This window comes from Amycolatopsis decaplanina DSM 44594, from assembly GCF_000342005.1.
Classification (GTDB): domain Bacteria; phylum Actinomycetota; class Actinomycetes; order Mycobacteriales; family Pseudonocardiaceae; genus Amycolatopsis; species Amycolatopsis decaplanina.
In genome coordinates this window covers 342,459-400,129 of record NZ_AOHO01000068.1, presented here as the reverse complement: position 1 = coordinate 400,129, position 57,671 = coordinate 342,459, and the positions used below count along the sequence as shown (strand labels likewise).

At 68.8% G+C, this 57,671-nt stretch carries 46 protein-coding genes, 1 pseudogene and 1 riboswitch (2 of these 48 cut by a window edge); of the genes and pseudogenes, 26 read left to right on the top strand and 21 right to left on the bottom strand.

The window, feature by feature from the left end:
- Positions 1-5,387 carry the 3' portion of a DUF7927 domain-containing protein gene (locus tag H074_RS27075; RefSeq protein ID WP_007033265.1) on the top strand. 994 nt of this gene lie to the left of the window's left edge, so 5,387 of the gene's 6,381 nt are visible here — the last part of the coding sequence; the start codon falls outside the window, past its left edge; its stop codon occupies positions 5,385-5,387.
- A gap of 184 nt (positions 5,388-5,571) precedes the next feature.
- Here H074_RS27075 and H074_RS27070 read toward each other — a convergent pair.
- Positions 5,572-5,984, bottom strand: a pseudogene (locus H074_RS27070) (RidA family protein).
- Between the two features lie 113 nt (positions 5,985-6,097).
- Between H074_RS27070 and H074_RS27065 the strand changes: the two are divergent.
- Positions 6,098-6,748 (top strand): maleylpyruvate isomerase family mycothiol-dependent enzyme, encoded by a 651-nt coding sequence (locus H074_RS27065; protein ID WP_039923461.1) that lies wholly within the window; start codon positions 6,098-6,100, stop codon positions 6,746-6,748.
- 3 nt (positions 6,749-6,751) lie between these two features.
- Here H074_RS27065 and H074_RS27060 read toward each other — a convergent pair whose 3' ends face one another.
- Positions 6,752-7,078 carry a rhodanese-like domain-containing protein gene (locus H074_RS27060; RefSeq protein WP_007033262.1) on the bottom strand — a complete coding sequence of 109 codons (327 nt, stop codon included), beginning with the start codon at positions 7,076-7,078 and terminating at the stop codon, positions 6,752-6,754.
- Between the two features lie 81 nt (positions 7,079-7,159).
- Here H074_RS27060 and H074_RS27055 point away from each other — a divergent pair, with 81 nt between their 5' ends.
- From H074_RS27055 to H074_RS27040, 4 genes are all read left to right on the top strand, one after another.
- Entirely contained in the window at positions 7,160-7,735 is a 576-nt protein-coding gene (locus H074_RS27055; RefSeq protein ID WP_007033261.1) for a TetR/AcrR family transcriptional regulator, read from the top strand.
- A 28-nt stretch (positions 7,736-7,763) separates the two neighbouring features.
- On the top strand, positions 7,764-8,165 hold the full coding sequence (locus tag H074_RS27050) for a hypothetical protein (protein WP_152521509.1): 402 nt from the start codon (positions 7,764-7,766) through the stop codon (positions 8,163-8,165).
- Between the two features lie 58 nt (positions 8,166-8,223).
- Complete coding sequence (gene secD / locus H074_RS27045) at positions 8,224-10,500, top strand: protein translocase subunit SecD (protein WP_007033259.1); 2,277 nt, start codon at positions 8,224-8,226, stop codon at positions 10,498-10,500.
- A 92-nt stretch (positions 10,501-10,592) separates the two neighbouring features.
- Positions 10,593-11,780, top strand: coding sequence for a cation:proton antiporter (locus H074_RS27040; RefSeq protein WP_007033258.1), 1,188 nt, complete (start codon positions 10,593-10,595; stop codon positions 11,778-11,780).
- 189 nt (positions 11,781-11,969) lie between these two features.
- Here H074_RS27040 and H074_RS27035 read toward each other — a convergent pair whose 3' ends face one another.
- Positions 11,970-12,782 (bottom strand): hypothetical protein, encoded by an 813-nt coding sequence (locus tag H074_RS27035; RefSeq protein ID WP_007033257.1) that lies wholly within the window; start codon positions 12,780-12,782, stop codon positions 11,970-11,972.
- Between the two features lie 161 nt (positions 12,783-12,943).
- Between H074_RS27035 and H074_RS27030 the strand changes: the two genes are divergently transcribed.
- Together H074_RS27030 and H074_RS27025 are read left to right on the top strand one after the other, a co-directional pair.
- Complete coding sequence (locus H074_RS27030; RefSeq protein ID WP_007033256.1) at positions 12,944-13,927, top strand: LysR family transcriptional regulator; 984 nt, start codon at positions 12,944-12,946, stop codon at positions 13,925-13,927.
- A 133-nt stretch (positions 13,928-14,060) separates the two neighbouring features.
- Positions 14,061-15,386: an alpha-lytic protease prodomain-containing protein gene (locus H074_RS27025; protein WP_007033255.1), complete on the top strand. Its 1,326-nt coding sequence runs from the start codon at positions 14,061-14,063 to the stop codon at positions 15,384-15,386.
- Between the two features lie 147 nt (positions 15,387-15,533).
- Here H074_RS27025 and H074_RS27020 read toward each other — a convergent pair whose 3' ends face one another.
- Positions 15,534-15,848 carry a DMT family transporter gene (locus H074_RS27020; RefSeq protein WP_007033254.1) on the bottom strand — a complete coding sequence of 105 codons (315 nt, stop codon included), beginning with the start codon at positions 15,846-15,848 and terminating at the stop codon, positions 15,534-15,536.
- A gap of 11 nt (positions 15,849-15,859) precedes the next feature.
- Positions 15,860-15,928: riboswitch (guanidine-III (ykkC-III) riboswitch) on the bottom strand.
- Positions 15,929-16,007: 79 nt separating this feature from the next.
- Positions 16,008-17,219 carry an MFS transporter gene (locus H074_RS27015; RefSeq protein WP_007033253.1) on the bottom strand — a complete coding sequence of 404 codons (1,212 nt, stop codon included), beginning with the start codon at positions 17,217-17,219 and terminating at the stop codon, positions 16,008-16,010.
- A gap of 83 nt (positions 17,220-17,302) precedes the next feature.
- Here H074_RS27015 and H074_RS27010 point away from each other — a divergent pair, with 83 nt between their 5' ends.
- Entirely contained in the window at positions 17,303-18,205 is a 903-nt protein-coding gene (locus H074_RS27010) for a LysR family transcriptional regulator (RefSeq protein ID WP_007033252.1), read from the top strand.
- 2 nt (positions 18,206-18,207) lie between these two features.
- On the opposite strand, the gene H074_RS27005 is transcribed toward H074_RS27010, so the two are convergent.
- The gene (locus tag H074_RS27005; RefSeq protein ID WP_007033251.1) at positions 18,208-18,789 is read right to left on the bottom strand and encodes a TetR/AcrR family transcriptional regulator; all 582 of its coding nucleotides are present in this window, start codon (positions 18,787-18,789) and stop codon (positions 18,208-18,210) included.
- A 59-nt stretch (positions 18,790-18,848) separates the two neighbouring features.
- Here H074_RS27005 and H074_RS40790 point away from each other — a divergent pair, with 59 nt between their 5' ends.
- Entirely contained in the window at positions 18,849-19,394 is a 546-nt protein-coding gene (locus H074_RS40790) for an SRPBCC family protein (RefSeq protein WP_161630700.1), read from the top strand.
- Here the strand turns inward: H074_RS40790 and mptB are convergent.
- A complete protein-coding gene (gene mptB / locus H074_RS26995; RefSeq protein ID WP_007033249.1) occupies positions 19,298-20,737 on the bottom strand; it encodes a polyprenol phosphomannose-dependent alpha 1,6 mannosyltransferase MptB in 1,440 nt (479 codons plus the stop codon). The two genes, H074_RS40790 and mptB, sit on opposite strands and share 97 nt — an antisense overlap.
- A 111-nt stretch (positions 20,738-20,848) precedes the next feature.
- On the opposite strand from mptB, the gene H074_RS26990 reads away from it, so the two are divergent.
- From H074_RS26990 to H074_RS26975, 4 genes are all read left to right on the top strand, one after another.
- Positions 20,849-21,484, top strand: coding sequence for a DUF4230 domain-containing protein (locus tag H074_RS26990; RefSeq protein ID WP_007033248.1), 636 nt, complete (start codon positions 20,849-20,851; stop codon positions 21,482-21,484).
- Between the two features lie 58 nt (positions 21,485-21,542).
- Entirely contained in the window at positions 21,543-23,885 is a 2,343-nt protein-coding gene (locus H074_RS26985; protein ID WP_235096894.1) for a molybdopterin oxidoreductase family protein, read from the top strand.
- A 3-nt stretch (positions 23,886-23,888) separates the two neighbouring features.
- The gene (locus tag H074_RS26980) at positions 23,889-24,347 is read left to right on the top strand and encodes a hypothetical protein (RefSeq protein ID WP_007033246.1); all 459 of its coding nucleotides are present in this window, start codon (positions 23,889-23,891) and stop codon (positions 24,345-24,347) included.
- 85 nt (positions 24,348-24,432) lie between these two features.
- Complete coding sequence (locus tag H074_RS26975; protein ID WP_007033245.1) at positions 24,433-24,993, top strand: SRPBCC family protein; 561 nt, start codon at positions 24,433-24,435, stop codon at positions 24,991-24,993.
- Positions 24,994-25,056: 63 nt separating this feature from the next.
- On the opposite strand, the gene H074_RS26970 is transcribed toward H074_RS26975, so the two are convergent.
- On the bottom strand, positions 25,057-26,310 hold the full coding sequence (locus H074_RS26970; protein ID WP_039923458.1) for a cation:proton antiporter: 1,254 nt from the start codon (positions 26,308-26,310) through the stop codon (positions 25,057-25,059).
- A gap of 44 nt (positions 26,311-26,354) precedes the next feature.
- The gene (locus H074_RS26965; protein ID WP_007033243.1) at positions 26,355-27,557 is read right to left on the bottom strand and encodes a helix-turn-helix domain-containing protein; all 1,203 of its coding nucleotides are present in this window, start codon (positions 27,555-27,557) and stop codon (positions 26,355-26,357) included.
- A gap of 156 nt (positions 27,558-27,713) precedes the next feature.
- On the opposite strand from H074_RS26965, the gene H074_RS26960 reads away from it, so the two are divergent.
- Complete coding sequence (locus H074_RS26960) at positions 27,714-29,531, top strand: flavin-containing monooxygenase (protein ID WP_007033242.1); 1,818 nt, start codon at positions 27,714-27,716, stop codon at positions 29,529-29,531.
- A 184-nt stretch (positions 29,532-29,715) separates the two neighbouring features.
- Here H074_RS26960 and H074_RS26955 read toward each other — a convergent pair whose 3' ends face one another.
- Positions 29,716-30,675, bottom strand: coding sequence for a helix-turn-helix transcriptional regulator (locus tag H074_RS26955; RefSeq protein ID WP_007033241.1), 960 nt, complete (start codon positions 30,673-30,675; stop codon positions 29,716-29,718).
- A gap of 92 nt (positions 30,676-30,767) precedes the next feature.
- On the opposite strand from H074_RS26955, the gene H074_RS26950 reads away from it, so the two are divergent.
- From H074_RS26950 to H074_RS26935, 4 genes are all read left to right on the top strand, one after another.
- Positions 30,768-31,331, top strand: coding sequence for a DinB family protein (locus H074_RS26950; protein WP_007033240.1), 564 nt, complete (start codon positions 30,768-30,770; stop codon positions 31,329-31,331).
- Between the two features lie 614 nt (positions 31,332-31,945).
- Entirely contained in the window at positions 31,946-33,982 is a 2,037-nt protein-coding gene (locus H074_RS26945) for an acyltransferase family protein (RefSeq protein WP_007033239.1), read from the top strand.
- A 118-nt stretch (positions 33,983-34,100) separates the two neighbouring features.
- Positions 34,101-34,856, top strand: a complete 756-nt coding sequence (locus H074_RS26940; RefSeq protein WP_007033238.1) for a carbon-nitrogen hydrolase family protein — start codon at positions 34,101-34,103, stop codon at positions 34,854-34,856.
- The gene (locus H074_RS26935) at positions 34,853-36,544 is read left to right on the top strand and encodes a flavin monoamine oxidase family protein (RefSeq protein ID WP_007033237.1); all 1,692 of its coding nucleotides are present in this window, start codon (positions 34,853-34,855) and stop codon (positions 36,542-36,544) included. The genes H074_RS26940 and H074_RS26935 overlap by 4 nt, the downstream gene beginning before the upstream one ends.
- Here H074_RS26935 and H074_RS26930 read toward each other — a convergent pair.
- The 4 genes from H074_RS26930 to H074_RS26915 all read right to left on the bottom strand — a co-directional run bounded on the left by H074_RS26930 (position 36,508) and on the right by H074_RS26915 (position 40,253).
- Positions 36,508-37,020, bottom strand: a complete 513-nt coding sequence (locus H074_RS26930; RefSeq protein WP_007033236.1) for a VanZ family protein — start codon at positions 37,018-37,020, stop codon at positions 36,508-36,510. The genes H074_RS26935 and H074_RS26930 overlap by 37 nt on opposite strands.
- Before the next feature lie 57 nt (positions 37,021-37,077).
- Positions 37,078-38,067 carry a TolB family protein gene (locus tag H074_RS26925; RefSeq protein ID WP_007033235.1) on the bottom strand — a complete coding sequence of 330 codons (990 nt, stop codon included), beginning with the start codon at positions 38,065-38,067 and terminating at the stop codon, positions 37,078-37,080.
- Positions 38,064-39,323 (bottom strand): MFS transporter, encoded by a 1,260-nt coding sequence (locus tag H074_RS26920; protein ID WP_007033234.1) that lies wholly within the window; start codon positions 39,321-39,323, stop codon positions 38,064-38,066. Before H074_RS26920 ends, H074_RS26925 begins: the two co-directional genes overlap by 4 nt.
- Positions 39,324-39,389: 66 nt before the next feature.
- Positions 39,390-40,253 (bottom strand): alkaline phosphatase family protein, encoded by an 864-nt coding sequence (locus H074_RS26915; protein ID WP_007033233.1) that lies wholly within the window; start codon positions 40,251-40,253, stop codon positions 39,390-39,392.
- Between the two features lie 345 nt (positions 40,254-40,598).
- On the opposite strand from H074_RS26915, the gene H074_RS26910 reads away from it, so the two are divergent.
- Positions 40,599-41,234 carry a MerR family transcriptional regulator gene (locus tag H074_RS26910; RefSeq protein WP_007033232.1) on the top strand — a complete coding sequence of 212 codons (636 nt, stop codon included), beginning with the start codon at positions 40,599-40,601 and terminating at the stop codon, positions 41,232-41,234.
- 393 nt (positions 41,235-41,627) lie between these two features.
- Here H074_RS26910 and H074_RS26905 read toward each other — a convergent pair whose 3' ends face one another.
- From H074_RS26905 to H074_RS26890, 4 genes are all read right to left on the bottom strand, one after another.
- A complete protein-coding gene (locus H074_RS26905; protein ID WP_007033231.1) occupies positions 41,628-43,226 on the bottom strand; it encodes a purple acid phosphatase family protein in 1,599 nt (532 codons plus the stop codon).
- Positions 43,227-43,626: 400 nt separating this feature from the next.
- Entirely contained in the window at positions 43,627-43,896 is a 270-nt protein-coding gene (locus H074_RS26900) for a hypothetical protein (RefSeq protein WP_007033230.1), read from the bottom strand.
- 159 nt (positions 43,897-44,055) lie between these two features.
- Positions 44,056-46,011, bottom strand: coding sequence for a glycerol kinase GlpK (gene glpK / locus H074_RS26895; protein WP_007033229.1), 1,956 nt, complete (start codon positions 46,009-46,011; stop codon positions 44,056-44,058).
- Positions 46,012-46,024: 13 nt separating this feature from the next.
- Complete coding sequence (locus H074_RS26890) at positions 46,025-46,792, bottom strand: IclR family transcriptional regulator (protein ID WP_007033228.1); 768 nt, start codon at positions 46,790-46,792, stop codon at positions 46,025-46,027.
- A 151-nt stretch (positions 46,793-46,943) separates the two neighbouring features.
- On the opposite strand from H074_RS26890, the gene H074_RS26885 reads away from it, so the two are divergent.
- From H074_RS26885 to glpD, 3 genes are all read left to right on the top strand, one after another.
- Positions 46,944-47,765 carry an MIP/aquaporin family protein gene (locus tag H074_RS26885; RefSeq protein WP_007033227.1) on the top strand — a complete coding sequence of 274 codons (822 nt, stop codon included), beginning with the start codon at positions 46,944-46,946 and terminating at the stop codon, positions 47,763-47,765.
- Between the two features lie 91 nt (positions 47,766-47,856).
- Positions 47,857-49,374 carry a glycerol kinase GlpK gene (gene glpK / locus H074_RS26880; protein ID WP_007033226.1) on the top strand — a complete coding sequence of 506 codons (1,518 nt, stop codon included), beginning with the start codon at positions 47,857-47,859 and terminating at the stop codon, positions 49,372-49,374.
- Between the two features lie 5 nt (positions 49,375-49,379).
- Complete coding sequence (glpD, locus tag H074_RS26875) at positions 49,380-51,092, top strand: glycerol-3-phosphate dehydrogenase (protein WP_039923455.1); 1,713 nt, start codon at positions 49,380-49,382, stop codon at positions 51,090-51,092.
- 62 nt (positions 51,093-51,154) lie between these two features.
- On the opposite strand, the gene H074_RS26870 is transcribed toward glpD, so the two are convergent.
- The gene (locus H074_RS26870) at positions 51,155-51,886 is read right to left on the bottom strand and encodes an SDR family oxidoreductase (RefSeq protein ID WP_007033224.1); all 732 of its coding nucleotides are present in this window, start codon (positions 51,884-51,886) and stop codon (positions 51,155-51,157) included.
- 107 nt (positions 51,887-51,993) lie between these two features.
- On the opposite strand from H074_RS26870, the gene H074_RS26865 reads away from it, so the two are divergent.
- The 3 genes from H074_RS26865 to H074_RS26855 all read left to right on the top strand — a co-directional run bounded on the left by H074_RS26865 (position 51,994) and on the right by H074_RS26855 (position 55,896).
- The gene (locus H074_RS26865) at positions 51,994-52,485 is read left to right on the top strand and encodes an RrF2 family transcriptional regulator (RefSeq protein WP_007033223.1); all 492 of its coding nucleotides are present in this window, start codon (positions 51,994-51,996) and stop codon (positions 52,483-52,485) included.
- A 451-nt stretch (positions 52,486-52,936) separates the two neighbouring features.
- Positions 52,937-53,152, top strand: coding sequence for a hypothetical protein (locus tag H074_RS26860; RefSeq protein WP_007033221.1), 216 nt, complete (start codon positions 52,937-52,939; stop codon positions 53,150-53,152).
- Positions 53,153-53,319: 167 nt separating this feature from the next.
- The gene (locus H074_RS26855; RefSeq protein WP_007033220.1) at positions 53,320-55,896 is read left to right on the top strand and encodes a glycoside hydrolase family 3 protein; all 2,577 of its coding nucleotides are present in this window, start codon (positions 53,320-53,322) and stop codon (positions 55,894-55,896) included.
- A 188-nt stretch (positions 55,897-56,084) separates the two neighbouring features.
- Here H074_RS26855 and H074_RS26850 read toward each other — a convergent pair whose 3' ends face one another.
- Together H074_RS26850 and H074_RS26845 are read right to left on the bottom strand one after the other, a co-directional pair.
- Entirely contained in the window at positions 56,085-57,050 is a 966-nt protein-coding gene (locus tag H074_RS26850) for an aldo/keto reductase (protein WP_007033219.1), read from the bottom strand.
- A 2-nt stretch (positions 57,051-57,052) separates the two neighbouring features.
- On the bottom strand, positions 57,053-57,671 hold the 3' portion of the coding sequence (locus tag H074_RS26845; RefSeq protein ID WP_007033218.1) for an SDR family oxidoreductase. 182 nt of this gene lie beyond the right edge of the window; 619 of the gene's 801 nt are visible here — the last part of the coding sequence; its start codon lies off the right edge, out of view — the gene reads right to left on this strand; its stop codon occupies positions 57,053-57,055.

The window sequence follows — 57,671 nt, the reverse complement described above, 5'->3', positions numbered from 1 at the left end:
GTGATCCCAATCCGGTGAACAACGTCGGGTACGACGCCCGCAGCATCGACATCACCGGCAAGGTCCCCGCGGGGACCACCGCGCTCCAGGTGAAGATCGGCACCGTCGGCGACGCGCTGTACCCGCAGACGATCTGGCTCGTCACCGACGCGCTCGAACCCGACCTGCAGATCACCAAGGCCAACGATCCGGTCGGCAACACCGACGACAACCCGCCGGGTTACGTCACCAAGGGCAGCGAGGTCACCTACACCTTCGACGTCGCCAACCGGCACGCCGACGGCAGCACCACCGACCTCGACACCGCGACGAACGTGGTGCTCACCGACACTCTGCCGGACGGCGTCACGTTCGTGGCCGGGTCCAATCCGGACTGTTCGGCCGCCGGCCAGGTGGTCACCTGTCGTCTGCGGAATCTGGCGCCGGGGCAGTCGCAGAAGGTGGCCTTCAAGGTCAAGGTCGGGCTCGATGTGCCGGACGGCACCAAACTCGACAACACCGGCAAGCTGACCTTTCGCGGCGAGGACACCGGCCGCCCGCAGGAACGCACTTCGAACACGGTGCGGAACACGGTCGCCTCGCCGGGGTACCAGCTGACGAAGACGGTCGACCTCGCCGAGGCGATCCCGGGCGACACCCTGACCTACCAGGTGACCCTGCGGAACACCGGCGTGATCCCCGTGCCCGCGCTCACGGTGCGCGACACCTTGCCGCCGGGAACGACCTATGTGTCCTCCACTCCCTCGAAAGGCACCGCGGCCGGTACCGGGCCGATCGATTGGGCCGTGAACGGTCTCGCCGTCGGCGAGACGGCCACGCTGACGGTGCGCGTGAAGGTCGAAGAGGCCGCCATCGGCAAGGAACTGGTGAACCGCGCGACCGTCCCGACCGGACCGCCGCCGGTCGTCCCGCCGGACAACCGCTGCCCGGACGATCCCGCCGCGGCGTGCGCGAAGACCAAGGTTCCGCCGCCGTCGTACACGGTGACGAAGACCGCGGACAAGGAGTCCGCCGACCCCGGCGACACCGTGCGCTACAAGGTCACCGTCGCCAACACCGGAAAGGTGACGGCGGCGGACCTCAAGGTCGTCGACGATCTGACCGGGGTGCTGGACGACGCCGTCTACCAGAACGACGCCACCGCGTCGCCCGGTTCGGTCTCCTATGCGGAGCCGAAGCTGACCTGGACCGGCACGCTCGCGGCGGGGAAGAGCGCGGAATTCACTTATACGGTCAAGGTGAAGAGCCCCAACACGGGCGACAACCGGCTGAAGAACGTGGTGACGTCGGAGACGCCGGGCGGGAACTGTCCGCCGGGTTCGACGGATCCGCAGTGTGGCACGACGACTCCGGTTTCCGGTCTGTTGATCGAGAAGTCGGTGGACAAGCAGTCGGCGAATCCGGGCGATGTCGTGAAATACACGGTCACCGTGCGGAACACCGGACAGACCAAGCTGACCGGAGCGACGTTCACCGACGATCTGACGCAGGTGCTGGACGACGCTGACTACCAGAACGACGGCGCCGCGACGATCGGTGCGGTGTCGTATGCCACGCCGAAGCTGACCTGGACCGGCGATCTCGGCGTCGGTGAGACGGCCACGGTGACCTACACGGTCAAGGTGAAGAATCCCGCCACAGGAGACAACCTGCTCAAGAACGCGGTGTCGTCGGAGACGCCGGGCGGGAACTGTCCGCCGGGTTCGACGGATCCGAAGTGTGGCACGACCACTCCGGTGTCGGGGTTGAAGATCGAGAAGTCGGTGGACAAGCAGTCGGCGAATCCCGGTGACGTCGTGAAGTACACGGTGACCGTCACGAACACCGGGCAGACCAAGGTTTCCGGTGCGACGTTCACCGACGATCTCACACAGGTCCTCGATGACGCGGACTATCAGAACGACGGTACGGCGACGATCGGCGCGGTGACGTACGCGGCGCCGAAGCTGACGTGGACCGGTGACCTCGAAATCGGTGCCGCCGCGACGGTCACGTACACGGTGAAGGTCAAGAACCCGAACCCCGGTGACAAGAAACTGTCCAATGTGGTCACTTCGGAGACTCCGGGTGGTAACTGCCCGCCGGGATCCACGGACCCGAAGTGCGGTACCACCACGCCGGTTTCCGGCCTGTCGATCGAGAAGTCGGTGGACAGGCAGTCGGCGAATCCCGGTGACGTCGTGAAGTACACGGTCACGGTCACGAACACCGGTCAGACGAAGCTGGCGGGCGCGACCTTCACCGACGACCTCGCACAGGTGCTCGATGACGCGGACTACCAGAACGATGGTGCGGCGTCGATCGGCAGTGTTTCGTATGCCGCTCCGAAGTTGACCTGGATCGGCGACCTGGAGATCGGTGCCACGTCGACCGTCACGTACACGGTGAAGGTCAAGAACCCCAATACCGGCGACAATCTGCTCAAGAACGCGGTGTCCTCGGAGACACCGGGCGGGAACTGCCCGCCGGGCTCGACGGATCCGAAGTGTGGCACGACCACTCCGGTGTCCGGTTTGAAGATCGAGAAGAGCGTCGACAAGCAGTCGGCGAATCCCGGCGACACGGTGAAGTACACGGTGACCGTCACGAACACCGGGCAGACCAAGGTTTCCGGTGCGACGTTCACGGATGACCTCGCGCAGGTGCTGGATGACGCGGATTACCAGAACGATGGTGCCGCGACGATCGGTGCCGTGTCCTACGCGGCGCCGAAGCTGACCTGGACCGGCGACCTGGAGATCGGTGCCACGTCGACCGTCACCTACACGGTGAAGGTCAAGAACCCCGCCCCGGGCGACAAGAAGCTCATCAACACGGTCACGTCGGAGACGCCCGGTGGCAACTGTCCGCCCGGTTCGACGGATCCGAAGTGTGGCACGACCACCCCGGTGTCGGGGTTGAAGATCGAGAAGTCGGTCGACAAGCAGTCGGCGAATCCTGGCGACACGGTGAAGTACACGGTGACCGTCACCAACACCGGGCAGACGAAGATCACCGGTGCGACCTTCACCGACGACCTGACACAGGTGCTGGACGACGCGGACTACCAGAACGACGGCGCCGCGACGATCGGCGGCGTTTCCTACGCGGCGCCGAAGCTGACGTGGACCGGTGATCTCGGCGTCGGTGAGACGTCCACGGTGACCTACACGGTCAAGGTCAAGAACCCGAACACCGGCGACAACCGGTTGAAGAACGTGGTGTCGTCGGAGACGCCGGGCGGGAACTGCCCGCCGGGATCGACGGATCCGGACTGCGGCACGGAGACCCCGGTTTCGGGCCTGGAGATCAAGAAGACGGTCGACAAGCAGTCGGCGAACCCCGGCGATGTCGTGAAGTACACGGTGACCGTGACCAACACCGGCCAGACCAAGATCTCCGGCGCCACGTTCACCGACGACCTGACTCAGGTCCTCGACGACGCCGACTACCAGAACGACGGCGCGGCGACCGTCGGCGCGGTGACCTATGCGGAGCCTGAGCTGACCTGGACCGGCGACCTCGGTATCGGCGAGACCGCCACGGTCACCTACTCGGTCAAGGTGAAGAATCCGGGCGACGGTGACAAGAAGCTCGTCAACGCCGTCACCTCGGACACTCCGGGCGGGAACTGCCCGCCGGGTTCGACCGATCCGGACTGCGGTACGACCACCCCGATCTCCGGACTGCTCATCAAGAAGACCGCCGACAAGAAGTCGGTCGATCCCGGGGACACGGTGAAGTACACGATCACCGTCACCAACACCGGGCAGACCAAACAGGACGGCGCCACCTTCACCGATGACATGACCGAGGTGCTGGACGACGCCGACTACCAGAACGACGGCGCGGCGACCGTCGGTGGCGTCACGTATGCGGCGCCGAAGCTGACGTGGACCGGCTCGCTGGACATCGGGCAGACCTCGGCCATCACCTACACGGTCAAGATCAAGAACCCGAACACCGGTGACAAGAAGCTGTCCAATGTGGTCACTTCGGAGACGCCGGGCAACAACTGCCCGCCGGATTCGACCGACCCGAACTGCGTCGCGGACGTGCCGTCCCGCGAACTGACGGTCAAGAAGACCTCGGACAAGCAGACCGCGAACCCGGGCGACGTCGTCACCTACACCGTCACCGTCACCAACACGGGCAAGGTCGACCTGGTCGGCGAGGACGCCGCACGGGTCACGGATGACCTGTCCGAGGTACTGGACGACGCCGATTATCAGGACGACGCCGCGTCGGCGCCGGTCGCGGGGACGTTCGCCTTCACCGCGCCGAACCTGGTGTGGGTGGGCGACCTCCCGGTCGGGGCGTCGACCACGCTGAAGTACTCGGTCAAGGTGAAGAACCCGGTGACGGGCGACCACGAACTGCGGAACACCGTCAGCACCAGCACCCCGGGCACCTGCCCGCCGCAGTCCGACGACCCGGCCTGCTCGACCGCCACCCCGGTACCCGGTATCTCGCTGGAGAAGAAGGCGGACAAGGCCACCGCGAACCCGGGCGACGTCGTGAAGTACACGGTGACCGTGCGCAACACCGGCAAGACGAAGCTGACCGGCGCGACGTTCACCGACGACCTCACCGAGGTCCTCGACGACGCCGTGTTCCAGAAGGACGGTGCGGCGACGATCGGTTCGGTGACCTACGAGGAACCGAAGCTGACCTGGACCGGCGACCTGGAGATCGGGCAGACGGCGACGGTCACGTACAGCGTCAAGGTGACCAAGACCGACGGTGACGGCAAGCTGACCAACGTGATCACCTCCGACACTCCGGGCGGCAACTGCCCGCCGGGCAGTAAGGATCCGAAGTGCGGCACGACGACGCCGCTGTCCAGCCTGAAGATCAAGAAGACGGTCGACAGGACGGAGGCGAAACCGGGCGAGGTCGTCACGTTCACCGTCACGGTGGAGAACACCGGACAGGCCACGGTGGACGACGCGACGTTCACCGACGACCTGTCCCAGGTGCTGGACGACGCCACGTTCGACGGCACCGCGAAGGCGAGCACGGGAACGGTCACCTATTCCGCGCCGAAGCTGACCTGGAAGGGCGAGCTCAAGCCGGGGGAGAAGGCCACCGTCACCTACGCCGTCACCGTGCGGAAGCCGGCGACCGGTGACCACCGCCTCCGCAACGTCGTCACGTCGGACACGCCTGGCGGCAACTGCCCGCCGGGTTCGGCGAACCCCGACTGCGGTACCGACACCCGGGTGCCGCCGGAGCCGCCGGCTCCGCAGCCGCCGGAGAAGCCGACCCCGCAGCCGCCGGTCACCCCGCGGCCGCCCGGCCTGGCCGTGACCGGCTCACCGGTGATGACGATGACCGTGCTGGCGCTGGGCATGCTGGCCATCGGCGCGCTGCTGCTCCTCGCCGGACGGAGGCGCCGGGAGTCCTAGGAACGGGCGATTCGGTCCGGGAACACAGGCGCGGCGTGCGCAAAGGCGTGACTCGCGTGATCAGGCACGTAACTCGCGTGCCTGGATGCCGCACTCGGGTGTTCCGCCGCTGAGCACGTGAGTTCCGGCTTCGATCACGCGAGTTCCGGCCTTGATCACGACCCGCCCGGACCGAGCCACCGTCCTAAACGGCGCGCGGCACCGCGATCAGCGCTTCGACCTCGACGACCAGTTCCGGCCGCGCAAGTGCCGCGACCACGATCAGGGACTGGGCGGGCCAGTCCGCTTCCGGGTACCAGCGGGTGAAGGTCTCGCGCATCGCCGTGCGGAACCGCCGAGGTGCTCGGTGCCGGAGAGCATGCTGAACACCTTGACCAGGTGTTCCGGCCCGGCTCCCGCGGCTTCGAGGAGCCGTTCGAGGTTGGCGAGCAACGCGCGGGTCTGGGACTCGGCGTCCGGTCCGGCGAGTTCGCCGTCAGGCAGTACGCCGATCTGGCCGGATACGACGACGAGATCGTGATCGGCGGGAACGCGGACCAGATGGCTGTACGGGCCGATCGGCGCCGCCACGGTTTCCGGATTCCAGCGCTGGATCATCGGTCCCCATTTCTCGTCCACGGAGGAATTCGCCCCCAACGTAGCGAAGACCGATGATTCCTGGCCGCGACGGGAGTCTCACCTCCGGACAACGACGATTGGAGGGACTCCGGATGACGGATTCAGGAGTGAAGACCGAGGTCTGGCCGCTGATCCACACCGAGCGGGCGGCGCTGGCGAACGACCTCGCGGAGCTCACCGAGGAGCGGTGGGAGACGCCGTCGCTGTGCGCCGGGTTGACGGTGCGCGAGGTGCTCGCGCATCTCACCGCGGGGGCGAGCCTCACCCCGCCGCGGTGGATGGCCGGCGTGATCCGCTGCCGGTGGGACTTCGACAAGCAGGTCGCCATGCGGCTGGCCGAGCAGCTGGGGGACAGCGGCTCCGAGACGCTGGAGCGGTTCGGCCGCGTCGTCACCAGTACGACGAAACCGCCCCTGCCGAAGATGGCGATGCTCGGTGAAGCGATCGTGCACGCCGAGGACATCCGCCGTCCGCTCGGCATCCACCGCGACTACCCGATCACCGTCCTCACCGCGCTGGCCGGGTACTACCGGGGCTCGGACATGGTGGTGACGGCGAAGGGACGCGTCGATGGGCTGCGGTTGCAAGCCACCGATGGCCCCTTCGCCGCCGGGTCCGGGCCGCTCGTCTCGGGAACGACCCTGGCACTGATCATGGCCATGACCGGACGGGCGGCCTACCTCGCCGAGCTCGACGGCGACGGGATCCCGATCCTGCGGCAGCGCGTCCCGCCGCGGGACTGAGGCTCAGCCCTGTTCGAGGGGCAGGCCCGCGCCGGCCCAGTCCTCGATGCCCTCCCGGTACTTGCGGACGTCGGTGTAGCCGAGGGCGGTGAGCCGGTCGGCGACCTGTCCGCTGTTGGGGCAAGCGGGGTTCGAGCAGTAGGTGACGATGGCGGCGCCGCGATCGGGCAGCACGGTCGCGGCGTGTGCGTCGACGTCGGCGAGGACCAGGGGAACGGCGCCGGGCAGATGCTGCTCGGCGTAGTACTCGCCACCCAGTGCGTCGACCACCGTCACGGTCTTCGCGTCGATCGCGGCCTTCAGCTCGTCACGGGTGATGAGTGCGGTCATGTCGCTACCTCCAGTTAATCGGACTATAGTCCGCATGTGCCTCACGACCATAACGGACCGCAGTCCGCTTTCGCAACGCCGTTGGAACTCCTGCGCACGCCGCCGCCCAAGGAGCGCGCCGACGCCGCCCGCAACCGGGCCGCGATCCTGGACGCGGCGGCGTCACTGTTCGCCGAGCACGGCGTCGAAGCGGTGTCGATGGATCAGGTGGCGGCGGCCGCGGGGGTGGGCAAAGGCACGCTTTTCCGCCGCTTCGGCGACAAGGCGGGGCTGGCCGTCGCGTTGCTGGACGCGCGGGAACGCCTGCTCCAGGAAGGGATCCTGCACGGCCCGCCCCCGCTGGGGCCCGGCGCTCCGCCGGTCGAACGGCTCGTGGCCTTCGCCGACGCGTACGTCGGCTACGTGCTCGAATACCTGCCGCTGGTGCGGATGTCGGAGACCGCCGCACCGGGTGCGCGCTACCGCATCGGGGCCTACCGGTTCTGGCACCGGCACGTCGCGATCCTGCTCGACGGGACACCCGACCCCGAGCACGCCGCGCATGCCCTGCTGGCCCCGCTGGCGGCCGAGCATCTGACCGCGTTGCTGCCGGAACTGGGGGAGGACCGCGTCCGCGCCGGGATCACGCGCCTGTGGCGGCAGGCCGGATCCCAGTAGGGTGTCGGCGAGGACCGGGAGTGTGTCGATGACAGCGCAGAGTCCGGAGAGCCGGAGGTACCGGACGGCCAGGCGGGCCGTGCCGGTGCTGCTCGCCGCCGTGCTGACCGCGCTCGGCCTGTTCTTCGCGCTCCACTCGGGCGGTTCCGCTTCGGCGGGCGAGCCGCGCGGGGCGAACGCGACGGTCGACTCCTCGGTCTCCAAGGCCGTCGCGCCGGTGCGCGCCGCGGGCAGGCTCGCCGCCGAACCCGCGCTCCTGGGTGTGCACGGTCATGGTGACCTGCCTCTCTTCGGGACCGTCCCGCACGGGCCCGCGTCGACGACCCTGCTCCGCCTCAGCGAACTCCACGACGACGTCACTCCGCCCTCGCGCTCGGCGAACCGCCTCGCGCTGGGGGACCGCGCTCCTCCTTTCCCGGTAGCCGTCTGAAGCTCACGGGCGCGTGTTCCGCGTGCCCGAACCGGGAACTCATCGAGGAGAAGACTTCGTGCCGCGCGAAACCGCGCGGCGAGGAATGACCGGGCGAGTCGTCGTCTCGCTGGTCGTCCTCGCCGCGACCGTGTACCTGTTGCTGACCACCGCCCCGCGCCTGGGGCTCGATCTGCGTGGTGGCACGCAGATCGTGCTGGAGACCAAGGATTCGCCCACCGTCACCGCCGACGCGGAGACCACCGACCGGACGCTCGAGGTGCTGCGCCGCCGGGTCGACGCCTTGGGCGTCGCCGAGCCGATGCTGGCCCGCTCCGGGGACGACCGGATCATCGTCGAACTGCCCGGCGTCCGGGATCCACGCGAGGCCGTCGAGGTGATCGGCCGCACCGCGCAACTGTCCTTCCATCCCGTGCTCACCGCCGGCGCCGCCCCCGGTGACTCCCGCGTCCTCGACGACGAGAGCGGGCAGCCGATCACACTCGGACCCGCCGCGCTGACCGGCGAAGGCGTCGACGAGGCACTCTCGTCGATCGATTCGCAGGGCGGCGGCTGGCTGGTTTCCGTTGACTTCAAGGGGGATTCCGGTGGTGCTTGGGAGCGGCTGACCGGGCAGGCCGCCTGTTCGCCGCCCGGTGATCCGGCCCGCCGGGTGGCGATCGCGCTCGATGACAAGGTGATCTCGTCACCTCAAGTGAGCCCGCAGGTCGCCTGCGGGGTCGGGATCGTCGGCGGGAGCACGCAGATCACCGGGCGGTTCTCGCCCGCCGAAGCCAAGGATCTGGCGTTGCTGATCAACGCCGGCGCGCTGCCGACGCCGGTCGAGATCATCGAGCAGCGCACCGTCGGCCCCACCCTCGGCGCCGCCGCCATCGACGCCAGCGCCCGTGCCGCCGTGATCGGCCTCGCGCTGACCGCGCTGTTCCTGCTCGCGGTATATCGCTTGGCCGGGCTGATCGCCGTGGGCGCGCTGGTGGCATACGCCGCCGTGTCCTATGCCGCGCTGCTCGCCGTCGGCGCGACGCTGACCTTGCCGGGTCTCGCCGGGTTCGTCCTGGCGATCGGCATGGCCGTCGACGCCACCGTGCTCGTCTTCGAAAGGGCGAGAGAGGAACACTCGGTCAAACGGGGCGGTTCGCTGCCGCGGTCGGTCAGCCGCGGGTTCAGCGGGGCGTTGTCGGCGATCGTCGATTCGAACGTGACCACTCTGCTCGCAGCGGGCCTGCTGTTCTGGCTGGCGTCCGGCCCGGTGCGCGGATTCGGGGTGACGCTGTCCATCGGCGTCGTCGTCGCGTTGTTCATCTCGCTCGTGCTCACGCGCTTGCTGCTGCACCTCACGATGCGGGGTGTGGTCGCGCGCAAACCGCGGCTGTCCGGGCTCACCCACGAGGGGCGGGTCCGCCGGTGGGTGAACCGCCGCGACCCCGGGTTCCTCGGGAAACCCGAGCGCTGGCTGATGGTGGCGGGCGCGGTCGTGATCGCCGCGATCGCGGGACTGTTCGTGGCCGGCCCGAACCTCGGCGTCGAGTTCACCGGCGGCAGGGTCATCGAATACGGCACCTCGGCGCCCGCCGACGTCGAGCGGGTCCGGGACGCGGTCTCCGACGCCGGATTCCCCCGCGCCGTCGTGCAGATGTCCGGGGAGAAGGACATCTCGGTCCGGACCGAGCCGATCGACGAAGACGCCACCGAACGGATCCGGACCGCCGTCGCCGGGGTCGCGGGCGACGCCACCGAGATCCGCGACGAGCAGATCGGCCCGAGCCTCGGCGCCGAACTGCGCACCAAGGCGGTGATCGCGCTCGGTCTCGCGGTGCTGGCGCAGCTGATCTACCTGGCGGTGCGGTTCGACTGGCGGCTCGGCCTGGCCACGGTGGCCGCGCTCGCGCAGGATGTCCTGATCATCCTCGGGATCTTCGCCTGGCTGGGCAAATCCATGGACGGCGTCTTCCTCGCCGCGCTGCTGACGGTGATCGGATACTCGGTCAACGACTCGGTGGTGGTCTTCGACCGGGTGCGGGAGGTGCGGGGGCAACGTCGCAAGGAGCCGTTCTCCCGTGTCGTCGGCACGGCGGTGCTGCAGACGTTGCCACGGACGATCAACACCGGGATCGGGGTGCTGTTCGTCCTCGGTGCGCTGCTGTTCCTCGGGGACGGATCGCTGGCGGACTTCGCCCTCGCGCTCCTGCTCGGTCTCGTCGCGGGCACGGTGTCCACAGTGGCCACCGCGGGGCCCGTCGCGATCCTGCTCGACAAGCGCCGGCCCGGTGCCGGGCGTCCCGTCAAGAAGGCGACACCGGCACGGCGGTGGGACGACAACGGCGCGGTGGTGTGATCGGCGTTCCTTTGTGGACCGTCGCGCTCCGCCCGGCCTCTATGCTCGTTCCCGGTGGCAGGGGAGTCCACCGGGAACGAGGGGCGGGATAGATGATCCAGAGCGTGCTCGTCGGCGCGGTCGTCGTGCTGGCTTGGACGATGACCGCGGCACGGCTGGAGCGGTGGCAGATCACCGCGCCGATGGCGATGGTCGCGGCGGGACTGGCGATCGGGTTCAGCACCCGCAACGATCTCGGCAACGGGCTCAACACCGAGATCGCGCTCAACGCGGCGGAACTGATCCTCGCGCTGCTGCTGTTCGTGGACGCCACCGCGGTCAAAGGCGGTTATCTCGGTCATGACGCGAAAACGGCCGTGCGACTGCTGCTGATCGCGCTGCCGCTGACGATCCTGATCGTGATGGGCGTCGGCCTGCTGACGCTGCCGGGCCTCGGCTGGGCGGCGGTCCTGCTGATCGCCTGCATCATCGCCCCGACGGACTTCGCGCCGGCGACCTCAGTGGTGCACGACGTCCGCGTGCCCGAACGCGTGCGGCATCTTCTGAACGTCGAGAGCGGTTACAACGACGGCGTGGTCGCGCCGGTCTTCATCTTCGCGCTCACCCTCGCGGGGAGCCACAACCAGGCGAACACGCCGGGTGAGGCGTTGCAGGCCGCGATCCCGGCGGCGTCGCTGGCCGTGCTGGCGGGTTCCGTCATCGGCGTGGTGGCCGCGGTGGCGATGAACGTGACGGGCAGGCACGGCTGGTCGACCAGGCATTCCGCGCGGGTCGCGGCCGTCGCCTTGCCGCTGCTGACCTACACCGCCGCCGTCGCGATCGGCGGCAACGGCTTCGTCGCCGCGTTCATCTGCGGGATCGCCTACAAGACCGCCCGGCACCCCGGCGAAGAGGAACTCGGACTCGCCGAGGACGTCAGTTCGCTGTGCGGGCTGCTGATGTGGTTCGTCTTCGGCAGCACCGCGGTGCTGGTGCTGTCCTTCGGTCTCACGTGGGGCGTGGTGATCGTCAGCCTCGTCGCGCTGACCGTCGCCCGGCTGATCCCGGTGCTGCTCACCTTGCTGCGGACGGATTTCCGCTGGCGGGACCGGATGACCATCGGCCTGCTGGCCCCGCGCGGCGCGGCTTCGATCGTGTTCGGCCTGCTGGCCTTCAACTCACTCGACGGGGAGGCGGCGGACGTCGCGCTGAGCGTCATGGCGGTGACCGTGCTGGCGAGCGTCGCCGCGCACGGTGTCGGGGCTTCGGCGTTCCTGAACCGCAAGTCGAAGCGGACGTGAGCGGGGCGGGTCGGCTGAAGGTGCGGCACCAATGACCGCCCGCGTGAGCCGCTGTCCCGTGACTGGGCCCATCAGGCGCGGTAGCGGTTTCCATGCCGAGCGAGACCTGTCCGCTCGTGCGTTGTGCCGCAGCCGCAATGCACCTGGCGTGGAAGCACCGAAGGCACTTGCCCGCGTGACCGGCCGCGATCAGTTGCCCGCGGTCTCCACGTCGTCCACGGCCCGCGCGACCTGGTCCGAGGGTGACAGCGGCCAAGGCGTGCCGTCCTCCCACAGCCGTTCCGCCTCATCGGCGAAGTAGCGGTACCAGGGAGCGTCCTTCGGTTCCACTGTGAACACCGGCGCCGCTTCACCGGCCGGCCGGTATTCGTAGTGTTGCACGCAGATCAGGCCCCGTTTGCTGGAGACGTCGAGACAGTTGAAGCCCGCGGACGGGATCCGCGACGACACCCGGATCTCCAGTCTGCCGCCGGTCCTGCCCCGCAGTGACGTCAGTTCGTCCAGGGTCGCCAGGATCCGCAGCCGCATCCGGCCCTGTCCGTGACTTTGCGAGATCCGGCGATCGGCGACTTCTACGATCGCTTCGTCGGTCGGATCCAGCACGAGTACCCGGATCCGTCCGCCCGCTTCGAGGATCGACCGGATGTCACTGCGCATGCCCTGCACGGTCCTGGTCATCGAATGGCCGATGAGCAGGATGTCGAAGGCCGCCGCACGCCGGGAGATGAGATCCGCGGGGAATTCCGGTTCGAAGAACGCCGCGGGGCCGCCGCGGTTGGCGTCGCGGACCTGTTCGGTGAGCCGTCGCGAGCGGATCTGGGAGAAGGCGAGCAGGGCCAGCAGCGCCGTCACCACGGACGAAAGCGTTTTGACGTCCGAGATCCCGGTCGCTCCCAGGACCGTGAACGCCAGTGCGACGGCGCCCAGTACGTACAGATCCAGGTTGTCGTCGGTGATCACGCGCGCCAGCGATCGCCGGATCCGTCCACGCTCGTCCGCCACTGAACCCCCTCGTCGTCGATTCCGTGGAGACAGTATCGGCCGCACGCCCGGCGTGTCCGGGATTGCTGACATCGATGGCATTCCGCGAATCAAGGGATACGAAGCCATTTGGCTCAACCGTTTGTCTGGTCCAGTCCAGTTATGTCTACTAACGTAGAGGGATGGAGCTGGAACTGCGCCACCTGCGCATCATGTGCGCGATCGCCGAACTCGGGAGTATCACCAAGGCGGCGAACACGCTCGGGATGGCGCAGCCTGCACTGACAGCACAACTCAAGCGCATCGAACGGACACTCGGCGGGAAGCTCTTCCTGCGCGATCACACGGGGACCCGGCCGACCGCGCTCGGCCTCCTCGTCCTCGACAGGGCCAAGATGGTGCTCCCCGCCGTGTCGTCGCTGCACGACGAGGCGGCGCGCCTCGCCCAGCACGCCGGCACCGGTGAGCCGGTGACCCTGCGGCTCGGCTCGGCGACGGGGCCGATGCTGGGGGCGCTCCTGCAACGCCTCGGCACCACCCATCCCGACATCCATGTCGCCACGCATACGTCGTGGTCGGCCAACAAACTCGCGGACATGACCGCCGAGGGCACGCTGGACTTCGCCTTCGTCGGTGTCTGCGGTGACGCCGCCCCGCCGCCGGAGTCCGGTCTCCGCTGGCGGACGCTCGCGCATCATCCGGTGTTCGTGCTGATGTCGGCGCGGGACGAGCGCGCGCAGCAGAACGAGGTGGAACTCGCCGCGCTCGCGGACGAACGGTGGTGCGCGACGCCGGGCGACGGATGTTTCGGCGACTGTTTCGCGTCCGCGTGCGCCCGGTCGGGATTCACGCCGCGTTCGCTGTACGAAACCGATGTGCTGACCTGTATCGAGATGGTCGAATCGGGACACGCGGTGGTGCTGTGCCAGCCGTTGTTCCACGAGATCCCGGGTATCGTCGCGGTCCCGATCGCGGGGAATCCGCTGAGCTGGCGGAATCTGGTCGGCTGGTCGGAGCGAGGGGAGATGGGGCCCTTCGCCGCGGAGATGATCGCGCTGTCCCGCGCGGTGTACGGCGAACTGATCGACAGACGGCCCGCATACTCCAAGTACCTGGAGCTGAATCCGGGTTATGGCGTGGACTACACCGACGCGGGTGTGGGCTGACCTGCGCGGAAGCCGTCAAAAGGTCCAGTCCACTGGGTGGATATGACCTAAATGGTATGTACCATTTGTAGCAGGTGCCTCGTACGGTCTGGGACGAGATCTTCTTCCGGAACGCGGTGAGGAAACGCCTGAAATGAACCGAAAGATCGTAGCGGCCGCCGCGGCGGCCCTGACCGGCGCGGGTCTGGTCACGGCCGTCGCGCTGACGCCGAGCGCCAGCGCCGGCCAGACCGCCTCGGCGGCCGACCAGGTCCAGTCGGAGATCGTCGCCGCCTTGGCGCGCGACTTGAAGATCAGCCCGGATCAGGCAAGGACACGCCTCGCCGCCGAGCAGAAGGCGGCCCGCGCCGACAGCGATCTCAAGACCCGGCTCGGCCCGTCCTACGCCGGATCGTGGCTGGACGCGGCCGGGACCACGCTGACCGTCGCCGTCACCGACGCGGCGCTGGAGGGCGTCGTCCGTGCGGCGGGCGCGACCCCGAAGACGGTCGCGCGGAGCGCCGCTCAGCTCGACGCGGCGAAGTTGTCGTTGGACGCCAAGGGAACCAGCGCGCCGAAGACCGTGCCCGGCTGGTACGTCGACACCACCACCAACTCGATCGTCGTGCTCGCCAACGCCGGTGGTGAAGCCGCCGCCAAGTCGTGGGCGACGGCGTCCGGCGTCCGCGCCGACGTGGTGCGGGTCGAGACCAGCACCGAAAGCCCGGTTCCGCTGATCGACGTCATCGGCGGCAACGCCTACACCTTCGGTTCGGGCCGGTGTTCGATCGGCTTCTCGGTCGAGGGCGGCTTCGTGACCGCGGGGCACTGCGGCACCACCGGGACGCGGACATCGAACCCGAGCGGGACCGTCGCGGGCTCCAGCTTCCCCGGCAACGACTACGCGTGGGTCCGCGTGGACGCGGGCAACACCCCGCGCGGGCTGGTGAACCGCTACCCGGGCACCGTGCCGGTGGCGGGTTCGCAGGAGGCCGCGATCGGCGCGTCGGTCTGCCGTTCCGGTTCCACGACGGGCTGGCACTGCGGCACCATCCAGGAGAAGAACGCGTCGGTGAATTACCCGCAGGGCACCGTTTCCGGCCTCACCCGGACCAACGCCTGCGCCGAGCCGGGTGACTCCGGTGGTTCATGGCTCGCGGGCGACCAGGCGCAGGGCGTCACCTCCGGTGGTTCCGGCAACTGCAGCTCGGGCGGCACGTTCTACTTCCAGCCGATCTCGGAGATCCTGAGCGTCTACAGCCTGCGCCTGGTGACCTCGGGTTCGAACCCGCCGTCCAGCACGACGCCGACCACCACGACGTCGAACAACCCGCCCGGTGGAACCTGGGCCGTCGGCACCACCTACGCAGTCGGAGCGACGGTGACCTACGACAGTGTCACGTACCGGGCTCTGCAGGGTCACACCGCTCAGCCAGGTTGGGAGCCGCCCAACGTCCCAGCGCTCTGGGCGCGCGCCTGACCGCCTAGCCGTCCGGGCCACACGCAGGGGTGCGCCCGGGCCCGACCGCCCCCGACGTCGTCCGTGCGCCGGGGGCGGTCCCTCTTTGCCGGGGTTGTCGTGAGTGGTAAGGACGGTTCTAACCGTCCTTACCACTCACGAGGCTCCTCAGTGCAGGACCTTCAGTCCCACCACGCAGGCCACGATCCCCACGATCAGCAGAATCCTGGCCACCGAAACGGTTTCCGCGCCCGACCACATGCCGTAGGCGACGGTGAGCGAAGCCCCGATCCCGACCCAGACCGCGTAGGCGGTGCCGACCGGGAGATCCTTCATCGCGTAAGCGAGACCCACCATGCTGGCCACCAGCGTCACGCCGAAGAGCACCGACGGCACCGGCCGGGACAACCCTTCGGATTTGCCGAGGGCGGTGGCCCACACGGCTTCCAGCACACCCGAAACGATCAGGACAAGCCACGACATGACGCGCTCCCAGAGCGCCGTCTTGTCGCTGGCCGGGTACGGCACCCACTCGTCCGGGGACCTCGATCACGAGGTTCCACGACCAGGATGGCACATTGCCCGCGTGGAGCACCCTCGGGTTTGACGAGGGTCACCACGCGGGCGCGCCACTGTGGACGGTCAGGTGAGCACCTTGGGCGCCGACCAGGCGAGCAAACCCAGTTCCAGCACCGAAAACCCGATCAGCGCCCATGCGCTCGGCAGCCAGATCAGCGCGATCCCGACGAGGAGGATGGGCAGGACCAGCCCGGCGTAGGCGGCCAGGAACAGGGCCGCGAGGACTTCGCCGCGCGCCGGCGGTTCGGCGAGGGCGGCGACGGTGGCCACCGACGCGCGGAAGCCCAGTCCGACGCCGGCGCCCGCCACGATCCCGCCCGCGAGGAACAGCCACAAATGGGACGTCGTCACCGCGACCGGCAACGCCACCAGTCCGGTCACCATCAGCCCGAGGCCGAGTCGCAGCTGCGTTTTCCTGGCCAAACCGGCGAAGACCACCTGCGCCACGGCCGCCGCGACGAACACGGAGAACGACGCGAGACCGGCGAGCATCCGCGAACTCTCGTGCATGCCCTGCGCCAGCAACGTCGGCGTCAGCGCCATGAACAGCCCCGTGATCGCGAAGGCCGCGAAGGCGCCGATCGCCGCGCCGAAGAAGGCGGGCCGCGCGCCCGACGGCAGTGAGACACGCTGCGGCCGGTACGCGGGACGCTCTTCGGCACGTTCCACCGTCTCCGGTACGAGCGCGACGGCGATGGCCGCGGCGAGCAGCAGAACCAGGAAGAACACGAACGGCGTCGTGAGCGGCTCGGCCGAGTAGCTCGCGAACACCCCGCCGAACAACGGCCCGAGCGACAGTCCGCCCATGTTGACCACGGTCGCGATCAGCCCCGCGCGGCCGTGGTCCTCGCGCGGGCGGGCGACGGCGCGCAGTTCGGACAGGTGCGCGGTGGCGGTCGCGGTCAGCGCGCCGATCCCCGCGCCGCCGACGAGCCTGGCCAGGATCAGCCCAGGGACGTCCGGCCAAGCCAGGAAAAGCGTCGCGGAAAGCGCCTGGGTCAAGGTCGCGGCGAGGATCACCCGCCGTCGTCCCAGCCAGTCGCTGACATGGCCGGCGAGGTACAGGCTGCCCATCACGCCGACCGCGTAGGCGGCGAAGACGATGGTCACGACGTAGGTCGGGAAGCCGTCACGCTGCTGGTAGAGCACGTAGAGCGGGGTGGGGACGGTGGAGAAGGCCAGCGACGCGGCGTAGGCGGCCGCGATGACCCAAAAACCACGGCCGTGGCTGATCCGCCGGAGCGCGGGATGGGGGAGGGCGACGCTGTTCAGCATGTCTCCACTGTGAATCTTCGGATCATCCAAGTCCAACGAACAATGCTGGTCACAGTTATCCGGAACTGCGATAATCGACCGCCGTGGAGACCCGTCAGCTCGAATGCTTCGTCGCCGTCGCCGAGGAACTCAGTTTCACCCGCGCCGCTCAACGTCTGTACGCGGTGCAGTCCACCGTCTCCGCGACGATCCAGGCACTCGAAGGCGAACTGGGGGTCAGGCTGTTCGACCGCTCGACGCGAAGGGTCGAGCTCTCCCCGGCGGGCAAGGTGTTCCTGCCCGAGGCCAAGGCCGCACTGGAGGCTGTCGACAGGGCTCGCGAGGTGGTCGCCGACGCCTCCGCCGGGCTGCGCGGCAGTCTCCGCATCGGCACCTTGACCAGCGTCGGGGACCTCGATCTGCCCGATCTGCTCGGCGCGTTCCATCGGCGGTACCCACTGGTCGACCTGCACGTTTCGGTGTCGATCACCGGGTCGACCGGACTGGCCGAGGACCTGCGTCAGGGCAGGCTCGACATCGCCCTGCTCGGCCTGCCCGAATCCGATCTCGCCGGGCTCGACACCAAACTGCTCGGTTCGGCGCCGTTCGTCGTCGTGCTGCCTGACGGCCACCGGCTGAGCGACCGGCGGTCGCTGACCTTGGCGGACCTCGCGGGCGAGTCGTTCGTGGACAATCCGCGCGGCTTCGGCAACCGGGTCGCGCTCGATCGGGCGTTCGAGGCGCTCGGGGCACCGCGGCGGGTCATCGTCGAGGTCGCCGACCTGCGCGCCGTGCCCGCCTACGTGGCGGCGGGGCTCGGCGTCGCCGTCGTGCCCGATCTCCGGCTGCTGTCGGGAGTCCGGACGATCCCGCTCGACGAACCCGGCCTCGCCTGGCCGCTGACCATCGCGACCAGGGGCGAGCGCCCGCCCGGCCGGGCAGCCCGGCTGCTGCTCGACCTGATCGACGAAGGGGAGTTCTCCCTCGTGATCCCTGCCAGGACCTGACTTCAGCCCGCCAGCAGTGTGCGGGTCGTCCTGGCCACCAGGTCGATGGTGCGCGGCGGCGGCGCCTCGCCGCGGTCGAGATGTCTTCTCACCGCGGCGTAGGGGAGGTCCACGAGGGCCAGCATCAGTTCGTCGGTGCTCCGTCCGGTCAGCGGGCGCAGCCGCCGCAGGACCTTGGTGATCGCCGCGTCGAGGCGGTGGTTGGCCTCTTCGACGCGGGCGCGGTCTTCGGTGCTCCAGTCGTCGACGCCGAGCGCGCTTTCGCCTCCGTAGAGCAGTTTCCCCTCGGCGGGATGGGCGCGGCACCAGCGGACGACCTGTGCGGCGGCTTCGACGGCGGCTTCGGTGACCGGTTCCCCTTCGAGTGCTTCGAGGTAACCCTGCTGGAAACGGGTCAGGGTGCGATGCCAGACGGCGGCGAGCAGCGCCGGACGTCCGGGGAAGCGGTGGTAGATCGATCCACTCGGCGCGCCGACCTCACGGGCGACGGCCGACATGGTCACCCCGGCGACCCCTTCGGCGGCGAAGATCCGCACGGCGGCGTCGAGGAAGTCGTCGGCGGTGTGCCGCGGTGGCCGTCCCATTTTCAGAGACTATCCTCTACTATGGTTTTAGGGGAAGGTCTCTAGAACTGGGAGGCGCGATGCGCGTGTGGAACAGGCACTACCGGATCGTCGACGTGGCACAGGAACGCGCCGGCGCGTTGATCGACACATTGTCCTCGGACGGCGACCGGCTCTGGCCCGTCGGCGCCTGGCCGCCGATGCGGTTCGACCGGGCACTCGGGGTGGGAGCGGCCGGCGGGCACGGACCGGTGCGGTACCGCGTCGAGTCTTACGAACCCGGAAGGTCCGTGCGGTTCCGGTTCACCGCGCCGCGCGGCTTCGACGGGTTCCACGAATTCACCCTGCGTGCGACGGAAACCGGGAAGACCGAACTCGCGCACCTCATGGTGCTCCGGCTCCGGCATCCCGCTTGGATGACCTATCCGCTGCTGTGGCGGCCGTTGCACGACGCCCTGCTGGAGGATTGCCTGGACCGCGCCGAACGTGAACTCACCGGCACGGTCCGGACGCCCGCGCGATGGGGGCGTTACGTCCGGCTCTTGCGTAACCTGATCTCCGGCAAGAGACCTTTTCGCTTGAGCACGAACAAAGTGCCGCCGACGAGCACGACGGCGATCAGGTAACCCAGCGCCAACGACACGGCGCCACCGTTCGCGGGCGGGAGCAGAACGCCGAACACCGCGCTGACGACGGCGAGGATCCAGCGACCTCGGCCGGTCGTCAGGCTCACGGCCAGCAGCGCGACCGTCCACAAGAGATACCAGGGCTGCACGACCGGCCCGAGGACCAGCATCGCGGCGAAGGTCAGCCCAGCGCCATGGAGGGGGTGCAGCTTCTCGCGGTACGTGAGCCACAACAGCCTGGCGCCGACGGCGAGGCCGAGGATCGCGCCGACGATCGAGAAGACCTTGATCGCGCCGTCGGTCAGGTCCGCCCCGAAGATCTTGCCCACCCCGCCGACGAGGAAGCCGAGTTCGTTGGTGGGCGCCATCCAGCTGTGGACCTGCCCGGAAACCCCGGACAGCACGCGCACCCAGCCGAAACCGAGCCCGCTGCCGAGCGAGATCGCCACGGTGACCGCGGCGAATCCGGCGGGCAGCCCGAGCGCGACAGCCACCCGGCCCGCGGGCGTCGCCCGGCGGAACAGATCGACGCCGACGAACAGCAGACCCGCGACGGCCACGATCTTGATGTTCGCGGCCGCGCTCACCGCGATCACGCCCGCCGCGATCAGCGACGGCCGGGCCGCGCCGGTCTTCGCCGCGCCCATGAGGACGAGTTCCAGCCCGGCGACCATCAGCCCGACCATGAGCCCGTCGTTGTGCACGCCCGCCACGACGTGCCACAGTACGAGCGGGTTGAGCAGGGCCAGCCACAGCGCGATCGACGGTGAAACCCCGACGCGGCGGGCGAGCCGGGGGAGTGCCCACGCCATGAGCACGATCCCGATCAGGCCCAGCAGCCGGTGCAGCAGCACGGTCGGCACGAAGGCGTCCCCGGCAACGTGGGCGATCGTGCGGGCCAGCGCGACGAACGCGGGACCGTACGGCGCGGGCGTGTCCCGCCAGTAGTGGCTGACCGCCATCGTCACCGGCGAATCGGCGCCGAGCGCTTCCGCCGGCCCCACGAGATAGGTGTCGAATCCCTTGGCCGCGATCAGGCCTTGCGCCAGGTAACTGTTGATGTCGCCGCTGAACAGCGGGCGCGCGAACAGCAGTGGCGCGCACCACGAGACCGCGATCCAGTACAGCCGCCGCTCGGGCAGTCCGGCGGCGAGCCGTCCGATGCCCAGCCAGGACAGCACGAGGGTGGCCATCCCGGCGACGCCCAGGGCCACCACCAGCACCGAAGGGAGGCCGATCCCGGAGGTGACCAGCACCAGAACGGCGATTCCGAGGAAACCCGCCCAGTGCAACGCCGAGATGTTCAGCCCGGTCTTCTCCGGCGCGGGCAAGACGTTCTGCATGCGGTCAAACTACTCCAAGTGCGAGATCCGGTTCCGCCGATCGCAGGTGAAACCGGCATGCGCGCTTCGAAGCCGCGTTCGCCGGGTACTTGATGCGCTGGAGAGGCGGTGGTGGGTGTGAAGAAACGCTGGGTGCGTCTCGGGGTGTTCGCGCTGGTCGGGCTCCTTGTCATCGCCGCGGCACTGCAGATCACCGGGCTGCTGCCGAAGCTGGATCCGTTCGGGACGTCCACTGTGGACCGTTCGCAGCCCGCGGTGCTCCAGGCGGTCCGGGATCTGAGTCAGTATCACACGGCGGTCGGCGACTACCAGGTCGTCGTCGACATCGAGAAGGATGTCAAGTGGGTGCCCGCGAGTATCGCCGGGGAACGCACCCTGTTCGTCGCGGCGGGTTCTGTCGACGCGTACGTCGATTTCGGCCCGCTGCTGGAGAATTCGCTCACCGTCTCCGAAGACCGCCGATCGGTTGAGGTCCGGCTGCCCGAACCGAAGCTGGCGAAACCCAATCTGGACAACCAGCGCAGCTACGTCTTCGGCCAGGAGCGAGGTCTGATCGACCGGCTCGGCGCACTGGTGTCCGTGCAGGATCAGCGGCAGTTCTACCTCGCGGCGGAGAAACGGATCGGTGAGGCGGCGCAGCAATCCGGCCTGCTCGAACGCGCCAAGGCCAACACCAAGGCGATGCTCACGCAGATGCTGCGGGCGCTGGGCTTCGATGTGACCTTCCCGGCGGAACCGGCCACTTGACCCACTCGCCCGCTTTGTCCGGTGTTTCGGCTGGTGAGCGGCGTGGTACGGCTTCGGCATGAACGTAAACCCGGTGCCGGAGCGGATCGCGGAAGTCTGGGGAGAACGGACCCCGTACCCACGCGGGGACGCTTGGCCCCGCAGAGCGGACGTCCACCTCGAGGCGGGCGTCGGGGAATCCGACGTGGACCGCTGGGTCCAGTCGGCCTGCGTCCTGTGCAGCAACGGATGCGCGTGCGACATCGCGGTGAAGGACGGCCGGATGGTCGGCGTCCGCGGCCGCGAGACCGATCTGGTGAACCACGGCCGGATGGGTCCCAAGGGGCTCTACGGGTCGTGGCAGTGGAGCGGGAAGGACCGGTTGACCCGGCCGCTGATCCGTCGCGACGGTGAACTGGTGGAATCCGACTGGGACACCGCGATGGACCTGATCGTGCGACGCTCCCGGGAGCTGCTGGACGAGTCCGGGCCGCTGTCGCACGGTTTCTACACCAGCGGGCAGTTGTTCCTGGAGGAGTACTACACGCTCGGGGTGATCGGCAAAGCCGGTCTCGGCACACCGCATATGGACGGCAACACCCGGCTGTGCACGGCCACCTCCGCCGCCGCGATGAAGGAGAGCTTCGGCTCCGACGGCCAGCCCGGGACGTACGCCGACATCGACCACTGCGACGCGCTCTTCCTGTTCGGCCACAACATGGCCGAGACACAGACCGTGCTCTGGAGCCGTGTCCTCGACCGGCTCGCCGGGTCCGAGCCGCCCGTGGTCGTCGCCGTCGATCCCAGGCGGACGAAGGTCGCCGAGGCCGCGGAGGAGTCCGGTGGTCTCCATCTCGCTCCCTTGCCCGGCACCAACCAGGCGCTGATGAACGGCCTGGTCCGCGAGCTGATCGTGAACAAATGGATCGACGAGGACTACGTCGCCGCGCACACCCTCGGCTTCTCCGAACTCGAGAAGACCGTCGAGCCGTACACCCCCGGGCACGTCGGCGAGGTCTGCGGGATCGAACCGGACGCGCTGGTGCGGGCCGCGGAGATCTTCGGTACGTCCGAGCGGGTGCTGTCGACCGTGTTGCAGGGCTTCTACCAGTCGCATCAGGCCACCGCCGCGGCCTGTCAGGTCAACAACCTGCACCTGCTGCGGGGGGTGATCGGCAGGCCGGGCGGCGGCGTGCTGCAGATGAACGGTCAGCCCACCGCGCAGAACACGCGCGAATGCGGCGCCGACGGCGACCTTCCCGGATTTCGCAACTGGGAGAACCCCGAACACGTCCGGCAACTGGCCGAACTGTGGAACGTCGAGGAGATGACCATCCCGCACTGGTCGCCGCCGACGCACGCCATGCAGATCTGGCGGTACGCCGAGCAGGGCTCGATCCGGTTCCTCTGGATCTCGGCCACCAACCCGGCCGTCTCGATGCCGGAATTGCCGCGCATCCGGGAGATCCTCGGCAAGGAGGAGCTGTTCGTCGTGGTGCAGGACGGTTTCCACACCGAGACCGCAGAGTTCGCCGACGTCGTCCTCCCCGCCGCGCTCTGGGGCGAGAAACAGGGGACCTTCACCAACGCCAACCGCACGGTGCACCTTTCGGAGAAGGCGGTCGATCCGCCCGGCGAGGCCCGCGCCGATCTGGACATCTTCCTCGACTACGCGCGGCGGATGGACTTCCGTGACCGTGACGGCGATCCGCTGATCGGCTGGCGGACCCCCGAGGCCGCCTTCCGTGCCTGGCAGGAGTGCAGCCGGGGCCGGTTGTGCGACTACAGCGGGCTTTCGTACGACAAACTCCGTGGCGGCAGCGGGATCCAATGGCCTTGTGACCAGGAACGGCCGGACGGCACCGAACGGCTCTACACGGACGGCGTCTTCAGCACGAAGACCGACGCGTGCGAGGACTACGGCCACGACCTGCTCACCGGTGGGACGGTTTCGGCTCAGGAACACCAAGCCCTGCACCCGGACGGGCGCGCGTTCCTCAAGGCCGCGGAATACACGCCTCCGCCGGAGGAACCCGGCGAGCGGTATCCGTTCGTCTGCACGACCGGGCGCACGGTGTACCACTTCCACACGCGGACCAAGACCGGCCGCGCCCCGAAGCTCCGGCGGGCCGCGCCGGAACCCTGGGCGGAACTCGCCGCGGCCGACGCCGCGGAACTCGGGGTCACGGACGGAGACCTCGTCCGGGTGGAGTCCGTCAGGGGCGGTGTCGAGGTGCCGGTGCGGATCGGCCGCGTCCGTCCCGGCGTCGTGTTCCTGCCGTTCCACTACGGCTATTGGGACACGGGCGGGGAGGCCCGTCCTCGCGCCGCCAACGAATTGACCATGACCGAATGGGATCCGGTGTCCAAACAGCCGTTGTTCAAGATCGGTGCCGTCCGCGTCCGCGGGGTGGAGGGCTGACCCATGCATCTCGCCACCTATCTCGGGCTCCTGCACACTTCCCTGACCACGCTCGCCGGCGCCTTCCGGGAGGTCGGCCGAGGCCACGGTGAGGAGCCCGACGTCGAGCAGACGTGCCTGCTGCTCGCCGGGCGGATCGACCGGCAGACCGAGGCGCTCGCCCCGATCGTCGAGCGGTACGGCGAAGACCGCGAGCAGGAACCAGAACGGCTCCACGCCGTGGGCCTGGAAGGCACCCGCGGCGGCGGTGTCGGGCTGCTACGGGACCTGCAAGACCTCTATGCCCTCTCCTCGTTCACCGACATCACCTGGACCGTGGTCGGCCAGGCCGCCCAGGGACTGCGTGACCGGGAATTGCTCGACCTGGTCGAAGAACACGAACAGGAGACCGCGCGGCAACTGACCTGGCTCCGTACGCGGATGAAGCAAGCCGCTCCCCAGGCGCTCATCGCCGCCCGATGATTCCGCGTCCGTGCTGTGCTCACCGGGCCGGTCTTGACCGGGCGGGCTCGTGCTGGTGGGCTGGCGAGGTCGACTGGGAGGCACGATGGCGACGAAGCCGAAGGAAAGCCTGACCTACAGCGAGCCGATCGCCACCGGCGAGGTGACGATCGGCACCGCCCCCGAAGCGGTGTACCGGCTCGTCAGTGATCCGGTCGCGATGGCGGAGTGCACCGAGGAACTCCGCAAGGCACGCTGGATCCGCGGCGCGACCGAGGCGCGCGTCGGGAACTGGTTCGCCGGCAGCAACCGCAACGGACGGCGGCGCTGGGTGACCCACGCCGAGATCATCGAGGCCGAACCCGGACGCCGGTTCGCCTACCGGGTGCGCACGCCGTTCTTCGTGCCGATTTCCCGGTGGGAGTACGACATCACCCCCGACGGCGTTGGCAGCCGTCTCACCGTGACGAACTGGCTGCGGGTGCCCCCGTGGTTCGTCCCGATCGCCATCCTCATCACCGGCGAGCCCGACCGCGCCGGGACCAACCGGGCCAACATCGCCACCACGTTGCAGCGGGTGAAAGCCCGGCTCGAGGGCCGGGAATGGCGCAGGGAGGGCCGGTGGCAGGCCGAGGAGGTTTCGCGAAAGCCACTTTCGCGACGTTGAAGGTTGCGAGAGTAGCTTTCGCGACACGTGTCAGGTGGGCATCGCGGTCCAAGTGGCCTTTGCTCACTCGCTCCGGAAGTTCTGCATCCCCCGGTCCTCCAGTTTGCGCATCACCGGGCCGGACAGCAGTCCGTGCACGAACACCGACACCGCGATCGTCAGCGCCGTGACCCGCCACAGCGAGTCGGCCATCGGGAAATCGCCGTGCCCCAGCGCGTAGGACAGGTAGTAGAGACTGCCGATGCCGCGGATACCGAAGAACGCGATCGCCGTCGCCGCCGGACGAGTGGTGGCGCCACCGAGCAGGGCCAGTCCGCCGAACAACGGGCGGACGATGCCCACCGCCGCCACCGCCACCAGGACTTCGACGAGTCTCAGACCGGCCAGTAGCCCGTCTCCCAACGCGACGCCGAGACCGAGCAAGGCCAGCGCGACGAAGAGCCTTTCGAGCTGATCGCCGAATTCGTGCAGCACCCCGTGGTACTCGTGCGACCGCTCGCTGGCGCGGATGGTCGCGGCGGCGGTGAACACCGCGACGAAACCGATGCCGCCCAACCACTCGCAGAGCGCGAAGGGGAGGAACGCGATGGCCAGCACCACCAGCCCGTCGGAGTATTCGCCAAGGCGCAGCCTTTCGTGCCGCACCCGGAACATCAGCCAGGACAGCAACCGGCCACAGGCGAGGCCGATCAGTACGGCGATCGCGAGCGGGACGACGACCTCGGTCAGCAGCCAGGGCGCGGGAGACGGGCTCGCCGTTCCGGCCAGTGCGATGGCCAGCACCACGAACGGCATCGCCAGGCCGTCGTTGAGCCCGGCTTCCGAGGTCAGCGTGAACCTGATCTCGTTGTCCGAGCCTCGCCCGTCGTCCGTGTGCGGCGCGGGCACCTGGACGTCGCTCGCCAGTACCGGGTCGGTCGGCGACAGCACGGCACCCAGCAGCAGCGCTGCGGCGGGGGACAGGGCGAGCGCCCACCAGCCGAGCAGGGCGACCGCGCACACCGACAGCGGCAGCGCGATCGCCAGCAGCCGCCACGTCGAGTTCCACGCCCGCCAGCCGATCGACCGGTCGGATTTCAGCCCCGCGCCGACCAGTGACACCAGCACACCGAGTTCGGTGATCACTTCGACCGCGCCCACATGTGACCGCGGGTCGAGTACCCCCTGGCCATAGGGATGTCCGAAGGGGAGCAGCCCGAAAAGCAGCCCGCCCATCAGCAGGACCAGCGGCATCGACAGCACCCGTTCGTGCAACAGGTTCGGCAGCACGGCCGCGCACAGCGCCAGAACGCCCGCGCCGGCGAGCAAGATCTCCATTCGCGCGGAGTACCCGGCCTGATCGTCGGGCAACCGGGTGCGGTTCAGCCGCCGACTTCTGCTCCTCTGTGGACTGTCAGGCCGACGCCCGCGGCCAGCCGGTACGGCCGGGTGTCCACAATGGCCCCGAGCAACCGTCGCAGCCGGGAGACCTCGGCGCGGACGGTGACGAGGTGTTCGGCGTCGCCGTAGAGCGCCCGGCTGAGCGCCTCGGCCGAAAGCCCGCTCGGGCCCGCCGTGTCGAGGTGCACCAGGATCTCCGCGTGCCGGGGTGTCACGGTGCGGACCCAGCCGACGTCACCCGACGCCATCCGCAGCATCGGCGCGTGGCCGAGTTCGAGATCCAGCCGGACCCGGCGCGCGGTGTCGGCGGGGCGTACGAGCCAGCCTTCGGCCAGCCGTTCGGGCAGGCAGGCGCCGAGTCCTGGAACGGCGAGGATCTGCCCGTCCGCCGGCGCGGCGATCCGCGCGCCGGAGGCGACCCCGGCGGAGTGGGCCACCCAGCCGTCGTCGTCCACCAGCAGCACCGGGCCGCCCGCACCGGTCACCACCGGTTCGGCGGTGCGGCGCAATCGGTCGAGTCCCTGCTGGTGGTGCCGCCAGAGTTCGGATTCGACCAGCCGCCGCCCGGTCTCCACCAGCGCCCCGATCGCCGGGTGCAGGGTCAGCGCGGGACCGCTGACGTCGATCACGCCGAGCAGTTCGCCGGTGCGCGGATCATGCACCGGCGACGCGGTGCAGTACCAGGGATGCTGGCCCTGTTCGAAATGTTCCCCGGCGAGCAGTTCCACCGGCGCGGCCTCGGCGAGCGCGGTGCCGATCGCGTTGGTGCCGACCCTGGTCTCGGTCCAGTCGGCGCCTTCGGTGAAGCCCAGGGTGTCGGCCCGGCGCCGCACGGCGGGCGAACCCACCCGCCAGAGGATGATGCCCTCGGCGTCGGTCACCACCAGCAGCATGTTCGCGGTGTCGGCCGTCGCGCCGACCACCTGGCCGAGGTCTTCGATCACCCAGCGGAGCGGGGAGGTGCGGCGACGGCGGGCGACCTCGTCGAGCGGCACCGAATCCCGGGTGTTCACCCCGTCCGCGGCGAGCCCCAGGCTCAGCATCCGTGACCATGACCGCGAAACCAGCGGCCGCGGCCGGACACGCGGACGCCCGCCGCCGATCACGGCTTCGTGCATCCGGATCAGGTCCCGTGCGTGCATCGGCAGGTCGACGCCTGGGGGGACCGAGCTGTGCACGCCCACAGGTCACCTCCGCACCATCGCGTCGACTGAACAGCATAGGACCGCCGGACGAGGCGCGCCATGAGCCGAGGTGCAACACCCTGCAACCCTTGCCGCCGCATCCGCCGGCGGCGTGTGATCGGGGTAACAGCCGAACACCGAAGTTGGGGAGTGGCCATGACACAGACGGTGGACCGGATCGAGGCGACGGGCTCGCCGCAGGCTCGGGTTGACGCCTGGTTGAGCCGGTTCGAATCGGCCCTCGCCGCGCGCGATGTCGAAGCCGCCGCCGCGCTCTTCGCCGTCGACAGTTACTGGCGTGACCTGGTCGCCTTCACCTGGACGATCAAGACGGTCGAAGGCCGCGACGAGGTGGCCGGCCTGCTCGGCGCCTGCCTCGACCGGATCGAGCCGTCCGGATTCCGCACCACCGAGACACCGACCGAAGCCGACGGTGTGACAGAAGCGTGGCTGGAGTTCGAAACCGCGACCGGACGCGCGAAGGGGCACTTGAGGCTGAAGGACGAAGGCGCCTGGACGCTGCTGACGAGCCTGCGCGAGCTCAAAGGTTTCGAGGAACGCCGCAACGATCAGCGGCCGAAGGGCGTCGAGCACGGCATCGTCCGCGGCCGGAAGTCGTGGGCCGAGAAACGCGAGGAGGAACGGACCCGGCTCGGCTATGAGCAGCAGCCGTACGTCGTCGTCATCGGCGGCGGCCAGGGCGGGATCGCGCTCGGCGCCAGGCTGCGGCAGCTCGACGTGCCCACCCTGGTACTGGAACGCAACGAGCGGCCGGGCGACTCGTGGCGCAAGCGGTACAAGAACCTCTGCCTGCACGACCCGGTCTGGTACGACCACCTGCCCTACCTGCCGTTCCCGGACAACTGGCCGGTGTTCGCGCCCAAGGACAAGATCGCCGACTGGCTCGAGATGTACACGCGGCTCATGGAGGTCCCGTACTGGACCGGCACCGAGGTGACTTCCGCCTCCTGGGACGAGGAAAAGCGGCAGTGGCTGGTGACCGTCGTCCGCGAGGGCGAGGAACTGGTGCTCACGCCACGGCACGTCGTGTTCGCGACCGGGATGTCCGGCAAGCCGAATCTCCCGTCGTTCCCCGGAATGGACGTTTTCGAGGGCGATCAGCACCATTCGTCCCAGCACCCCGGCCCGGACTCCTACGGCGGCAAGAAGGCGGTCGTGGTCGGCTCCAACAACTCCGCGCACGACATCTGCGCGGCACTGTGGGAACACGGCGCCGACGTCACCATGGTGCAACGGTCCTCGACGCATGTGGTGAAGTCGGATTCGTTGATGGAGCTGGGACTCGGCGACCTGTACTCGGAACGCGCGGTGCGGGCGGGAATCACCACCGACAAGGCGGACATGATCTTCGCGTCGATCCCGTACCGGATCATGCCGCGGTTCCAGATCCCCGTGTACGACGCGATCCGTGAGCGGGACGCGGACTTCTACGCGCGGCTGGAAGCGGCCGGGTTCCGGCACGACTGGGGCGACGACGGCTCCGGCCTGTTCCTGAAGTACCTGCGGCGCGGCTCCGGCTACTACATCGACGTCGGCGCGTCGGAACTGGTCGCCGACGGGAAGATCAAGCTGGCCCACGGTCAAGTCGACCATCTGACCCGTGACGCGGTGGTGCTGGCCGACGGCACGGAACTGAAGGCGGACCTCGTCGTCTACGCCACCGGCTACGGCTCGATGAACGGCTGGGTCGCCGACCTCGTCGGGCAGGAGACCGCGGACCTCGTCGGCAAGTGCTGGGGCCTGGGCTCCGGGACGACGAAGGACCCCGGACCGTGGGAGGGGGAGCAGCGCAACATGTGGAAGCCCACGCGCAAGGAAGGCCTGTGGTTCCACGGCGGGAACCTGCACCAGTCGCGGCACTACTCCCTTTACCTCGCGCTGCAACTGAAAGCGCGCTACGAGGGCATCCCGACGCCGGTGTTCGGCGTGCAGGAGGTACACCACAAGTCGTGAGGGGCCCGGCACGGGTCAGCGCCAACTCGCGGATGCCGAGGAGTGTCACCGAGACTCGGCGCCGGGTACCGCCTCCAGACCCTGGGCGGTCCTGGCGCCGGGGGTACCGCCTCCGGACCCTGGGCGGTCGACGGCGCCGGGAACCGTCCCCAGACCCTGGGCGGTCCCGGCGTCGTATCCGTGTTCAGCGGGTCCCGGCCGCTTTCGCATAACGACGGGCCAGGACGGCGAAAGCCTCCCGCAGTTCGGGAGGCCCGACGACCTCGATGTCGGCGTCGAACCGGCCGATACTCGCCGCGAGCCCGGCCCACGACCACGACCCCAGCACCAGACGGCACCGATCCGGCCCGAGTTCTTCCACCACACCATCGCGGACGTAGTGGGACACCGTGGCCGCGGGGAGATCGAGGACGACCTCCCCGCGGCATGACCACTCGCCGGACTCGGACGAGCCACGGAACCGGCTCGCGACGAAGGTGGCGACATCGGGGGCCGGCAGTTCACGCGGCGTGAACCGCGGACCGGCCGGTGTGCGAGGGGAGATCCGGTCGGCCCGGAAGGTGCGCCAGTCCGCGCGATCGAGGTCCCAGGCGACGAGATACCAGCGGCCGTGCCAGGTGACGAGGTGATGCGGTTCCACCCGGCGCGGCGGGAAAGCTCCGGCGTAGTCGAACCGCAGGATCTCGCGGGCGTGCACGGCCGCGCCGAGCGCGAGCAGGACGTCGCCGTCGACGCGGGGATCCGCTCGGCTCGCGGGCGATTCCACGGCGGTGACCCGCAGCGTGTCGATCCGGCGCCGCAGTCGCGAGGGCATCACCTGCCGGACGGTGTGCAGCGCCCGCATCGCCGCCTCCTCGATCCCCGCGCCGCTGGTGGTGGCGATCTGGAGCGCGACCGCCAGCGCGACCGCCTGGTCGTCGTCGAACAGCAGCGGCGGCAGTTCGGACCCGGCGTCGAGCCGGTACCCGCCGTCGGGACCCTTGATGGTCGCGATGGGGTACCCGAGTTCGCGAAGCCTGTCGACGTCGCGCCGCACCGTGCGTGGGCTGATGTCCAGCCGCTCGGCCAGCAGCGCTCCCGGCCAGTCGCGGCGGGCCTGCAGCAACGAGAGCATCGACAGCAGGCGCGCGGAGGTCTTCGGCATGTTTTCCATGATGCCCCGAGTAGCGGCCACAACCTGTCCTCTACCCCTGCGAAGGTCGTCGTGTGCCAGAAAACGACAACACGGAGGGCCCGATGATTGCCACCATCCTCGACGCCGAGCGCGCCGATCTGCTCGAAGCCCTCGACACCATCCGCGCGGCGCTGACCGCCACCGTCCAGGGGCTCACGGACGAGCAGCTCGACGCGCATCCGACGGTCAGCGAGCTGAGCCTCGGAGGACTGATCAAACACGTCACCTCGATCGAGGAGATGTGGCTGCGTTTCGTGGTCGAAGGCCCGTCCGCGATGGCCTACGACCTGCCGGAAGGCGTCACCTGGGCCGACATCGGCGCCGGGACCGCCCGCGAGTTCCCGCAGTGGGCGATCGACCACCAGAACAACTTCAGGATGCTGCCCGGCGACACCCTGGCTGGGATCCTCGCGCGATACGAGCAGGTGGCCGCGAGGACGAAGGAGATCGTCTCGTCGATTCCGGACCTGTCGGCCACGCATCCGCTGCCGGAGGCGCCCTGGAACCCGCCGGGCGCGGTGCGCAGCGTGCGCCGGGTGCTGGCGCACGTCATCGCCGAGACCGCGCAGCACGCCGGCCACGCCGACATCCTGCGCGAGAGCATCGACGGCCAGAAGTCGACCTGAGCCTCGTACCTCTCGTGAGTGGTAAGGACGGTTCTGGCGGACCGGTGTTTGCTTGCCTGCCGGACCTGACCCCGTCTTGGTGCCGCGGTGTCGGCCGCCGGGTTTGGGTTGCAGAGACATGATCAACGGAGGATGGGGGACGTTGGGTGTCCTAATTCCTTCATGGACGGTCCCGATACCCGCTGGGATCGTCGCCCTCGTGCAGGTCGGCAAGTACATGATGGCCCCCTTCCTTGCGCCTGGCGCAAGGAAGGGGGCCATCATGTACCGCGCGCGGCCTTCGCGCGGGACCGCTGTGACTGCTGGTGTGTCTGGGGCCGCAGATGCCGTTCGGGTGTCCGCGACTCGACACCTTTGTCTCACCCCTCAATAGAACCGCCCTTACCCACGGGACCAGCCCCGATGTCGACCCGGGGTGGTGTCCTGAAGGGTCCCTTTGAGACGTTCATCGTCCCAAGGGTGGCCTTCAGGACATTTCCGTAAGGCCGGCGCGAGGGCGTGGGGCCGCCCCATACCTGTCCGCGGTCATCCGATCATCCGAACCTAAGCTCGCTCACAGCTTCCTGCCGTAGGGTCCCCGTCCGTCGGCGGCCGGTGATCATGGTGGTGGTTGTGTGCGGGAGACGGAGCGGCGGTTCCGCCCGGAGATCCAGGGATTGCGGGCGCTGGCGTGTGTGCTGGTGGTCGTCTACCACGTGTGGCTCGGCCGGATTTCCGGCGGCGTCGACGCGTTCTTCCTGATCTCCGGGTTCCTCGTCACCGGTCAGCTCTACCGCGCGGCGGCGCGCGGGAAGATCGAGTACCGGCCGATGTGGGGCCGGATGATCAAACGGCTGTTCCCGGCCGCGCTCACCGTGCTGCTGCTGATCGTCGCGGTGAGCATGGTGCTGTTGCCGCAGAACCGCTGGTTCCAGACGATCAAGGAGGTCGTCGCCTCCGCCCTGTACCTGGAGAACTGGCAGCTGGCGGCGGATTCCACCGACTACTTCGCGCAGCACGACTCGGCCAGCGTGGTCCAGCATTTCTGGTCGCTGTCGATCCAGGGGCAGTTCTACGTGGTCTGGCCGCTGCTGGTCGGCCTGGTGCTGCTGATCGCCAAGAAGGCGGGCCGGAACGTCCGGCCGATGCTTCTCGGCGTTCTCGGCGCGGTGTTCGCGGTGTCGCTGGCCTACTCGGTGTGGCTGACCGCGGTCGATCAGCCGCTGGCGTACTTCGATTCGTTGACGCGGGTGTGGGAGTTCGCGCTCGGGGGTCTGCTCGCCTTGCTCCTCGACCGGGTTCCGGTGCCCCGGCCGGCGCGTGTCGTGTTCGGCTGGGCCGGGGTCGCCGGGCTCGTGTCCTGCGGGCTGGTCCTCCAGGTCGGGGCGGTCTTTCCCGGCTATCTCGCGCTGTGGCCGACACTGTCGGCGGCGCTGGTGATCCTCGCGGGCGACACCGCGTTCTCCGGCGGCGCGGATCGCTTCCTCGGCAGCCGTCCGCTGAAGTACCTGGGCGACCTCAGCTACGCGCTCTACCTCTGGCACTGGCCGGTCCTGGTGTTCTACCTCGTCGCCCGTGACCGGGAAGAGGTCGGCCTGCGCGGCGGCGCGGTGATCATCGCGCTGGCGTTCGTTCTCGCGGTGCTGACCCATCACCTGGTCGAGAAGCCGATCCGCGTGTCCGCGATCGGCGTGAAGAACCGTTGGGGCGCCTACCGGTTCGGAGTCGCGACGCTCGCGGCCGTGCTCGCCGCGACAGGCGCCTGGCAGTGGGTGAGCGTGAGCCAGGCGGAAAACTACGCGATCGCGGTCGACGATCCCGACCACCCCGGCGCGCTCGCGCACACCGAAGGGTTCACCTACTGGGGCGCCGCCGACGCCGCGCTCGTCCCGTCGTTCGTCGCGGTGTCCGAAGACTGGGCAGGGATCGACCCGGCCCGGTGCGGCATGTCCCCGCGCAACGACGGCCTCGAGGTCTGCACCTCGCAGACCTCGGGGCATCCCGCCCGCCGGATCGTGGTCGCCGGCGACTCGCACGCCGGGCAGTTCCTCGGCGCCCTGCTCCCGGTCGCCGAAAAGAAGAACTGGGAAGTGACGTCGATCCTGCGTGGCGGCTGCCCCTTCTCCACCGACTCCGACGCGGTGCCGGGCGATCAGTCCTGCGTCGACTGGAACACCGCCGTGGTGGACGAGATCGTCACCACCCGGCCGGACGCGGTACTGACCATCGGCACCAGGGACGTCAAGCCAGGTGTCGAGGAACGGGTTCCCGCCGGCTACATCGCCCAGTGGCGGAAGGTCGACGAAGCGGGCGTCCCGGTGCTGGCGGTGCGGGACAACCCGCGCTTCGGCCAGTCGCCGTCGGCGTGTGTCGAGAGCCGCGGAGCGGAGGCGCCCGAGTGCGCCACGCCCCGCTACGACCTCTACGCCGCCGAGCCGCCCTATGCGGCGCTGCCGGATCTCCCGCCGAACGTGCGGTTCCTCGATTTCAGCGACTACTTCTGCACGGCCGAGGTCTGCCCGCCGGTGATCGGCAACGTGCTCGTCTACCTCGACGACAACCACGTCAGCGGTACCTACATGTCGACGATGTCGGCCATCGCGGAGAAGGCGATCACCGAGGCGCTCGGCTGGGCGGACGACCACGTGGAGGAGCCGCCGCCGGGCGGGTGATCCAGACAACAAATCGCCGCTGAATTGCAGCATGCTGCACTGACTCGATGGTCTGCCAATATTTTGCGCAACGATTCGTCCTTATTGGCGCATCAAAACGGCGGATATCGTCGTCGGCATGAAGATCGTCGTCCATCAGGGCTCGTATGCCGAGCTGCCGTCCGCCGTCGCGGCATCGGGCGCCGATCTCGTGATCGCCGCCGAGATGATCACCACCGGCTACCACATCGGCGCCCGCTCCCACGAGCTCGCCGAACCGGCCGACGGTCCGACGGCGGCCCGGATGTCCGTGCTGGCAAGGGAAACCGGCGTCGCACTGGTTTACGGATACCCCGAGTCCGACGGTGGCCGCGTGTACAACAGCGTCCAGCTGATCGGCCCCGGCGGACAGCGTCTGGCGAACTACCGCAAGACGCATCTGTTCGGCGACATCGACCGCGACTGGTTCGAGCCGGGCACCGAGGCGGTCGTGCAGGCCGAGCTCGACGGCCTCCGGATCGGCCTGCTGATCTGCTACGACGTCGAGTTCCCCGAACTGGTGCGGGCGCACGCGCTGGCGGGGACCGAACTGCTCGTGGTGCCGACCGCGCTGATGAGCCCGTACGAATTGGTCGCCGACACGCTGGTGCCCGCCCGCGCCTACGAAAGCCAGCTGTTCGTCGCCTACGCGAACCGCTGCGACACCGAACAGGAACTGACCTACTGCGGCCGATCCTGCGTCGTCGCCCCGACCGGCGAAGTGCTCGCCCGCGCGGGCGCCGGTCCGGAGCTGATCAGCGCCGAAGTCACCCGTGACGCGCTCGTCGCGTCGCGGCTGGAGAACACCCACCTGGCCGACCGACGGCCCGATCTGTACCGAGGACTTTCCGCATGACCTCCGCTCTCCCGACCGCGATCCACCACGACGAACCGGCGGGCCGTCCGATCACCATGTTCGGCCCCGATTTCCCGTTCGCCTACGACGATTTCCTCGCGCACCCCGCTGGGCTCGGCTCCCTTCCGGCCGATCGCCACGGCACCGAGGTGGCGGTGATCGGCGGCGGCCTCTCGGGCATCGTCACCGCGTACGAGCTGATGAAACTCGGTCTGCGTCCGGTCGTGTACGAGATCGCCGAGATCGGCGGCCGCCTGCGCACGGTGAACTTCCCCGGCTGCCCGGACGACGTCGTCGCGGAGATGGGCGCGATGCGCTTCCCGCCGGCGTCGACCGCGCTCTTCCACTACATCGACAAGGTCGGCTTGGAGACGACGCCCTTCCCGAACCCGCTGGCGCCGGGCACGCCGAGCACCGTCGTCGACCTCAAGGGGGAGAGCCACTACGCGCGGACGGCGGACGAACTTCCCGCCGTCTTCGGCAAGGTCGCGGCCGCCTGGGACAGCACGCTGTCCGAGCAGGCCGCGTTCACCGAGATGCAGAAGGCGATCCGCGACCGCGACGTGAAGACGATCAAGCGGCTGTGGAACGAACTCGTGCCGCGGCTGGACAACCAGACCTTCTACGGCTTCCTTTGCGACTCGCCCGCGTTCGCCTCCTTCCGCGACCGCGAGATCTTCGGACAGGTCGGCTTCGGGACCGGCGGCTGGGACACCGACTTCCCGAACTCCATCCTGGAGATCCTGCGGGTGGTCTACACCGGAGCGGACGACGAGCACCGCAGCATCGTCGGCGGCAGCAGGCAGCTTCCGTCGCGGTTGTGGGAACACGCGCCCGAGGACATCGCGTTCTGGCCCGCGGGAACGAGTTTGAGCTCGCTCCACGGCGGAAGCCCGAACCCCGGCGTCGCCCGGCTGCACCGCACCGCGCCGAACAACATCACGGTGACCGACACCGAAGGCCGCATTCGCACCTATCCGGCGGCGGTGTTCACCGCGCAGAGCTGGATGCTGCTGTCGAAGATCGAATGCGACGAGGCGCTGTTCCCGATCGATCACTGGACGGCGATCGAGCGTACGCACTACATGGAGTCCTCGAAGGTCTTCGTCCCGGTCGACCGGCCCTTCTGGCTGGACAAGGACCCGGAGACCGGCCGCGACACGATGAGCATGACGCTGACCGACCGCATGCCGCGCGGCACCTACCTGCTCGGCGACGACCCGGACGCGCCCGCGGTGATCTGCCTGTCCTACACCTGGGCCGACGATTCGCTGAAATGGCTGCCGCTTTCGGTCTCCGAGCGGGTCGAGGTGATGCTGCAGTCGCTGCGGGAGATCTATCCGGGCGTCGACGTCCGGCGGCACATCATCGGCGATCCGGTGACCGTGTCCTGGGAGGCCGAACCGCATTTCATGGGCGCGTTCAAGGCCAACCTGCCCGGTCACTACCGCTACCAGCACCGGCTGTTCACCCATTTCAAGCAGGACGGGCTCGAGGAGCGTCACCGCGGTCTCTTCCTCGCGGGCGACGACGTCTCATGGACGGCGGGCTGGGCCGAAGGCGCCGTCCATACGGCGCTCAACGCGGTGTGGGGCGTCCTGCACCACTTCGGCGGTGAGACGGATCCGGCGAACCCGGGACCGGGCGACGTCTATGACGAGATCGCGCCTGTCGAACTGCCGGACTGAGCGCGGCGGTTCACCAGCCGGGTCGTGCCCGCCGCGAGGAGAGCGCCGAGGACCGCGCCGATGGTGTTCATCAGCCAGTCGTTGGTGTCGCAGGCCCGGCCGATCGCGGGCACGAGCGCCTGCAGGGTCTCGACCACCGCGGACAGCGCCGAGCCCGCCGCGAGCATCGTCAGCGGGCGCAGGGACGCCAGCGCGGCGAAGCAGACCGGAGGCAGGAACAGCGCGACGTTGGCCAGGAGTTCCACCGCGCCGAGCGTCGGCAAGGAGAACTGGACGGTGCACAGGACCTCGTCGATCGCCCGGCCGGTGGGGACCAGCGTCAAGGCGATGACCGGCACCAGGGACATCCCGGCGAGCGCCCACAGGATCCGCCGCCTGTCCGCGAACAGGCGACCCAGGACGGCGCAGACGAGCGCGACCAGGAGGATCGCCACCGGCACGAGGGCGGAGTGGTCGAGCAGGAAGTTCGTGATCATGGCGGGCCGATCCTACGAGGACATCCGCGCAGCGGGTGAACTCGACCTCCGCGTGTGTCACGGCAGCGCGGCGGGCGACTCGGCCTCCGGGATGAGCAGCCGCGGCGTTCCGGTGCCGTCGGCGGCAACGGCCCAGACGTCGGAATGGCCTTGCGTGCGGGGAAGGGCGTAGGCGACGGTGCGGTCGTCGAGCCAGGCGGGCTGGTCGTCGACGTTCCGGGTCTCGGCCAGCGGCGTCACGGTGCCGCTCGCGAGGTCGAGCACCGAGACCCGCCAGCCCTTGGCGGGATCGCCGTCGATGGCGGCCTTGTAGGCGATGCGGGTCTCGTCGGGGGAGAGGGACGGGCATTCGACGTTGTCCCGCAGCGTCCTCACGGTCCGGGCCTTCGAGTCGCCTTCGACGAGGTACCGGTGGGAGCCGGTCGACATGGTGGCGTAGAACCGGTTCGGCTGCCGGGTGAAGGTGACGCCCCAGAAGTTGAAGTCGGCCACCTTGTACGGCTTCCCGTCCACGGTCGCGGCGAAGTCCTCGAGCGTGCCCTCGACGTCGCCGGTGGCGAGGTCGAGGGTGCCGGCGCGGGTGGAGAACCGGCCGCCGTTGTAGGAGTCGCCGGTGACGAACACCGTCCACGCCAGCCGCCGCCCGTCGGACGAAACCCGCGCCCGGTTGGGCAGCCCGACCAGCGGGATCTCCTGCGTCACCGCGAGGCGGCTGTCGAGCACGGCCAGCTGGTAGGTGGTCAGCCCGGTCTCCGGGCGCAGGCAGATCCCGGTGCCGCCCGCCGCGTAGACCCGGCTGCACGACACGGTCGACACCGCCCGTGCTCCGCCGGGATCGGCCGCGCTGACACTGGACACGTGCCCGCGGTCGGCGTCGGCGGTGCTGCGGAACAGCAACCGCGGGCCTTCGAGGGTGACGGCGTCGCTGCTACCCGCCGACGCGGTGTCCTGGTTGCGCGCGCCCGCCACCCCGACGTAGATCACGGCGGCCGCGGCCAGCGTGAGTACTCCGGTGACGGCGATCAGGACGCGGGTGCGGGTGTTCACGGTCGTGCCTTCCTGAGGGGTGCCAAGAGAACGAAGGTGGCGGTGACGGCGGCGAGCACCGTCCCGGCGGCGATGGCGATCGCCGTGGTCGCACCCCAGAACTGCCAAGAGAGTCCGAAAAGGACGGACGAGACGAAGTAGGCGAGCGCCTGTCCGCTCTGCACGATCGCGATACCGGTGGTGCGCAACGCCTCGGGCAGCAACGGTCCGGCCAGCGCCATCAGCACGCCGTCGGTCGCCGCGTAGAACACGCCGTACAGGCCGAGGGTGAGCACGAACAGCGTCCAGCCGGTCAACGGGCTGAGCAACAGCAGGTAGACGGCGACCAGCGCGCCGTAACCGCCGAGCATCACCGGCAGCCTGCCGATCCGGTCGGCCAGCGCGCCGAGCGGCGCGGCCAGCAGCAGGTAGCCCAGATTCGTCCCGACCGCCAGCAGCGGGAACCAGCCGGTCGCGATGTCCTCCTTGTCCTGCAACAGGAGGTACACGAACCCGTCGCCGATGGTGGCCAGGCCCAGAACGCACGCGGCGATCAGCAACCGCCGCACGCCGGCGCCCCGCAGGAGCCTCGCCGCCGCCCGCAACGACACGGTGCCAGACGGCGGCTTGGGCGCGCGGTGATCGCGGACGAACAACACCAGCAGCAGTACCCCGGCCGCGGCGATGCAGAAGCTGGTCACGAAGACCGCGTCGAACCCCTCCATCCCGGTCGCCGAGCCCGCCACGGCCAGCACCGCGACCGCGGCGAGCGGGCCGAGGAACGCGCCGACGCTGTCCATCGCCCGGTGCACCCCGAACGCGCGGCCCAGCATGTGCTCGGGGGCCGACAAGGTGATCAGCGCGTCGCGAGGGGCGGTCCGCAGTCCCTTGCCCGTCCGGTCCGCGGTCAGCACCACGCCGATCGCGGCCGCCGACGACCCCGCCGCCACGAGCCCGAGTTTCGCCACCGCCGACATCGCGTAGCCCAGCCCGGCGACGGCCTTGCGCCGCCGAATCCGGTCCGCGACGTAGCCGCCGACCAGGCGCAGCAGCGCGGTCGCGCCGGTGTAGAGGCCATCCACCACGCCGTATGCCGCCGGGCCGAGATGCAGCCCCAGCACCAGGTACACCGGCAGCACCGCCGTCACCATCTCCGAGGAGACGTCCGTGACGAGGCTGACGGTGCCCAAGGCGAAGACGTTCCCGCCCAGCAGCGCGAAGGACTTCTTGGACATGCCGCCGGGATGCTCCCGGCGGCCGATCGTGGACAGGTACACCCGCGGAACCACCCTTCCCCACCCGCGGGCGCGTCCACAGTGGACACGCCCGCGGGATTCACCCGATTACTGCCACACGCTCGTGATCGGCGACTTGCCGGCCGCGTTGGCGATGCCCGGCAGGCCGAACGCCGCCTCGATCGTGCGGAGGATCGAATAGTGGTTGATGGATTCGCTGTAGCTGCCCGGCTTCACGTGGGCGCCGACGAACGTGGTGAAGATCTGGTTCACCGACGTCCCGCTGTCCTCGTCGAAATTGACGATCAGCAGACTGTTGTGCGTCTTGGCCCACTGCGCGTAGGCGTCGAGGTTGTTCTTCAGCCATTTGTCGCCGGTGTCGACGGAGCAGTCGTGCATGTCGCTGCACAGGTCCGGGGTCACGAAAGCGACGTGCGGCAGCTTGGTGAAGTCGCTCGGGAACGACGAGAACCTTTTGTTCGCCGACGACGGCACATTGCTGAAGCTGACCCAGCTGTTGTGCTTGCGGGCGTATTTGCCGTTCGTGCAACCGGTGTAGCCGTCGGAAGGCATGCTCTCCGCGTAGCCGACGAACTTCTTGCCGATCCCCGCCAGCTGGGAAGCGATGTTCTCCTTGTTCCCGAGATCCTGGCATTTGTTGCTGTCGACACCGTGTGTCGAGCCCGCGAACTGGGCGATGTAGTTCGGCTGGCTCGGGTGCGTCGTCCCGTACGCCTTGGTGAACTTGGCACCCTGCGAGGCGAGCTTGTTGAAGTACGGCGCCTTGGAGCTGCCGCTGATCGCCTTGTAGTCCTTGTTTTCGAACATCACGAGGACGATGTGGTCGAACGCGGGCACTTTCGCCGCGGCGGGCTCTATCGCGGCGGCGGGAGTGCCCTGATGGGACACCACCAGTGCCGTGGCCAAACCGGTCGCGGCCACGGCCGCGACCGCGATCCGTTTCCAAAACATTGAAACCTCCTGGGAAAAAGGTTGAAACTTTGACGACCAACCGTCGGGTTCAGCGGCGCTCCGCGGGCGTCGGCAGGGGCGAGACATCAGATGTCTCAGCTGCATTTAAACGGCAGGGAAGTCCTCAGCCCATCAAGGTCGCCTGACTGGAGTAATCGATGGACGGAGAACGCCCCAAAACCGGCATTGCTTGGCATGAAACCATGTAACCTGCCGTTCACCTTGTGTTCTGGGACGTGAACCGATGTACTTATGGCAACTTGCTGATTCAGCCGGGTGACAGTGGCCTCGCCAATGCATCGGCTCCATGGTGTACTCATCCGACCATTGGTTAAACTGGTCGGCGTGAAGCCCCTTTCGCCGAGACCGGCCGGATACACGATCGAAGAACTTTCCACGATCGTCGGCATGTCGGCGCGCAATATCCGGGCCCATCAGACGAGGGGATTGCTCGCCCCGCCGGTCCGGCACGGCAGGTCCGCCTACTACGGCCCGGCTCATCTGCGGCGCCTGCGGCGCATCACGATGCTGCAGAAACAGGGCTTCAACCTCGTGTCCATCGCCGCGATGCTCGGAACGACCACAGTGGACGGCGCCGAACGGCTGGACGCGGTGATGGCCGACCTCGCCCGCGACCAGCCCGCCGTCGCCCGGTGCCTGGAACGGCACGGCGTGCTCGGGAAGGACGACGCGGGAGCGCCGGCCGTCGTGCGCCCGTCCGTCTCGCGCGCGGTGGTGGAGCTCGCCGGGGCAGGCGTCCCGCCCGCCGCGGCCTTGCGGTTCCTCGGGCAGTTCATGGATCGGGTCGCACCGCTGGCCGGTGAACAGCTGGCCGCGCTCAAAGCCCAGACCGGAGGCGTCTCGGCAGCTCCGCGGGCCTGTTTCGCCGAGCTTCTTGTAAGCGCTTTCAGAGCGACCGTGGAAAATGCCGCCGAAGTCACTTTCGCAGACGCGGAGCCAGGGACGCGGCCGCCGAGGTAGCCGCCGCCGTCGCCGCGTCGAGGCCCGTGCCGTCGGCGAAAGCGGACAGTATGACCACGATGTAGCGGTCGCCTTCACCGACGAGTCCGGTCTGTACGCGAGTCCGCCGAGCCGCGTCCGGCCGCCCAGCCGTGCTTCACGACCCACGGCCGGTCGGCAGGCCGAGGATGTGGCGGTACACCGCGGCGATCACCAGGAAGGCGATCAGGATCGTCGCGCGAAGGCGCTGTCGCCGGTGCGCGCGGGAGACGGCGATCGGCCTGGTTCGTTCGTCGAATATGACGCAGATGTCCGGAGACGCTCATCGTTGCCCCGTCCTGTTCCTGTCATGACTCTGTAGCGGGAGGGAGACGGTGGCCCCCGTGCTCGGCGGTGCCGGGGGCCACCGCCTGGTCAGGAACGCTGCGCGATGATCTGATCGACCAGGGTGCCGTCGGCGCTGATCGCGCGAACGTCCATTTTGGGCGGTGTGGTGCCCGTGCCCGCGATGACGTCGACCGCGACCAGGCTGTAGCCGCGGAACCGGACACGGGACCAGGTGACCTTCTTGGTGCGGTCCTGGCCGTCCCGTTCCGAGTACTTCATCGGGACCGGGGAGTCGTTACTGGTCTCGTGACCCAGATAGGTGTCGGGCGCCGGGAACTCGGAGACGCTGCCGCCACCGCCGCCCGCGGTGATGTAGGTCGTCCCGTCCTTGACCGGGTCGGTGGTCCCTCGCGACGGCACCTTCTTGACGGCCTTGCCTGCCCGGATGGGGTCGGTGCGCTCGTAGATGTGGTTGTGGCCGTTGAGCACCAGGTCGACCTGGTACTTGTCGAACAGCGGAGCCCAGTCCTTCTGCGCGCCGAGTTCGGCGCCGTTGGAATGACAGGTGGAGTATGTGCATTGGTGGCAGTAGACGACGATGAAGTCGATCGTGGGATCGGCGCGGAAGGCGGCGAGCGTCTTGCCGAGCCATTTGAGCTGCTTGCCCTTGGTGTAGTCCAGATTGGACGGACTGTTGTAGCAGACGTCGTTGCCGTCCAGGCTGATCAGGCCGACGTTCTGGTAGCGCCACGAGTAGATGCAGGTGGAGCCGTTCCACGCGTTGTCCGGCATGGTGAAGCGCGCCCGCACGCCGCCGTAGCCGTCCTCGGAGTACCAGCCCTCCATTTCGTGGTTGCCGAGCGCCATCATCCACGGGATCCCGGCGGTGACCGGCTCGTTCTGCACGAAGAAGGAATCCCAGAGCCGCGCGTCGTACTGGTCCTCCTCCGGGTGTCCTCCCTCGCCTTCGAGGGCGTAGCTCAAGTCGCCCATGGCGAGGTGGAAGGCCGGGTCGAGGCCGGCGATCAGGCTGCTGGTCGCGACGGCGTTGTAGCCGACGCCCTGGTCGCCGAAAGCGGTGAAGGAGAACGTGCCGTCGCCGCCCGGGGCGGGAGCGGTGCGGAAACTCGCCATTTCGCCGAGCCTGGCGGCGGGGTCGTAGCCCTCGTGGCCGACGACGTAGTAGTACGTGGTGTTGGGCAGGAGGCGGTCGATCCGGGCGTGGAGGTAGTACTGGGTGATCGATTTCGGGCTGTTCGGCGGGACCTCCTCGACCGGGTGCTGCCAGGACATCTGGCTGGTCAGCGCCCGGACCTCGGCCGGGATGGGCGGACTGAAGTCGCCGGGCACCGTGCCGATCCGGACGAACGGAGCGGTCACCGCCGCGGGCACCTGCCAGGAGACCACGACCTGCTGGGACGGGTCCGACCCGTAGGCGATGTGCCGCCCGAACGGGCGCAGCGCCGAACCCGCGACCTTGTCGGCGTTGAGCAGTACGGTCGGACCGGGGGAGGCCGCGGCCGCGCCCGGGAGCAGGACACCGCCGGCGGCGAGTGCCGCGCCGCTCACCGCGCCCACCCGGAACAGGGTCCGCCGCGAGTACTGATTGACGAACTTGTCGTGCTTCTCGGCCAGGCTGAGCCGACGATAGGCTTGGGACCTGCTGTTTCGGGGAGTTTCGGCCATGAAACCGAAGTTAAGAAGGCTTCTTAACTAAGTCAAGAGGTGGATGCGTCTTCGGGGACCGCCTGCACCGAACCGTGCAAGTGACTTCGGTCATAGGAGACGATATGTCCGACTTGTGAGGGTCCAGGACGGTTCTCTTGAGAGGTAAGGCAAACGTGGCGTGTCCTGGTGGCGGGCCTCGTGAGTGGTAAGGACGGTTCTAACCGTCCTTACCACTCACGAGCCCCCGCACGTACTGGCCGACCACCTGGGCCCCATGCGCCCCGCCGCCAACGTCGCGAAAGCCACTTTCAGGACATCCAACGTCGCGAAAGTGGCTTTCGCGACACGCCCCGACAGCACGCCACTTGCCGTACCCCTCAATAACCGTCCTGAACATTCACGAGACCGGTCCCGTAGGTCACACCAGTTCGGAGGAGACGACCGAGGTCAGGCCGCGCAGCCTGTCCAGCAGCGGCTCGACCTCGTCCGCGTCGATCAGGACGGCGCAGGTCATGGTGCTTTCCCGGACGCCGTCGCGGACGTCGACGGACAGGTCGTGGACCAGGCAGCCGAGCGCCTCGAGCAGGCCGGGGATCTGTTCGACGCCGCCGACGAAGTAGGTGGCGATCCGGCGGCGGACCAGCATGGACGAACGCGGGGCTGGAATCTGGAAAGAGGTGATCGACATCGTGGTCTCCGAAGGCGGGAAACGTACAGGCCATGGAGGGCCAGGTCCCGGGGGATGCCCCGTGTCGAGGGGTCGCCGGAATGCGCGCCGGCGACCTGGTTCAGCCGGCGCGCTTGACTACGAGTCGAGTCCAGCGGCGCACGGCGACAGGCTAGCACGTCACGAGAGCCGCAGCCGAGCTCCTTGTTCGCGGACGTGCGCGGCGGAGCCGCAGTCGAGGTCCAGTTGCCGCTGCCGTTCGGCCACGAACGCCCGGCCGAGGCCGGTGCGGTCCGAAGTGGACAGAGTGCGCCGTAGTTCGTTCAGCAACCCGCGTTCCTCTGCGCGAATATGCGCGTCCACCGAATTCTCCAGCGATACCAACGCCTTTTCGAAGTCTGCGCCGGAATCCAGTACGGCCAGCAACTCGCCCGCGAGTCCGTTCCCCGTCTCATCGGGACGGATGATCCGCTCCGTCGCGGTCGCGTGGGCGACGAGCGACGCCGAGAGTTCCGCGATCAGCGCCGGACGGTCTGCCTCGTCGTTGCGGAGGTCCCGGAACAGCTGTTCGATCCGGCGGTGATCGGCCAGGACGACCTCGACCAGGTCGGAGCCCGGGGGAGCGGCCGCGGGGCCCGGGCGCATCCAGCCGAAGGTCAGCTCGACGGCCTGGCGCCAGTGCGAGTACTCGCTGTCGCGGCGGGCGGGGTCCATCGTCGGCAGCCACTGTCCGGCACGGTGCCAGTTCCGGCGCAGGCCCTCCAGGTCCGGCCAGTACCCGACCGACAATCCGGCCGCGTACGCCGCGCCCAGCGACACCGTCTCGGCGACCATCGGGCGCACCACCGGCACGTCGAGAACGTCGGCGACGAACTGCATCAGCAGATTGTCGGCGGTCATCCCGCCGTCCACCTTGAGCGTCGACAGCGCGAGCCCCGAATCGGCGTTCATCGCGTCGACGACCTCGCGGGTCTGCCAGCCCGTCGCCTCCAGCACGGCCCTGGCCAGGTGTCCCTTGGTGATGTACGACGTCAGCCCGGCGATCACGCCGCGCGCCTCGCTGTGCCAATGCGGCGCGAACAGGCCCGAGAACGCGGGCACGATGTAGCAGCCGCCGTTGTCCTCGACCGTTCGCGCCAGTGTCTCGATCTCGGGTGCGCTGCCGATCAGCTCGAGCCCGTCGCGGAACCATTGCACCAGCGATCCGGTGACCGCGATCGACCCTTCGAGGGCGTACACGGCGGGCTCGTCACCGATCTTGAACCCGACGGTGGTCAGCATGCCGTGCGCCGAGAGCACCGGCGTCGGACCGGTGTTGAGCAGCAGGAAGCTACCTGTTCCGTACGTGCATTTCGCCTCACCGGGCGCGAAGCAGGTCTGGCCGAACAACGCCGCCTGCTGGTCGCCCAGCGCCGCGGCGATCCGGATCCCCGGCACCACCCGCGACGTCGTCCCGTACACCTCGGTCGACGGCCGGATCTCCGGCAGCATCGCGCGTGGGACGTCGAAGAAGTCCAGCAGTTCGTCGTCCCACGACAGCGTCCGCAGGTTCATCAGCATGGTGCGCGAGGCGTTGGTGACGTCGGTGACGTGGACGCCGCCCTCGGGCCCGCCGGTCAGGTTCCAGATCAGCCAGCTCTCGACCGTCCCGAACAGGACGTCGCCGCGTTCGGCGCGTTCCCGCAGGCCAGGAGTCCGTTCGAGCATCCACCGGACACGCGGTGCGGAGAAGTACGTGGCCAAGGGAAGCCCGCAGAGCCGTCGGACGCGGTCGGCGCCCGGCTCGCGGGCGAGTTGTTCGAGCATCGCGTCGGTGCGGGTGTCCTGCCAGACGATCGCGCGTCCGACCGGGTTGCCGGAGTGCCGGTCCCACAGCACCGTCGTCTCCCGCTGGTTCGCGATGCCGAGGCCGACCACCTGTGCCGGTTCGACGCCCGCGTCGGCCAGCGCCTGCGGCACGATCCGGCCGACGTTGCGCCAGATCTCCGTCGCGTCGTGTTCTACCCAGCCCGGCCGCGGGAAGTGCTGCTGGTGTTCGCGTTGCGCGACCGACACCAGCCTGCCGCGCGCGTCGAACAGGATGCACCGCGTCGAGGTGGTGCCCTGGTCGATCGACATCACGTAGCGCTGGACCACGCGAGCACCTCCATCACCATCGGGACGCGCCGAGATCGCGGGAGACCGCCCGTGCCGCGTCGCGTACGTGGCCGAGCAGCCGCGGGATGGGGCTGCCGTCGGCCTCACAGATCCGTTCCGTCGCGCCGGACACCCCGATCGCGCCGACCACGATGCCGCCGTGGCCGCGGATCGGCGCCGCTATCCCTGCCTCGCCGGTGATCATCTCGCCGTTCTCGCTCGCCCAGCCCGCCTCACGTACCTTGCCGCAGGCACGTTTGATCGCGGTCTGGGTGACCAGGGTCCGGCGGGTGTAGGCCTCCGGCTCGCCGGTGCGCAACGATGCCACGAGACCGGTGTCGTAGGCCAGAAGTACTTTCCCGAGTGCCGTCGCGTGCAGCGGCAGAAGCGTGCCGACGTCGAGCGTCTGAAGGCTGTCGTCGGGCCGGAACACGTGGTGCACCACCAGGACCCGGCCCTCCAGCGGTGCGCCGATCCGGACGGCTTCACCACTGCGCGCGGCCAGGGCGTCGGCCCAGTTGATCGCGCGTGACCGGAGTTCGTTGACGTCGAGGTAACTCGTGCCGAGATGCAGGAGCGCCGCGCCCAGTTGGTATTTCCCGGTGTCGCGGTCCTGTTCGACAAAGCCGACCCCTTGCAGGGTGCGCAGGATCCCGTGCGCCGTTCCCTTGGCGAGTTCGAGGGAATCGGCGATCTCGCCGACCCCCAGACGCCCCGAACCACGCGCCAGCAACCGCAGGATCGCGGCGGCGCGCTCGATGGACTGGATCGGACCGGGCACGGCTCAACCGTAGCCCGACCGGCCCTGATTCGACAATGTCGAACATCGTCTTCGGGCGTTCGACAATGCCGACCGGTGTCCGTTGACCCCGGGTTTCCGCGAACTTAACTTCGGCCTCAACAGGGCAACGGTGTCCTTTGTGGAGGAAGCAATGGTGCGAAACCTCAAGGCTCGCGGACTGGCGGGCGAACTGGCGGCGGAGTTCGTGGGGACGATGATCCTCATCCTGTTCGGCTGCGGGGTGGTGGCTCAAGTCGTCGCCGCGGGCATCGGGGACCACGACAGCATCGCGTGGGCCTGGGGAATCGGTGTCACGCTCGGTATCTACGTGGCTTCACGGATCAGTGGCGCGCATCTGAACCCCGCCATCACCGTGGCGCTCGCGGTGTTCAAGGGCTTCTCGTGGCGCAAGGTCGCTCCGTACGCCCTGGCGCAGACCGCCGGCGCGTTCCTCGCCGCGCTGCTGGTGCGCTGGAACTACACCGAGGTGCTCAACGCCGCCGACCCCGGCCTGACGATCAAGACCCAGGGTGTGTTCTCCACTCTTCCGGGTAACGGAACCCTGCCGGTGGGGGACTGGGGCGCTTTCCGTGACCAGATCATCGGAACGGCCATCCTCGCGCTGGTGATCTTCGCCATCACCGACCTGCGCAACACCGCGCCCGCCGCGAACCTCGCCCCGGTCGTCGTCGGCTTCCTGGTGGTCGCGATCGGCATGGCCTGGGGCACCAACGCCGGCTACGCGATCAACCCGGCCCGCGACTTCGGTCCGCGGCTGATGTCCTGGCTCACCGGCTACGACACCGCGTTCACCGATCAATACGGCTATCCGTACTGGTGGATCCCGATCGTGGCGCCGGTCATCGGCGCGGTCATCGGCGGGGCGATCTACAAGTTCTTCATCGAGCGTTACCTGCCCGCCGACCCGGCACCGGAATCCTTGCCCGCCAAGGATCTCGAGACCGCCGCCTGAGCCGTCCTCAAAGGAGACTCTGCCCTTCGGGGTGCAACCCCGAACCCGCCCGGAGGCTCCGCCCCCGGACCCCCGGAAAGAAGAGGGAAGTATGCCTGACTACATCGGCGCCGTCGACCAGGGCACCACCAGCACGCGGTTCATGATCTTCGACCACGGCGGCAACGAGATCGCCCGCCACCAGCTCGAGCACGAGCAGATCCTGCCGAAGCCGGGGTGGGTCGAACACGACGCGACCGAGATCTGGGAGCGGACCCGTTCGGTCATCGCCACCGCGCTCAACAAGGCGAAACTGACCGCCGCCGACCTCGTGTCGCTCGGCATCACCAACCAGCGCGAGACCACCGTCGTGTGGAACCGCCGGACCGGGCGCCCGTACTGCAACGCCATCGTGTGGCAGGACACCCGCACCGACCGGATCGCCTCGGCGCTGGAACGCGCGGGCAAGGGCGACGTCATCCGCCGCAAGGCCGGTCTGCCGCCCGCCACCTACTTCTCCGGCGGCAAGCTCCAGTGGATCCTGGAGAACGTCGACGGCGTCCGCGAAGACGCCGAAAAGGGTGACGCGCTCTTCGGCACCACCGACACCTGGCTCATCTGGAACCTCACCGGCGGGCCCGACGGCGGCGTGCACGTGACGGACCCGACCAACGCGTCGCGCACCATGCTCATGGACCTGGAAACGCTGGAGTGGGACGACGAACTGCTGTCGTTCTTCGGCGTCCCCAAGCAGATGCTGCCGTCGATCGCGCCGTCGTCGAACAACGGTCACTTCGGCGTCACCCGCGCGGACGGCCCGCTCGGCGGCGAGGTCGCCATCACCGGCGTGCTCGGTGACCAGCAGGCGGCCACCGTCGGCCAGGTGTGCTTCCGCCCCGGCGAGGCCAAGAACACCTACGGCACCGGCAACTTCCTCCTGCTCAACACCGGGCACGAGGTCGTGCGCTCGAAGCACGGCCTGCTCACGACGCTGGCCTACCAGTTCGGTGACGAGAAGCCGGTGTACGCGCTGGAAGGCTCGATCGCCGTCACCGGTTCCGCCGTGCAGTGGCTGCGCGACCAGCTGGGCATCATCAGCGGCGCGTCCCAGAGTGAGAGCCTGGCCCGCCAGGTCGAGGACAACGGCGGTGTCTACTTCGTCCCCGCGTTCTCCGGTCTTTTCGCGCCCTACTGGCGCTCGGACGCGCGCGGCGCGATCGTCGGCTTGACCCGCGCCACCACCAACGCGCATCTGGCGCGGGCGACGCTCGAAGCGATCTGCTACCAGACCCGCGACGTCGTCGAGGCCATGCAGAACGACTCCGGCGTCACGCTGGACGTGTTGCGTGTGGACGGTGGCGTGACCGCCAACGAGCTCTGCATGCAGCTGCAGGCCGACATCCTCGGCGTGCCGGTGTCGAAGCCGGTCGTCGCCGAGACCACCGCGCTGGGCGCCGCCTACGCGGCCGGGCTCGCCGTCGGGTTCTGGAAGTCCACCGACGAGCTGGAACAGAACTGGAACGAGGACAAGCGCTGGGAGCCGTCATGGACGGACGAACAGCGCGCCGAGGGCTACGCGGGCTGGCAGAAGGCCGTCGGCCGCACGCTCGACTGGGTCGAGGTCGAGTGAGCCCGATGAACAGGAGGAACAAGGTGACACCCGTACCGCTTTCGCCGGTCTACCGTGCCGAGACGCTGCGCAAGCTCGCTCGCGAAGAGATCGACGTGCTGGTCGTCGGCGGGGGAGTGACCGGTGCCGGCGTCGCGCTCGACGCGGCGTCGCGCGGGCTCTCCGTCGCGCTCGTCGAGGCCCGTGACTTCGCCGCCGGAACGTCGAGCCGGTCTTCGAAGCTGATCCACGGTGGGCTGCGTTACCTGGAGAACCTGGACTTCAAGCTGGTCCGGGAGGCGCTGAAGGAACGCGGCCTGCTCCTGCAGACCCTCGCGCCGCACCTGGTCCGGCCGGTGAAGTTCCTGGTGCCGCTCAAACACCGCGTCTGGGAACGCGGGTACATCGGCGCCGGTGTCACGCTCTACGACACCCTCGGCGGAGCGCGGGCCTTGCCGCGGCACCGGCATCTGTCCAAGCGCGGCGCGGGCAAGGTCGCTCCCGGTCTCGCGGACGACGCCCTGATCGGCGCCATCCAGTACTACGACGCGCAGGTCGACGACGCCCGTCACACGATGACGATCGCGCGGACCGCGGCCGAACAAGGCGCCTCCGTCCTCACCCGTGCCCGCGTGACGTCGTTGATCCGTGACGGCGAACGCGTCGTCGGGGCCAAGGTCGTCGACCGCGAAAGCGGTGCGGAGATCGAGGTCCGGGCCAAGACCGTCGTCGCGGCCACCGGCGTGTGGAGCGACGACATGGCCGAAGCGGCGGGCATCCCCGCGCCGTTCACCGTGCGCGCTTCGAAGGGCATCCACCTGGTGGTGCCGCGCGAGAAGATCGACCTGGACACCGGGCTGATCCTGCGCACCGAGAAGAGCGTCTTGTTCGTCATCCCGTGGGGACGGCACTGGATCGTCGGTACCACCGACACCGAATGGGACCTCGACCGCGAGCACCCGGCGGCCAGCCAGGCGGACGTCGACTACGTGCTCGACCACCTCAATGCCGTCCTGCGCACGCCGATCACCGCCGACGACATCGAAGGCGTGTACGCCGGGCTTCGGCCGCTGCTGGCCGCGAAGGCGACGTCGACGACGAAGCTGTCGCGGGAGCACGCCGTGGCGCACCCGGTGCCGGGTCTGGTGATCGTGGCCGGCGGCAAGTACACGACGTACCGCGTGATGGCCGCCGACGCGGTCGACGTCGCGGTGGAGGACCTCGGCCGCCCGGCGCCGTCGTCGTGGACCGAGCGGCTGCCGATCGTCGGCGCGACGGGCTATCACGAGCTGTGGGGCGCGCGGCATTCGCTCGCCCAGCGCGCCGGTCTGCCGATCGGCCGCGTCGAGCACCTGCTCCAGCGCTACGGTACCGCGATCGAGGACATCCTGGAGTCGATCGCGGAGCGTCCCGAACTCGGTGAGCCGATCCCGGGGGCGGCGGAGTACCTGAAGGCGGAAGTCGTCTACGCCGTCTCGCACGAGGGTGCGCTGCACCTGGAGGACGTCCTGACGCGGCGCACCCGGATCTCCATCGAGGAACGGGATCGCGGCGTGACGGCGGCGCCGGTGGTGACGGAGCTGATGGCGCCGCTGCTGGGCTGGGACTCGCACCGGCAGGAGCGTGAGGTCGCCAACTACCTCGCCCGGGTCGAGGCGGAGCGCTCCGCGCAGGCCCAGCCGGACGACGAAGCGGCGAACGCCAGCCGTCTCGCGGCTCCGGCGCTGCTGCCGAGCTGACCTCCACCCTCGTGAGTGGTAATGACGGTTAGAACCGTCCTTACCACTCACGAGCCGTTCGGCTACTTGAGCCAGTCGAGGTACCGGGTCGCGGCGATGCGGGCGCCGTCCTTCGTGGTGAGGACGTCACCCTTGACGGCGGAGAACATGCCCGCGGTCTCATCGAGGGCCACCGAACGCGTGTCTCCCTTGGCGGACAAGGTGATCCGGCCCAGTTCGGTCAGCGGGTAGACGTCCGGACCGCCCACCTCGAGAATGCCGTTCAACGGTTTCCCCGCCGAGACGTCGGAAACGGCGGCGGCGACGTCCGCCGCGGCGATCGGCTGGATCGGCGTACCGGGCAGGCGGACCGTGGTCTCGTCGGAGGTCCAGGACAGGACCGCGTCGACGAATTCCATGAACTGGGTGGCGCGGACGATCGAGTAGGGGACACCGCTGTCCTTGAGGATGTCCTCCTGCAGCGTCTTCGCCCGGTAGTAGTCGAGCTCGGGCACCTGGTCGACGCCGACGATCGACAGGATCACGAAATGCCCGGTGCCCGCCTTCTTGGCGGCCGCGACGAGATTGTCCATCGACGTCCGGAAGAACGCGAGGGAAGCGTCGTCGAAGGTCGGCGAGTTCGTGAGGTTGACGACGACGTCGGCGCCGTCGAGCGCGGCGTCCAGACCCTGGCCGGTGAGGAGGTCGACCCCGGTGGAGGGCGAATGCGGCACCGCCTCGTGCCCCGCCTCGTTCAGGTTGCGCACGACCTGCGAACCGATCAGCCCGGTGCCGCCGATGACCGCGAATTTCATGACCCAGTGCCCTTCGTCGGTGGCGCCGGTTAACCCGGACACCTCATGTCCGAGATAATACTCGGACACATTGTGTCCGAGTCAAGGGGCCGGTTAGAGTCATCCGGGTGAAGATGTCCGGTGGGGTCGAGTGGGCCCTGCACTGCTGTGTCGTGCTGACCTCGGTCGACGAACCCGCGCCGGCCGCGCGCCTGGCGCAGCTTCACGACGTCTCGCCGAGTTATCTCGCCAAGCAGCTCCAGGCCCTTTCCCGGGCCGGTCTCATCCGGTCGGTGCAGGGGAAGGCCGGCGGCTACGTCCTCACCCGGCCGCCTTCGGAGATCACGGTTCTCGACGTCGTCGAAGCCATCGAAGGCCCCGCTCCGGCCTTCATCTGCACCGAGATCCGGCAGCGCGGCCCGATGGCGACGCCACCCGAGGCGTGCACGGCGCCGTGCGCCATCAGCCGCGCGATGGCCAACGCCGAGGTTCAGTGGAGGGCGGCGTTGCGCGCGGTCTCCATCGCGGATCTGGCCGACGACGTCAGGGGCGACTACGGTCCGGGCGCGCTCGCCGGGATCGGCGCGTGGTTCAAGGCCGCCGAGCCTCGTGAGTGGTAAGGACGGTTAGAACCGTCCTTGCCGCTCACGAGCCCCACCACGTTCCGCACGCACCGGCTGGGCGCTGCGCGCGATCCGCACGGTGCACACCGCGCCGGTACTCGAGTTCGTGAAGGTGGTCGGACCGCTCACGGCTTGAACCGGTCGGCGTGCTCGGCGACCCACTGCGCGAACGTGCGGGCAGGCCGTCCGGTCACCTTCTCGACGGTGTCGACGACAGTGCGAGCCTCCATCGGCGGATCGCTGTGCCGGCTGACTGCACCAAGTGGTGGCCGGTATTCCCGGTGGCTCCGGTTGCCAAGACGGTCATGGGTGATTCCCTTCGTTTTCCGCGAAGGTAAAATCTCAAGTAATGTGGAGGTCAAGCGGACCGGTCAGGAATCGAGAAGCGCCGGTGGCCAGGGGATCCCTAGCGTCTTCGCCACAGGCAAACCGACTCCAGGAGGTTCTCGTGAGCAAGCGGATCCGGACGTTCCACCGGTGGACGTCCCTCGTCTTCGTCGCCACCGTCATCGTCTGCTTCGTGGTCGTGGCGCAGGACGACCCGGCCGAGTGGGTGCTCTACACGCCACTGCCGCCGCTCTTCCTGCTGATGTTCAGCGGCCTCTACCTGTTCGCGATGCCGTATACCGCCAAGCGGCGAAACCGGCGGCGCGTGGCCGGGTGACTTGTCAAGTCTTAGTTTATGGCAAAAATTAACGGGCCCCGTACCGGCCGGAAACTCTTGACGACGCCGCCGGGTCCGGTGAGGATCGGCCGGTCCCCGCCTTTCGCAGAATGGACCAGACCATGGCAAGACGTGCCCGTGCGCGCCGAAGTCCGCTGATCGCCTTGATGAGTCTCACGCTGCTCGGCGGGGCCGTGGTGGCCACTCCCGCCGCCGTAGCCGCCGAGCAGCCCGTGATCGGGAAGCCCGCGCTCGACCGGGACGGCTGCGCCCGGATCGAGAAGAGCTTGCCGACGCTGGCCGACTGGCCGAAGGTCGAGAGCCGGTTCAAGGGCAAGGCCGGTGACGAGCAGCGGATCGCCCGGATCCTCGAGGGGATGACCCTGGAGGAGAAGGTCGGGCAGATGACTCAGCCCGAGATCGCCGCGATCACCCCCGACGAGGTCCGGCAGTACTCGATCGGCTCGGTCCTCAACGGCGGCGGCTCTTGGCCGAACAAGGACAAGCACGCCTCCCAGCAGGACTGGCTGAAGCTCGCCGACTCCTACTGGGACGCCGCGAAGACCAGCAGGACGAAGATCCCGGTGATCTGGGGGATCGACGCCGTGCACGGCAATAACAACGTGTACGGGGCCACCGTCTTCCCGCACAACATCGGGCTCGGCGCGGCGCACGACCCGTGCCTGGTGCGTGACATCTCCGCGGCGACGGCCCGGCAGATCCGCGCCACCGGCCAGGACTGGGCCTTCGCGCCGACGCTGGCCGTCGTGAAGGACGACCGCTGGGGCCGCACCTACGAAGGGTTCTCCGAGGACCCTCGGATCACCAGGGCCTACGGCTACGAGGCCATCAACGGCCTCCAGGACGGCTCGACCAAGCGCATCGGCTACAACGGCGTGATCGGCACCGCCAAGCACTTCATCGGTGACGGCGGCACCCTCAAGGGGCAGGACCAGGGCGTCAACCCGTCGTCCGAAGCCGAGATGATCAACGTCCACGGCCAGGGTTACTACGGCGCGCTCGCGGCGGGCTCCCAGACCGTGATGGTGTCGTTCAACAGCTGGACCAACGCCGAACTCGGCATCGACGAGGGCAAGCTGCACGGCAGCGACAAGGCGCTGAACCAGGTCCTCAAGGGCAAGATGGGCTTCGACGGCCTCGTCGTGTCCGACTGGAACGGCATCGGTCAGGTTCCCGGCTGCACCAACGCTTCGTGTCCGCAGGCGATCAACGCCGGTATCGACATCGTGATGGTGCCGAACGACTGGAAGGCGTTCATCACCAACACCGTCGCCCAGGTTCAAGGCGGTCAGATCCCGCTCTCGCGGATCGACGACGCGGTGACCCGCATCCTGCGCGTCAAGCTGCGTTCCGGGCTGTACGAGTCACAGAAGCCGTCGGACCGGTCCTACGCCAACTCCGACGAGGCGCTGAAGGAGACCTGGCTGGCGCGCGACGCGGTCCGCTCGTCGCAGACGCTGCTGAAGAACAACGGCAACGTGCTGCCGCTGAAGCCGAAGTCGAAGGTCCTCGTGGTCGGCAAGAGCGCGGACAGCATCCAGAACCAGACCGGTGGCTGGACGCTGAGCTGGCAGGGGACCGGCAACACCAACGCCGACTTCCCGAACGCCACGTCCATCCTCGCCGGGCTCAAGCAGCAGCTCGGCGACGTCAACGTCACCTTCGACGAGAAGGGCGACGTCGACCCGAAGGGCTACGACGCGGTCATCGCCGTCATCGGTGAGACCCCGTACGCGGAAGGCGTCGGCGACCTGACCCGCAAGACTCTGGAGGCCTCGAAGCTCTACCCCGAGGACCTGGCCGTGCTGGACAAGGTCCACGGCAAGGGCACTCCCGTCGTCACCGTCTACGTCGGCGGCCGCCCGCTGTACATGAACAAGGAGATCAACCGCTCCGACGCGTTCGTCGCGGCCTGGCTGCCCGGTACCGAAGGCGGCGGCGTCGCCGACGTCCTGATCAAGGGCGGCTTCAAGGGCACCCTGCCGTACTCGTGGCCGAAGAGCGCATGCCAGACGCCGCTGAACGCGGGTGCGGCGGACTACGACCCGCTGTTCAAACTCGGCTACGGTCTCAAGACCGGACAGCGCGTCACCGTCGGGCAGCTGGAGGAGACGGCCGGGCCGGTGACGTGCGGCTCGACCGGTGGCGGTGGCACCGCGACCGAGGACCTCGAGGTGTTCAACCGCACCGATGTCGCGCCGTACAAGGGTTTCATCGGCTCGGCGGAGAACTGGGGCGGGACCGAGATCGGCCCCGACGGCACTGCCTCGCACGCTGAGATCAGCGTCGTGCAGTCGGACGTGAACGTGCAGCAGGACGGGCTCAAGTCGACCTGGACCGGCACCGGTCCGGCGCAGATCTATTTCCAGAACCCGGCGGGCACCAACGATCTGCGGGGCTACCTCAACGCCGACGCGGCACTGGAGTTCGACACGATCGTCCACGAGGCACCCGCCAACCGGACGGTGATCAGCATGCATTGCGTCTACCCGTGCTTCTCCGAGGTGAACGCGACCAAGCTGTTCACCGACCTGGCGGGGGCGCCGAAGTCGACGGTCAAGATCCCGGTGTCGTGCTTCGCCAACGGGCTGGACCTGGAGAACGTCAACACGCCGTTCCTGGTGTACACCGACGGCCGGTTCTCCGCTTCGTTCGCGAACGTGCGGTGGGTGCCCAAGGGGGCCCAAGATCCCGATGCGAGGCCTTGCTCGAGTCTGAGCTGACCACCGCCGCACATGGGAACGTGTGAAGGTCGAGTTTCCTCGGCTGAGCCGAGGGAAGGGGTCCTTCACGCGCGACGGCTGTGACTGCTGGTGCTTATGGGGCGTGTGTGGCGCCACGCAAGTCCGTGAAGGCCTCCTTGAGGGACCCAGAGTCCCTCAAGGAGGCCTTCACGGAACACCACCAGGCGTCAGGTGGTCGCGGGCGGTGACCAGGTCAGCCGCGGATCCGTCTGCACGAAACTGCCCAGCAGGTGATCGATCCGCGTCAGCGCGTCGAGGTCCAGCACCACGCCGGCCGCCTTCGCGTTCTCGGTCACCTGGGCGGCGGTGCTCGCACCCGTCACCGCCGACGCGACGGTGTTGTGCTGCAACGTCCACGCGAGCGCCAGCTGGGCCATGGTCAGCCCTGCCTCGTCGGCGACGCCGCGCAGCATGCCGACGCGTTCGAGAAGATCCGGCAGCAGCAGTGGCCGTGCCTCGACCGTCTTCGCGGCTCGTGAGCCCGGCGGGATCTCGCCCGGCCGGTACTTGCCGGTCAGCACGCCCTGCGCGAGGGGGACCGAAGCGAACTGGCCGATCCCGGAGCGTTCGCACACCGGCATGACCTGGGCCTCGGCGACCCGCCAGAGCATCGAGTAGTGCGGCTGGTTCGCGACGAGCGGGACGCCGAGCCGGTCGGCGATCGGCCGGGCCTCCAGTAGCTGTTCCGCCGTCCATTCCGCGGTGCCCGCGTAGAGGATCTTCCCTTGCCGCACCAGATCCGACAGCGCGAGGAGCGTCTCTTCCAGCGGAGTGCGGTAGTCGAACCGCAGCAACTGGTAGACGTCGATGTAGTCGGTCCGCAGGCGCCGGAGCGAGCCGTGCAGGGACGCGGTCAGGTGTTTGCGGCCGAGGCCGGCGTCGTTGACACCCGGTCCTTCCGGCCAGAAGACGCCGGTGCACAGGACGAGGTCGTCGCGGCGCGCGTGGCTCAGTGCCGCGGCGAGGTTCTCTTCGGCGGCGCCGCCGTCCCAGGCAGCGGCAGTGTGAAAGGTCGTGATGCCGGCGTCGAGCGCGGCCTGCACGCATTCCGCGCCGTCGGGATGGGTGAGCCAGTTGCCGTAGGAGATCTCGCTGACGGACAGCCCGCTCGCGCCGAGCCTGCGGTACTCCATGGTCACCTCTTCCGCGCGCCGGTTTCGAGGATGGTGCGGTCGATCCATTCGTCGAGACCGGCCGCCTTGCGGGCATAGGTCTCCCGCACCGATTCGTGCGGCAGGATCAGGAACTCCTCCGACGCCAGCCCGTGCACGACGGACTCCGCGACGTCCTCCGGTTCCAGCAGCGGCGCGGCGGCGGCGATCGCGAGCGCGGCGGGGTGCCCGGCGGCGATCCCCGGCTCCAGCAGCGCGGTCCGCACGCCGAGCGGGCACAGCGCGCTGACGCGCACCCCGCGCGGCCGGTAGGTGATGGCCAGCCATTCGGCGAGCCCGACGGCCGCGTGCTTGGTCACCGAGTACGGCGCGTCACCGGGGGTGCCCAGCAGGCCCGCGCCCGAGGCCGTGATGAGCAGATATCCGTGGCCCCGGCTCAACATCGCGGGGAGTGCGACCTGCGCGGCGTGCACATGCTGCATGACGTTGATCGCCCACGACCGCGTCCACTGTTCGTCCGCGGCGTGCACGCCCGTGCCGAAGGCGGCACCGGCGTTGGAACAGAAGAGGTCCACCGGGCCGAACTCCGCGCGGGCCTCGCTCACCAGCATCTTCAAGTCCTCTTTGGACGACGCGTCGGCG

Bases quoted from the DNA above. Each gene is read 5' to 3' on its own strand.
- H074_RS27065 (WP_039923461.1), top strand. From the start codon at position 6,098: ATGACGGATTCAGGAGTGAAGACCGAGGTCTGGCCGCTGATCCACACC.
- H074_RS27060 (WP_007033262.1), bottom strand. From the start codon at position 7,078: ATGACCGCACTCATCACCCGTGACGAGCTGAAGGCCGCGATCGACGCG.
- H074_RS27050 (WP_152521509.1), top strand. From the start codon at position 7,764: ATGACAGCGCAGAGTCCGGAGAGCCGGAGGTACCGGACGGCCAGGCGG.
- H074_RS27040 (WP_007033258.1), top strand. From the start codon at position 10,593: ATGATCCAGAGCGTGCTCGTCGGCGCGGTCGTCGTGCTGGCTTGGACG.
- H074_RS27030 (WP_007033256.1), top strand. From the start codon at position 12,944: ATGGAGCTGGAACTGCGCCACCTGCGCATCATGTGCGCGATCGCCGAA.
- H074_RS27025 (WP_007033255.1), top strand. From the start codon at position 14,061: ATGAACCGAAAGATCGTAGCGGCCGCCGCGGCGGCCCTGACCGGCGCG.
- H074_RS27020 (WP_007033254.1), bottom strand. From the start codon at position 15,848: ATGTCGTGGCTTGTCCTGATCGTTTCGGGTGTGCTGGAAGCCGTGTGG.
- H074_RS27015 (WP_007033253.1), bottom strand. From the start codon at position 17,219: ATGCTGAACAGCGTCGCCCTCCCCCATCCCGCGCTCCGGCGGATCAGC.
- H074_RS27005 (WP_007033251.1), bottom strand. From the start codon at position 18,789: ATGGGACGGCCACCGCGGCACACCGCCGACGACTTCCTCGACGCCGCC.
- H074_RS40790 (WP_161630700.1), top strand. From the start codon at position 18,849: ATGCGCGTGTGGAACAGGCACTACCGGATCGTCGACGTGGCACAGGAA.
- mptB (WP_007033249.1), bottom strand. From the start codon at position 20,737: ATGCAGAACGTCTTGCCCGCGCCGGAGAAGACCGGGCTGAACATCTCG.
- H074_RS26985 (WP_235096894.1), top strand. From the start codon at position 21,543: ATGAACGTAAACCCGGTGCCGGAGCGGATCGCGGAAGTCTGGGGAGAA.
- H074_RS26980 (WP_007033246.1), top strand. From the start codon at position 23,889: ATGCATCTCGCCACCTATCTCGGGCTCCTGCACACTTCCCTGACCACG.
- H074_RS26975 (WP_007033245.1), top strand. From the start codon at position 24,433: ATGGCGACGAAGCCGAAGGAAAGCCTGACCTACAGCGAGCCGATCGCC.
- H074_RS26970 (WP_039923458.1), bottom strand. From the start codon at position 26,310: ATGGAGATCTTGCTCGCCGGCGCGGGCGTTCTGGCGCTGTGCGCGGCC.
- H074_RS26960 (WP_007033242.1), top strand. From the start codon at position 27,714: ATGACACAGACGGTGGACCGGATCGAGGCGACGGGCTCGCCGCAGGCT.
- H074_RS26955 (WP_007033241.1), bottom strand. From the start codon at position 30,675: ATGCCGAAGACCTCCGCGCGCCTGCTGTCGATGCTCTCGTTGCTGCAG.
- H074_RS26950 (WP_007033240.1), top strand. From the start codon at position 30,768: ATGATTGCCACCATCCTCGACGCCGAGCGCGCCGATCTGCTCGAAGCC.
- H074_RS26940 (WP_007033238.1), top strand. From the start codon at position 34,101: ATGAAGATCGTCGTCCATCAGGGCTCGTATGCCGAGCTGCCGTCCGCC.
- H074_RS26935 (WP_007033237.1), top strand. From the start codon at position 34,853: ATGACCTCCGCTCTCCCGACCGCGATCCACCACGACGAACCGGCGGGC.
- H074_RS26930 (WP_007033236.1), bottom strand. From the start codon at position 37,020: ATGATCACGAACTTCCTGCTCGACCACTCCGCCCTCGTGCCGGTGGCG.
- H074_RS26915 (WP_007033233.1), bottom strand. From the start codon at position 40,253: ATGTTTTGGAAACGGATCGCGGTCGCGGCCGTGGCCGCGACCGGTTTG.
- H074_RS26905 (WP_007033231.1), bottom strand. From the start codon at position 43,226: ATGGCCGAAACTCCCCGAAACAGCAGGTCCCAAGCCTATCGTCGGCTC.
- H074_RS26900 (WP_007033230.1), bottom strand. From the start codon at position 43,896: ATGTCGATCACCTCTTTCCAGATTCCAGCCCCGCGTTCGTCCATGCTG.
- H074_RS26885 (WP_007033227.1), top strand. From the start codon at position 46,944: ATGGTGCGAAACCTCAAGGCTCGCGGACTGGCGGGCGAACTGGCGGCG.
- glpK (WP_007033226.1), top strand. From the start codon at position 47,857: ATGCCTGACTACATCGGCGCCGTCGACCAGGGCACCACCAGCACGCGG.
- glpD (WP_039923455.1), top strand. From the start codon at position 49,380: ATGAACAGGAGGAACAAGGTGACACCCGTACCGCTTTCGCCGGTCTAC.
- H074_RS26870 (WP_007033224.1), bottom strand. From the start codon at position 51,886: ATGAAATTCGCGGTCATCGGCGGCACCGGGCTGATCGGTTCGCAGGTC.
- H074_RS26855 (WP_007033220.1), top strand. From the start codon at position 53,320: ATGAGTCTCACGCTGCTCGGCGGGGCCGTGGTGGCCACTCCCGCCGCC.
- H074_RS26850 (WP_007033219.1), bottom strand. From the start codon at position 57,050: ATGGAGTACCGCAGGCTCGGCGCGAGCGGGCTGTCCGTCAGCGAGATC.